The sequence below is a fragment of the Streptomyces chlorus genome, assembly GCF_042655885.1.
Lineage (GTDB): Bacteria > Actinomycetota > Actinomycetes > Streptomycetales > Streptomycetaceae > Streptomyces > Streptomyces chlorus.
In genome coordinates this window covers 56,433-113,155 of sequence record NZ_JBHSOA010000042.1, presented here as the reverse complement: position 1 = coordinate 113,155, position 56,723 = coordinate 56,433, and the positions used below count along the sequence as shown (strand labels likewise).

At 71.4% G+C, this 56,723-nt stretch carries 51 protein-coding genes and 2 pseudogenes (2 of these 53 cut by a window edge); 32 read left to right on the top strand and 21 right to left on the bottom strand.

Annotation, left to right across the window (positions count from 1 at the left end; genetic code table 11):
* Positions 1–824, top strand: the 3' portion of a protein-coding gene (locus ACFPZI_RS19705) for a helix-turn-helix domain-containing protein (RefSeq protein ID WP_381364656.1). It extends 13 nt beyond the left edge of the window; 824 of the gene's 837 nt are visible here — the last part of the coding sequence; its start codon lies off the left edge, out of view; the stop codon is at positions 822–824.
* Complete coding sequence (locus ACFPZI_RS19700; RefSeq protein WP_381364654.1) at positions 812–1,021, top strand: DUF397 domain-containing protein; 210 nt, start codon at positions 812–814, stop codon at positions 1,019–1,021. The genes ACFPZI_RS19705 and ACFPZI_RS19700 overlap by 13 nt, the downstream gene beginning before the upstream one ends.
* A gap of 290 nt (positions 1,022–1,311) precedes the next feature.
* Here the strand turns inward: ACFPZI_RS19700 and ACFPZI_RS19695 are convergent, their stop codons facing one another.
* Positions 1,312–2,271 carry an ABC transporter substrate-binding protein gene (locus ACFPZI_RS19695; RefSeq protein WP_381364652.1) on the bottom strand — a complete coding sequence of 320 codons (960 nt, stop codon included), beginning with the start codon at positions 2,269–2,271 and terminating at the stop codon, positions 1,312–1,314.
* An 84-nt stretch (positions 2,272–2,355) separates the two neighbouring features.
* On the opposite strand from ACFPZI_RS19695, the gene ACFPZI_RS19690 reads away from it, so the two are divergent.
* From ACFPZI_RS19690 to ACFPZI_RS19680, 3 genes are read left to right on the top strand one after another with little or no spacing between them, the layout of a single operon-like run.
* Entirely contained in the window at positions 2,356–3,354 is a 999-nt protein-coding gene (locus ACFPZI_RS19690) for a FecCD family ABC transporter permease (protein WP_381364650.1), read from the top strand.
* A complete protein-coding gene (locus ACFPZI_RS19685) occupies positions 3,351–4,460 on the top strand; it encodes a FecCD family ABC transporter permease (RefSeq protein WP_381364648.1) in 1,110 nt (369 codons plus the stop codon). The genes ACFPZI_RS19690 and ACFPZI_RS19685 overlap by 4 nt, the downstream gene beginning before the upstream one ends.
* Complete coding sequence (locus ACFPZI_RS19680) at positions 4,457–5,320, top strand: ABC transporter ATP-binding protein (protein WP_381364646.1); 864 nt, start codon at positions 4,457–4,459, stop codon at positions 5,318–5,320. The genes ACFPZI_RS19685 and ACFPZI_RS19680 overlap by 4 nt, the downstream gene beginning before the upstream one ends.
* A gap of 166 nt (positions 5,321–5,486) precedes the next feature.
* On the opposite strand, the gene ACFPZI_RS19675 is transcribed toward ACFPZI_RS19680, so the two are convergent.
* Genes ACFPZI_RS19675 through modA form a run of 3 tightly spaced genes read right to left on the bottom strand, consistent with a single transcriptional unit; the run spans position 5,487 to position 8,331 of the window.
* The gene (locus ACFPZI_RS19675) at positions 5,487–6,644 is read right to left on the bottom strand and encodes an ABC transporter ATP-binding protein (RefSeq protein ID WP_381364645.1); all 1,158 of its coding nucleotides are present in this window, start codon (positions 6,642–6,644) and stop codon (positions 5,487–5,489) included.
* Positions 6,641–7,513, bottom strand: coding sequence for a molybdate ABC transporter permease subunit (gene modB, locus ACFPZI_RS19670; RefSeq protein ID WP_381364643.1), 873 nt, complete (start codon positions 7,511–7,513; stop codon positions 6,641–6,643). Before modB ends, ACFPZI_RS19675 begins: the two co-directional genes overlap by 4 nt.
* Positions 7,510–8,331 (bottom strand): molybdate ABC transporter substrate-binding protein, encoded by an 822-nt coding sequence (gene modA, locus ACFPZI_RS19665; protein WP_381364642.1) that lies wholly within the window; start codon positions 8,329–8,331, stop codon positions 7,510–7,512. Before modA ends, modB begins: the two co-directional genes overlap by 4 nt.
* Positions 8,332–9,204: 873 nt before the next feature.
* Between modA and ACFPZI_RS19660 the strand changes: the two genes are divergently transcribed.
* From ACFPZI_RS19660 to ACFPZI_RS19625, 8 genes are all read left to right on the top strand, one after another.
* Positions 9,205–10,737 (top strand): pectate lyase family protein, encoded by a 1,533-nt coding sequence (locus ACFPZI_RS19660; protein WP_381364640.1) that lies wholly within the window; start codon positions 9,205–9,207, stop codon positions 10,735–10,737.
* 282 nt (positions 10,738–11,019) lie between these two features.
* A complete protein-coding gene (locus ACFPZI_RS19655) occupies positions 11,020–12,267 on the top strand; it encodes an MFS transporter (protein WP_381364639.1) in 1,248 nt (415 codons plus the stop codon).
* A 68-nt stretch (positions 12,268–12,335) separates the two neighbouring features.
* Entirely contained in the window at positions 12,336–12,917 is a 582-nt protein-coding gene (locus ACFPZI_RS19650) for a sugar O-acetyltransferase (RefSeq protein WP_381364637.1), read from the top strand.
* Positions 12,918–12,924: 7 nt separating this feature from the next.
* On the top strand, positions 12,925–13,485 hold the full coding sequence (locus ACFPZI_RS19645) for a TetR/AcrR family transcriptional regulator (protein WP_381364635.1): 561 nt from the start codon (positions 12,925–12,927) through the stop codon (positions 13,483–13,485).
* Positions 13,486–13,928: 443 nt separating this feature from the next.
* Entirely contained in the window at positions 13,929–15,203 is a 1,275-nt protein-coding gene (locus tag ACFPZI_RS19640; protein WP_381364633.1) for an extracellular solute-binding protein, read from the top strand.
* Between the two features lie 87 nt (positions 15,204–15,290).
* Positions 15,291–16,277, top strand: coding sequence for a carbohydrate ABC transporter permease (locus ACFPZI_RS19635; RefSeq protein WP_381364631.1), 987 nt, complete (start codon positions 15,291–15,293; stop codon positions 16,275–16,277).
* On the top strand, positions 16,274–17,104 hold the full coding sequence (locus tag ACFPZI_RS19630) for a carbohydrate ABC transporter permease (RefSeq protein ID WP_381364630.1): 831 nt from the start codon (positions 16,274–16,276) through the stop codon (positions 17,102–17,104). Before ACFPZI_RS19635 ends, ACFPZI_RS19630 begins: the two co-directional genes overlap by 4 nt.
* A 9-nt stretch (positions 17,105–17,113) precedes the next feature.
* Positions 17,114–18,604: a glycoside hydrolase family 3 protein gene (locus ACFPZI_RS19625; RefSeq protein ID WP_381364628.1), complete on the top strand. Its 1,491-nt coding sequence runs from the start codon at positions 17,114–17,116 to the stop codon at positions 18,602–18,604.
* A gap of 85 nt (positions 18,605–18,689) precedes the next feature.
* Here the strand turns inward: ACFPZI_RS19625 and ACFPZI_RS19620 are convergent, their stop codons facing one another.
* The gene (locus tag ACFPZI_RS19620; RefSeq protein WP_381364627.1) at positions 18,690–20,321 is read right to left on the bottom strand and encodes an MFS transporter; all 1,632 of its coding nucleotides are present in this window, start codon (positions 20,319–20,321) and stop codon (positions 18,690–18,692) included.
* 752 nt (positions 20,322–21,073) lie between these two features.
* Here ACFPZI_RS19620 and ACFPZI_RS19615 point away from each other — a divergent pair.
* Positions 21,074–21,721, top strand: a complete 648-nt coding sequence (locus ACFPZI_RS19615; RefSeq protein ID WP_381364625.1) for a TetR/AcrR family transcriptional regulator — start codon at positions 21,074–21,076, stop codon at positions 21,719–21,721.
* A gap of 38 nt (positions 21,722–21,759) precedes the next feature.
* Here the strand turns inward: ACFPZI_RS19615 and ACFPZI_RS19610 are convergent, their stop codons facing one another.
* Positions 21,760–22,536, bottom strand: coding sequence for an IclR family transcriptional regulator (locus ACFPZI_RS19610; protein ID WP_381364623.1), 777 nt, complete (start codon positions 22,534–22,536; stop codon positions 21,760–21,762).
* Positions 22,537–22,615: 79 nt separating this feature from the next.
* On the opposite strand from ACFPZI_RS19610, the gene ACFPZI_RS19605 reads away from it, so the two are divergent.
* Genes ACFPZI_RS19605 through ACFPZI_RS19590 form a run of 4 tightly spaced genes read left to right on the top strand, consistent with a single transcriptional unit; the run spans position 22,616 to position 26,736 of the window.
* Positions 22,616–23,785, top strand: coding sequence for a cupin domain-containing protein (locus tag ACFPZI_RS19605; RefSeq protein ID WP_381364621.1), 1,170 nt, complete (start codon positions 22,616–22,618; stop codon positions 23,783–23,785).
* Positions 23,782–24,630 carry a fumarylacetoacetate hydrolase family protein gene (locus tag ACFPZI_RS19600; RefSeq protein WP_381364619.1) on the top strand — a complete coding sequence of 283 codons (849 nt, stop codon included), beginning with the start codon at positions 23,782–23,784 and terminating at the stop codon, positions 24,628–24,630. Before ACFPZI_RS19605 ends, ACFPZI_RS19600 begins: the two co-directional genes overlap by 4 nt.
* Positions 24,630–25,340: a maleylpyruvate isomerase family mycothiol-dependent enzyme gene (locus tag ACFPZI_RS19595; protein ID WP_381364617.1), complete on the top strand. Its 711-nt coding sequence runs from the start codon at positions 24,630–24,632 to the stop codon at positions 25,338–25,340. The genes ACFPZI_RS19600 and ACFPZI_RS19595 overlap by 1 nt, the downstream gene beginning before the upstream one ends.
* Before the next feature lie 40 nt (positions 25,341–25,380).
* Entirely contained in the window at positions 25,381–26,736 is a 1,356-nt protein-coding gene (locus ACFPZI_RS19590; RefSeq protein WP_381364615.1) for an FAD-dependent oxidoreductase, read from the top strand.
* Positions 26,737–27,190: 454 nt separating this feature from the next.
* Here the strand turns inward: ACFPZI_RS19590 and ACFPZI_RS19585 are convergent, their stop codons facing one another.
* Both ACFPZI_RS19585 and ACFPZI_RS19580 read right to left on the bottom strand, forming a co-directional pair.
* Complete coding sequence (locus tag ACFPZI_RS19585) at positions 27,191–28,210, bottom strand: hemolysin family protein (RefSeq protein ID WP_381364613.1); 1,020 nt, start codon at positions 28,208–28,210, stop codon at positions 27,191–27,193.
* On the bottom strand, positions 28,207–29,550 hold the full coding sequence (locus tag ACFPZI_RS19580) for a hemolysin family protein (protein WP_381364611.1): 1,344 nt from the start codon (positions 29,548–29,550) through the stop codon (positions 28,207–28,209). Before ACFPZI_RS19580 ends, ACFPZI_RS19585 begins: the two co-directional genes overlap by 4 nt.
* 385 nt (positions 29,551–29,935) lie before the next feature.
* Here ACFPZI_RS19580 and ACFPZI_RS19575 point away from each other — a divergent pair, with 385 nt between their 5' ends.
* The 5 genes from ACFPZI_RS19575 to ACFPZI_RS19555 all read left to right on the top strand — a co-directional run bounded on the left by ACFPZI_RS19575 (position 29,936) and on the right by ACFPZI_RS19555 (position 33,756).
* Entirely contained in the window at positions 29,936–30,334 is a 399-nt protein-coding gene (locus ACFPZI_RS19575) for a cell division protein SepF (RefSeq protein WP_381364610.1), read from the top strand.
* Positions 30,335–30,459: 125 nt separating this feature from the next.
* Positions 30,460–31,695, top strand: a complete 1,236-nt coding sequence (locus ACFPZI_RS19570; protein ID WP_381364609.1) for an AAA family ATPase — start codon at positions 30,460–30,462, stop codon at positions 31,693–31,695.
* A 13-nt stretch (positions 31,696–31,708) separates the two neighbouring features.
* The gene (locus tag ACFPZI_RS19565; protein ID WP_381365000.1) at positions 31,709–32,065 is read left to right on the top strand and encodes a nucleotide pyrophosphohydrolase; all 357 of its coding nucleotides are present in this window, start codon (positions 31,709–31,711) and stop codon (positions 32,063–32,065) included.
* Between the two features lie 221 nt (positions 32,066–32,286).
* A complete protein-coding gene (locus tag ACFPZI_RS19560; RefSeq protein ID WP_381364608.1) occupies positions 32,287–32,757 on the top strand; it encodes a DUF6099 family protein in 471 nt (156 codons plus the stop codon).
* Positions 32,758–32,832: 75 nt separating this feature from the next.
* On the top strand, positions 32,833–33,756 hold the full coding sequence (locus ACFPZI_RS19555; protein WP_381364606.1) for an LLM class F420-dependent oxidoreductase: 924 nt from the start codon (positions 32,833–32,835) through the stop codon (positions 33,754–33,756).
* 380 nt (positions 33,757–34,136) lie between these two features.
* On the opposite strand, the gene ACFPZI_RS19550 is transcribed toward ACFPZI_RS19555, so the two are convergent.
* Positions 34,137–34,451 carry a S1 domain-containing protein gene (locus tag ACFPZI_RS19550; protein WP_381364604.1) on the bottom strand — a complete coding sequence of 105 codons (315 nt, stop codon included), beginning with the start codon at positions 34,449–34,451 and terminating at the stop codon, positions 34,137–34,139.
* A 736-nt stretch (positions 34,452–35,187) separates the two neighbouring features.
* Between ACFPZI_RS19550 and ACFPZI_RS19545 the strand changes: the two genes are divergently transcribed.
* Both ACFPZI_RS19545 and ACFPZI_RS19540 read left to right on the top strand, forming a co-directional pair.
* A complete protein-coding gene (locus tag ACFPZI_RS19545) occupies positions 35,188–35,262 on the top strand; it encodes a 50S ribosomal protein bL37 (RefSeq protein WP_381207549.1) in 75 nt (24 codons plus the stop codon).
* Positions 35,263–35,403: 141 nt separating this feature from the next.
* A pseudogene (locus tag ACFPZI_RS19540) lies at positions 35,404–35,499 on the top strand (VapC toxin family PIN domain ribonuclease); the annotation flags it as partial.
* 110 nt (positions 35,500–35,609) lie between these two features.
* Here the strand turns inward: ACFPZI_RS19540 and ACFPZI_RS19535 are convergent.
* From ACFPZI_RS19535 to ACFPZI_RS19495, 9 genes and pseudogenes are all read right to left on the bottom strand, one after another.
* A complete protein-coding gene (locus ACFPZI_RS19535; RefSeq protein ID WP_381364603.1) occupies positions 35,610–37,013 on the bottom strand; it encodes a diacylglycerol/lipid kinase family protein in 1,404 nt (467 codons plus the stop codon).
* Positions 37,014–37,092: 79 nt separating this feature from the next.
* A pseudogene (locus ACFPZI_RS19530) lies at positions 37,093–37,543 on the bottom strand (DUF7144 family membrane protein).
* Positions 37,540–38,037: an SHOCT domain-containing protein gene (locus tag ACFPZI_RS19525; RefSeq protein WP_381364601.1), complete on the bottom strand. Its 498-nt coding sequence runs from the start codon at positions 38,035–38,037 to the stop codon at positions 37,540–37,542. Before ACFPZI_RS19525 ends, ACFPZI_RS19530 begins: the two are co-directional and overlap by 4 nt.
* Before the next feature lie 408 nt (positions 38,038–38,445).
* Complete coding sequence (locus tag ACFPZI_RS19520) at positions 38,446–39,105, bottom strand: HdeD family acid-resistance protein (protein ID WP_381364600.1); 660 nt, start codon at positions 39,103–39,105, stop codon at positions 38,446–38,448.
* A gap of 200 nt (positions 39,106–39,305) precedes the next feature.
* The gene (locus tag ACFPZI_RS19515; RefSeq protein ID WP_381364598.1) at positions 39,306–39,503 is read right to left on the bottom strand and encodes a hypothetical protein; all 198 of its coding nucleotides are present in this window, start codon (positions 39,501–39,503) and stop codon (positions 39,306–39,308) included.
* 137 nt (positions 39,504–39,640) lie between these two features.
* Positions 39,641–40,180 carry a hypothetical protein gene (locus ACFPZI_RS19510; RefSeq protein WP_381364597.1) on the bottom strand — a complete coding sequence of 180 codons (540 nt, stop codon included), beginning with the start codon at positions 40,178–40,180 and terminating at the stop codon, positions 39,641–39,643.
* Positions 40,181–40,197: 17 nt separating this feature from the next.
* Positions 40,198–41,082, bottom strand: coding sequence for an MFS transporter (locus ACFPZI_RS19505; RefSeq protein WP_381364595.1), 885 nt, complete (start codon positions 41,080–41,082; stop codon positions 40,198–40,200).
* A 323-nt stretch (positions 41,083–41,405) separates the two neighbouring features.
* The gene (locus ACFPZI_RS19500; protein ID WP_381364593.1) at positions 41,406–41,717 is read right to left on the bottom strand and encodes a hypothetical protein; all 312 of its coding nucleotides are present in this window, start codon (positions 41,715–41,717) and stop codon (positions 41,406–41,408) included.
* A 1,095-nt stretch (positions 41,718–42,812) separates the two neighbouring features.
* Positions 42,813–43,325, bottom strand: coding sequence for a hypothetical protein (locus ACFPZI_RS19495; RefSeq protein WP_381364592.1), 513 nt, complete (start codon positions 43,323–43,325; stop codon positions 42,813–42,815).
* Between the two features lie 165 nt (positions 43,326–43,490).
* Between ACFPZI_RS19495 and ACFPZI_RS19490 the strand changes: the two genes are divergently transcribed.
* The 4 genes from ACFPZI_RS19490 (at position 43,491) to argF (ending at position 50,346) form a co-directional block, all read left to right on the top strand.
* Positions 43,491–44,954, top strand: a complete 1,464-nt coding sequence (locus ACFPZI_RS19490; RefSeq protein WP_381364590.1) for a 3' terminal RNA ribose 2'-O-methyltransferase Hen1 — start codon at positions 43,491–43,493, stop codon at positions 44,952–44,954.
* Positions 44,951–47,749 carry a polynucleotide kinase-phosphatase gene (locus ACFPZI_RS19485; protein WP_381364588.1) on the top strand — a complete coding sequence of 933 codons (2,799 nt, stop codon included), beginning with the start codon at positions 44,951–44,953 and terminating at the stop codon, positions 47,747–47,749. Before ACFPZI_RS19490 ends, ACFPZI_RS19485 begins: the two co-directional genes overlap by 4 nt.
* A 239-nt stretch (positions 47,750–47,988) precedes the next feature.
* Positions 47,989–49,212, top strand: a complete 1,224-nt coding sequence (locus tag ACFPZI_RS19480) for an arginine deiminase (protein ID WP_381364586.1) — start codon at positions 47,989–47,991, stop codon at positions 49,210–49,212.
* Between the two features lie 126 nt (positions 49,213–49,338).
* On the top strand, positions 49,339–50,346 hold the full coding sequence (gene argF, locus ACFPZI_RS19475) for an ornithine carbamoyltransferase (RefSeq protein WP_381364584.1): 1,008 nt from the start codon (positions 49,339–49,341) through the stop codon (positions 50,344–50,346).
* 26 nt (positions 50,347–50,372) lie between these two features.
* Here the strand turns inward: argF and ACFPZI_RS19470 are convergent, their stop codons facing one another.
* The 3 genes from ACFPZI_RS19470 to ACFPZI_RS19460 form a co-directional block, all read right to left on the bottom strand.
* The gene (locus ACFPZI_RS19470; protein ID WP_381364582.1) at positions 50,373–50,822 is read right to left on the bottom strand and encodes an ATP-binding protein; all 450 of its coding nucleotides are present in this window, start codon (positions 50,820–50,822) and stop codon (positions 50,373–50,375) included.
* Positions 50,823–51,078: 256 nt separating this feature from the next.
* Positions 51,079–51,891 carry a PaaX family transcriptional regulator gene (locus ACFPZI_RS19465; protein WP_381364581.1) on the bottom strand — a complete coding sequence of 271 codons (813 nt, stop codon included), beginning with the start codon at positions 51,889–51,891 and terminating at the stop codon, positions 51,079–51,081.
* Positions 51,892–52,165: 274 nt separating this feature from the next.
* On the bottom strand, positions 52,166–53,251 hold the full coding sequence (locus ACFPZI_RS19460) for a PucR family transcriptional regulator (RefSeq protein WP_381364579.1): 1,086 nt from the start codon (positions 53,249–53,251) through the stop codon (positions 52,166–52,168).
* A 266-nt stretch (positions 53,252–53,517) separates the two neighbouring features.
* On the opposite strand from ACFPZI_RS19460, the gene ACFPZI_RS19455 reads away from it, so the two are divergent.
* The 3 genes from ACFPZI_RS19455 to ACFPZI_RS19445 form a co-directional block, all read left to right on the top strand.
* Positions 53,518–53,898 (top strand): hypothetical protein, encoded by a 381-nt coding sequence (locus ACFPZI_RS19455; protein WP_381364577.1) that lies wholly within the window; start codon positions 53,518–53,520, stop codon positions 53,896–53,898.
* Between the two features lie 277 nt (positions 53,899–54,175).
* Complete coding sequence (locus ACFPZI_RS19450; protein WP_381364575.1) at positions 54,176–56,221, top strand: flotillin family protein; 2,046 nt, start codon at positions 54,176–54,178, stop codon at positions 56,219–56,221.
* A 71-nt stretch (positions 56,222–56,292) separates the two neighbouring features.
* Positions 56,293–56,723, top strand: partial view of a DNA repair ATPase gene (locus tag ACFPZI_RS19445; RefSeq protein WP_381364574.1) — the 5' portion only. It continues 4,558 nt past the right edge of the window; only the first 431 of its 4,989 coding nucleotides appear in the window; it begins with the start codon at positions 56,293–56,295; the stop codon falls past the right edge of the window.

The window sequence follows — 56,723 nt, the reverse complement described above, 5'->3', positions numbered from 1 at the left end:
GCGCCATCACCGGCCGCAGCCAGGAACCCCGCCAGCGGTTCGCCGAGGAGCTGCGGACGTTACGGGCCGCGAGCGGTATGAGCCTGCGGGCACTCGGCGAACGGCTGGGCTGGGACTGGTCGTTGTTCGGCAAGATGGAGAAGGGCGAGACGCTCGGCAGCCCGGAGGTCGTCCAGGCCCTCGACACCCACTACGGGACCCCGGGCCTGCTGCTGGCCCTGTGGGAGCTGGCCGCCGGGGACCATACGCAGTTCCGTGAGCGGTACCGCCGGTACATGGCGCTGGAGGCGGAGGCGGTGAGCCTGTGGCACTTCGCGGTGAGCGTGCTGCCGGGGCTGTTGCAGACGCCGGGGTACGCGCGGGAGGTGCTGACGGCGGGCGGGCTGAGGGGGAAGGGACTCGACCAGCAGATCGATGCCCGGACGGGGCGGCGGGAGTTGTTGGAAGGGGAGGGCGCGCCGCGTTTTCGGACCATCCTCTCCGAGGCGGTCCTGCGCACTGCCCTGCTGGACACTCTTGAGTGGCGAGGGCAGTTGGAGCACCTGGCCGAGATGGCGGAGCGCCCGAACATCATCGTTCAAGTACTGCCTTTCAGCGCCGGCCCGTACGGGCTCGACAGCACCGACGTATGGTTTCTGCGCCTGCGGCGGGGGCAGACCGTGGCATACACGGAGAACGCGCACCGTGGTGACCTGATCGAGGACAGTGAGGCGGTCGAGAGACTGCAAAGTGCCTACGATGCAGTTCGTGACCTGGCGCTGACCCCGGCCGAGTCGCAGAAGTTCGTCCTGCGAATGTTGGAGGAAATGCCGTGCGAACCATAGATCCGAGCGTGGTGACGTGGCGCAAGAGCTCTTACAGCAATTCGGACGGCGGCGCGTGCGTCGAGGTCTCCGACGACTTCGCCGCCGTAGTCCCCGTGCGGGACAGCAAGATCCCGCACGGCCCCGTGCTCGTGTTCCCGGCTGTTGGCTGGGCGTCCTTCGTTTCCGCTGTCGGGGGCGGGCAGTTGGGTGGCTGAACGGGTAGGGCGACGGCCCCGCGGTCTCCTCGTTGGATGCTGTTGGCCAATTCCGCCTGACGGTTCCGGCCCCGTGAGCCCGTGCCGGTGACCCTGGGAGGGCTCCGGCCGCAACTGTGCCACTTTCCCGGAAAGTGACACAGTCTGCGGACCCACACCCCACACCCCACACCCCGGACCCGCCGGATTCGCCGGATTCGCCAACAGCGTCTCCTCGTTGGATCACGGGGCCGTTGGCGTGACCGGGGACCATTGCAGGGTAGGGCGTTCTCCGGCCGGGGTGGCTCAGGTCACTTGCCGAGGGCCTTCTCGATGTCGGTGATGACCTTTTCCATGGCGATCGGGCCGTTGCTGCTGCTCCAGACCTGGCCGTCGACCCCGTGGTCCTGGCCTGCCTCGACGGCCTTCATCCGGGTGAAGGCCTTCTCGGAGCGGGCGGCCTCCAGTGCCTTGTCCCCCTCGGCGTTCAGCGTGGCGATGAAGACGTGGTCGGCGTCGGCCTTGGTGAGGTTCTCCAGGGACAGCGGGTCCGAGTGCGGCTGCTTGCCGAGGTCCTTGGCCAGCGGCAGCGGAGACAGGCCGGCCTCCTCCAGCATCGCGGTGGGCATGTTGGCGGAGTTCATCACGATCGGGCCGCCCGGCATCCACCGCATCACGATGCCCGTGCCCTTGACGCTGTCGCCCGCGTTTCCCGCGCGCTCGACCAGGGCGTCGATCTTCTGGTCGAGCGCGTCGGCCTTGCCCAGCGCCTCGCCGTAGGTGTCGAGGCTGGAGCGCCAGTCACCGGCGGCCGGGACGATGGTCGGCGCGATGGCGGAGAGCGTCTCGTACTGTGACTTCTCCAGGTTGGCGCCGGTGAGGATGAGGTCCGGCTCGGCCTTGAGGATCGCCTCGGTGTTGGGTTCCCGCACCGTGGCGACCAGCGGGATGTCGGCGGCCTGGTCGCTCAGGTAGGCGGGAGCGCCTTCGGCGCCCCGGGCGGCGCTGGTGCCCACCGGAGTGATGCCGAGCGACAGGGCGGTGTCCAAGGAGGCATCGCTGAGGGTGACGACCCTCTTCGGTGTGCCGTCGATCTTCACCTCGCCGAAAGCCGTCTGCACGCCCCGCTCGGTCCCGTCGGCCGCCGTCTTCCCTTTGCTGTCACCGGAGTTGGGGGAATCGGACCCGCCACAGGCGGCGAGGGCCATGACCAGCGGGGCGGCGGCCAGAGCGAGAGCGGCGGAGCGCAGCGAAGATCGGCTTCTGGGCATGGATGTCTCCAGGGGAGGTGGATGTATAGCGAAAGCAAAGTTAGGTTAACCTCACCTTTGTTGAATATGGAAGGAGGGGTGAGGGTGACGCTCCGTTCACTTGTCGTGCGTGGCCTGCTCCCCGGCGCCGGGGTCCTGCTGGCCGCGGTGATCGCGAGCCTGCTTCTGGGCGCGGGCGACGTCGGACCGGGACGTGCCCTGTCCGCCCTGCTCGGCGGCGCCGACGGCGATGCCCGGTTCACCGTCCTGGAACTGCGGCTGCCCCGCACCCTGGTCGCTGTCGCCGTCGGTCTGGCCCTGGGCGTCGCGGGAGCCCTGCTCCAGGCCGCCGCCCGCAACCCGCTGGCCGAACCGGGCCTGCTCGGGGTGAGCGCGGGGGCCTCCTTCGCGGTGGTCGTCGCCCTGGTCCTCGGCGCCTCGGCCGCCACCCTCGGCCCCTACGTGGCCGTCCTCGGGGCCGGTGCCGGATGTCTGCTGGCACTGGGCGCGGCCCGCCTGCGCGGCGCCGGGGACGACCCCGTCCGCCTCGTGCTCGCCGGGGCCGCCTTCAGCGGGTTGATGGCCGCCGGCTCCTCGGTGATGCTGCTCGTCGACGCCCGCGCCGCCGACGAGATCCGCTTCTGGACCATCGGATCGGTCGCCGGACGGGAACTGGCGGACCTGTGTGCCGTCGCCCCCGTCGTCGGTCTCGGACTTCTCCTCGCCGTCCTCGTCGCACCCGCCCTGACCGCCCTGAGCCTCGGCGACGACGTGGCCACCGGCCTCGGCCACCGACCCGGCCGGGTCAGGGCCGTCGCGGTCGCCGCCGTGGCCCTGCTGGTCGGCGGTGCCACCGCCCTGGCCGGCCCCGTCGCCTTCGTCGGACTCGTCGTCCCGTTCGCCGCGCGCGCCCTGGTCGGCCCGGACCTGCGCCGGCTGCTGGCCGTCTCCGTCCTCCTCGGCCCCGCCACCGTGCTCACCGCCGATGTCGTCTCCCGGCTCGTAGCCCGCCCCTACGAGATGCCCCTCGGCGTCATGACCGCGCTGCTCGGCGCGCCCGTCCTGGTCGCCGTCGTCCGATCCCACAGGTTGCCCTCGCTGTGACAACGCATCCCGCCCCGCCCGGACCGGCGACCGCGGCCAAGCCCCCGGCACCCGCCCGCCGCCCGCCGCTCACCCTCCCCGGAACCTGGCGCCTGGCCGCCGGTCCCTACGCCGTCCTGATACCGCGCAAGCCGCTGCTGGGCACCGCCGCCGCCCTGGTCGTGCTGATCGCCGCGAGCGCGGTGCACCTCGCCGTCGGCGAGATCTTCGTCCACCCGCTGGACGCGCTGCGCGCCCTGTTCGGCGACGGCACCCCCCGCGACCTGCTCGTCGTCGAACGCCTGCGGCTGCCGCGCCTGCAGGCGGGCCTGGCCGTCGGCGCCGCCCTCGGCGCGGCCGGCTGCCTGATGCAGACCCTCGCCCAGAACCGGCTGGCCACCCCCGACACCGTCGGCCTCAACGACGGCGCCGCCGCCTTCGCCGTCGCCTCCGTCACCGGACTCACCACCAGCCTCCTGCCCAGCGGCGCCGCCCTGACCGGTGCCGCCACCGCCGCCGCCCTCACCCTCGCCCTCAGCGGCGGAGCCGGACGCGGAGGCTACCGCTTCCTCGTCGTGGGCCTCGGCGTCGGCGCCGTCTTCGGTGCCGTCACCAGCCTCGTCCTCGCCCGCTCGGCCGCCGACGCGGCCAACGCCGCCTACGGCTGGACCGTCGGCACCCTCAACAGCCGCGACCAGGACGCCGTGGCCCTGCTCGCCCTCGCGCTGCTCGTCGTCCTGCCGCTCGCCATGGTCCTCGGCCGCCGGCTGCTCCTGCTGCGCCTGTCCGATGCCGTCGCCTGCGGTCTCGGCGTCCGCATCAAGGGCCTGCGCCTGGCCGTCATCGCCCTCGCCGTCGTCCTCGGCGGCCTCGCCGTCGCCGTCGCCGGGCCGCTCGGCATGATCGCCCTCGCCGCTCCCGAGGCCGCCCGCCGCCTCGCCGGGCCCCGTTCCGTCCCCGTCCTGCTCTCCGCCCTCGCCGGGGCGGTCTTCACCCTCCTCGCCGACCTGCTGGGCCGCACCGTGCTGGCCCCGCTGGAGATCCCCGTCGGCCTCGTCACCGCCGTCGTGGGCGGCCCGTATCTGCTCTGGCTGCTGCTCACCACCCGTACCAGGAGGTCTCTGTGAGCTTGGACCGGGAGCTGTCCGTGAACCCGTACCAGGAGGTCCCCGTGAACCCGGCCGAGACCGACAGCCGCCTGCGCACGCGCGACCTGCGCCTGGCCCACGGCTCCAGGGTCGTCGTCGACGGCCTCGGCCTCGCGCTGCCCGAACGCCAGGTCACCGTCATCGTCGGCCCCAACGGCTGCGGCAAGTCGACCCTCCTCGGCGGACTGGCCCGCACCCTGCCCGCGCGCGGCGGCGCCGTCCTCCTCGACGGCCGCGAACTCACCAGGATCCCCACCCGGGAGATCGCCCGCACCATCGGCATGCTCCCCCAGTCCGCGATCGCCCCCGACGGCCTCACCGTCCGCGACCTCGTCCGCTACGGCCGCCAGCCCCACCAGGGCCTGCTGCGCCAGTGGTCCGCCGACGACGCCCGCGCGGTCGAGGAGGCGCTCACCGCCGCCGACCTGCACGACCTCGCCGACCGCCCGCTCGAGACCCTCTCCGGCGGCCAGCGCCAGCGCGCCTGGATCGCCATGGCCGTCGCCCAGGAGACCCCGATCCTCCTCCTCGACGAACCCACCTCGGCCCTCGACATGGGCCACGCCCTCGAAGTGCTCGAACTGGTCCGCTCACTGGCCGCCCAGGGCCGCACCCCGGTCCTGGTCCTCCACGACCTGACCACCGCCTGCCGCTACGCCGACCACATGATCGCCCTCAAGGACGGCGCGATCGTCGCCCAGGGCCCGCCGTCCACCATCGTCTCCCCCGACCTGGTCCGAGAGCTCTACGGCGTCGAGAGCGCCATCCTCACCGACCCGGTCCACGGCACCCCGGTGATCTGCCCCCTCCACGTCACCCCCTCCGGGGCAGACGCCTGAACACACCCCGGACGTCCGCGGGACGCGTGGACGAGCCCCGTGCGCCGGGTTCTCGACGCGCCCACCCGCCTCGACGGCACGGCGGGGCCGTCGTCGCCGACAGGTGTCCCGGGGCGGGACTTCCCCCTGCGTCGCCGCGTGATTCCGGGGGTGACCGGACCCGCCGTCAGACCGGATAGGCGTGGGTCTGGGCCGCCTTGAGCGTGGCCCAGACCTCCGCGCCCGGGTGCAGGTCGAGTTCGGCGGCGGCGACCGTGGTGAGGTCGGCGGCCAGGGGGAGTTCGCCGGTGAGGGCGACGCGGATCTGGTCGCCGTGGGTTTCCATACCGGCGACCTCGCAGTGCCAGAGGTTGCGGGCGCTGGAGCCGGTGGGGCGGTCGCGGTGGAGGGTCACGGCGCCGGGCGGGAACGCGACGAAGACCTGGCCGGTGAGATCCTCGGTGGTGGTGATCGCCGGGCCGCCGTCCAGCCGTACGGTGTGACCCTCGGCCCGGCCGGTGTAGAGGTTCAGGCCGACGAGCTGCGCGATGTAGTCGGTGCGCGGGTGACGGGCGATGTCCTGGGGCGTCCCCTCCTGGACGACCCTGCCGTGCTCCACGACCACCAGACGGTCGGCCAGCACCATCGCGTCGAGCGGGTCGTGTGTGACCAGAATGGCGACGGCCTCGAACGCGGCCAGATGGCGGCGGAGTTGAGCGCGTACGTCCAGGCGGGTACGGGCGTCCAGGGCGGCGAGGGGTTCGTCGAGGAGGAGCATCCTCGGGCTGGTGGCCAGGGCGCGGGCCAGGGCCACCCGCTGGGCCTGACCACCGGAGAGGCGGCGGGGCTTGGCGCCGGCGTGGTCCGCCAGGCCCATGCGGTCCAGCCACGCGGCGGCCGTCGCCCGTGCCTCCGTCTTCGTGGCGCCCTGGCAGCGGGGGCCGAAGGCCACGTTGTCCAGCGCCGTGAGGTGCGGGAAGAGGAGGTAGTCCTGGAAGACGACGCCCACGGGACGGGACTCGGGCGGCACACGGTGCAACTCGGTGCCGTCCAGGTGGAGATGGCCGGTGGTGAGGGGTGTGAGGCCGGCCAGGGCGCGCAGCGCCGTGCTCTTGCCGGCGCCGTTCGGGCCGAGCAGGGCGACGACCTCGCCCGGCGCGGCGGTGAGCGCGATGTCCAGGCGGAAGGTGCCGTGGTCGACGACGAGGTGGGCGTCGAGGCCCTCGGGAACTGTGGGACTCCTGCCGTCGCGCTGGGCGCCGGCGCCGGGTCTGTGGTTATGGGCCCGCCCGCCGGAGGTCACCTTGGCGATTCCGTCGCGTCCTCGCTTCCCCGCGTGGGTCATGACGCCGTCATCCACCGGTCGCGCAGACCGGCCAGCACCGCGATCGAGACGGCGAGCAGGACCAGGCTGAGCGCGATGGCGGCCTCCGGGTCGCTCTGCAGGGCGAGGTAGACGGCGAGGGGCATGGTCTGGGTCCGGCCGGGAAAGTTGCCGGCGAAGGTGATCGTCGCCCCGAACTCGCCCAGCGCCCGCGCCCAGGCCAGCACCGAACCCGCCGCGATGCCCGGCGCGATCAGCGGCAGCGTGACCCGGCGGAACGCGGTGAAGCGCGACGCGCCCAGGGTGGCCGCGGCCTCCTCGTAACGGCGGTCGGCGGCACGCAGCGTGCCCTCGACGCTGATGACCAGGAACGGCATCGCCACGAACGCCTCCGCGACCACGACCCCCGCCGTGGTGAACGGCAGGCTGATGCCGAACCAGGCGTCCAGCCACTGCCCGACGATGCCGTTGCGGCCCAGCGCCATGAGCAGGGCGACACCGCCCACCACCGGCGGCAGGACCAGGGGGAGTGTCACCAGCGCCCGGACCAGGCCCCGGCCGGGGAATTCCGTACGGGCCAGCAGCCAGGCCAGCGGTACACCGAGGACCAGGCTCACCGCCGTCGCCGCGGTGGCGCACACCAGGGAGAGACGCAGGGCCTGCCACACCGCGGGGCTCGTCAGCTGCTCGGGCGTGCTCTGCCACGGGGCCCGGACCAGCAGGGCGAGCAACGGCACCAGCAGGAACGCCACGGCGAGCAGCGCGGGCAGCAGCAGGGGCAGCGGCACGCCCTGCCCGCCGCCCGCCCCCATGCGGCGGCGCCGCGGACCGGTGCCCTTACGGGGGCCGGTCGCGGCGCCGGAAGTGCCGGAGGCGTCCGCCGGGGTCACGACGTCAGGAACCCGGCGTCCGCCAGCACCCGCCGGCCCTCGTCGGACCGCACGTACGCGATGAACGCCTCGGCCGCCGCGGCGTTCGGGGCGTCCTTGAGCAGGGTGATCGGGTAGTCGTTGATGGCCTCTGCGGCCTCGGGGAAGTCCACGCCCTCCACCTTGTCACCTGCCGCGTGCACGTCGGTCTTGTACACGAGGGCGGCATCGGCCTCCTTCAGCCGGACCTTCGTCAACGCGCTCTTGACGTCCTGCTCGTACGACACCGGGGTGAGCTTCAGACCGGCGGCGTCCAGCGCCGTCTGCGCGGCGGCCCCGCACGGCACCTCCTTGGCGCACAGGACGACCTTCAGCTTCGAGTCGGTCAGGTCCCTCAGCGAGGAGATGTGGTCCGGGTTGCCCGGCAGGGTGGCGATCTCCAGCTGGTTGCGGACGAAGGTGGCCGGGGTGCCGGCGGCGTCCCCCGCGTCCGTGACGATCTTCATCGTCCTGGGGCTGGCGGAGGCGAAGACATCGGCGGGGGCGCCGCTGGTGATACCGGCGGCGAGGCTGTCGCTGCCGCCGAAGTTGAACGTGACCTCGGTGCCGGGATTCGCCTTCTCGAACCGCTCGCCCAACGTCGTGAAGCTCTCCGTGAGCGAGGCCGCGGCGAACACGGTCACCGCGCCGGACGGCTCGCCCGAGGCGGATCCGGACCCGGCCTCGTCCCCGTCCGAGGAGGAGGAGGAGCAGGCCGTCGCGGCCCCCAGAACCAGCAGCACGGCAGCACCGGCACCGGCCGACCGGGACAGGCGGGTCCGGGGTGCGGGGCGGGTCATCACAGGGTTTCTCCCTCTGCCTACTGCTGCTCGCGGACCGATCCAGCGGGAACACATGCGCTGATCATACTGCCGCAGATGCAAGCTGGAAATGTTCTTTCGCATTGCATCAGCTGTCTATGTGGCATCGAGGGTTGGCATGTGCGGCTTGTTCGGGACCGCTGTCCGGGTGCCGTCATCCGGGAGGTGGTAGTCCATGAGCTCCTGGAATCGCACAGGGCCTACCTCGATGCGGGTCTCGACCTCGGCGCCGCCCGGAGTCGGTACGAGGTCCAGGGGGGCGGCTCGGGCGGCCTTCCTCCGAACTCCGCTCCTCCGGGCGCGAGATGAGCATGAACGGCCGCTGGTGTATGAGATACGAAAGAGCGCGCCCATGGTGTCCGGAGCCTTGCCAGCCCGGCGGAGGCCGCCCTATTCTCCCGTGGAGAAAGCGCTTTCCCCCGGTTGTCGGTTCGGATCCAGTGGAGTGAAGTCGCCGCGTCGGCAGGTGGCTTCGCGCATGAGTCGCCACAGGTCCGGCGTAGGTCCGGCGTAGGGGCACGGTCGCGGCGACCCCGTGGCCGACGTCGGCCCGCATGCCTGTCGGGCCGTCATGGCAGTGGTCGGCCCGATCGCATCGAAGCCGAAGAACGGCACCCGCACAGCAGTACCCGCTCGCAGCACCCGCAGCAGGGCAGGATCAGGACGCCGGCAGGGCGTGATCACAGTACGGCCGCACAGGGCCGGGCATGGCCGAGTGCGGCCGGAGCCGTCCGGAGGGATCTCCGGCGGATGCGACCCCGCTCGATGTGACATGCCCATGCCATGCAATGACGCATGTCCTGATCCATGCCGCCCGTCCCGGCACGTGCAGACGAACAGGGAGAGACACGGATGAAGAGATCAGCAGCAGTGCGCCTCGGTGCGACGCTGGCCACGGCGGCCCTCGCGGCCGCGACCGGGCTGGTGGTGTCGATGCCCTCGGCGTCGGCCGCGACCGGCAGCGCCACCGGCTACGCCACCCAGAACGGCGGGACCACCGGCGGCGCCGGCGGGCAGACGGTGCGCGCCACCACGGGCACCGCGATCCACTCGGCCCTGTGCAACCGGGCCAGCAGCAGCACCCCGATCGTCATCGAGGTCCAGGGGACCATCAACCACGGCAACACCACCAAGGTGTCCGGCAGCAGCTGCAACACCGCGGCCGGCGTGATCGAGCTCAAGCAGATCAGCAACGTCACGATCGTCGGTGTCGGCAGCGGTGCCGTCTTCGACCAACTGGGCATCCACATCAGGGAGTCCAGCAACATCATCATCCAGAACGTGACCGTCCGGAACGTCAAGAAGTCCGGCTCGCCCACCTCCAACGGCGGCGACGCCATCGGCATGGAGAGCGACGTCCGCAACGTCTGGGTCGACCACACCACACTCGAGGCGTCCGGCGGGGAGTCGGAGGGCTACGACGGCCTCTTCGACATGAAGGACAACACCCAGTACGTGACCCTGTCGTACAGCATCCTGCGCAACTCCGGCCGTGGTGGCCTCATCGGGTCCAGCGAGAGCGACCGCTCCAACGGCTACGTCTCGTTCCACCACAACAAGTACGAGAACATCGACTCCCGTACTCCGCTGCTGCGCGGCGGCATCTCGCACATCTACAACAACCACTACGTGAACCTGCGCGAGTCCGGCATCAACTCCCGGGCCGGGGCCCGCGCGAAGGTGGACAACAACTACTTCAAGGACTCCAAGGACGTCCTCGGCACCTTCTACACCAGCGAAGCCGGCTACTGGCAGGTCAGCGGCAACATCTTCGACAACGTGACATGGTCCGCCCGCAGCGGCGACAACCAGCCCGCCGGCCCCAACCCGACGTCCAACACCTCGGTCGGCATCCCCTACTCCTACAGCCTCGACGGCGCGAGCTGCGTACCGGACGTGGTGAACCGGACAGCCGGCGCCAACAAGGGCAACCAGGTCTCGGACGGCAAATGCACCCCGCAGACCCCGGGCCCGACGGACCCCACGACTCCCCCCACCGACCCGACCGATCCCCCCACCGGGACCAACCTCAGCCTCGGTGCCGACGCCGACGGCTCCAGCAAGGCCGACGGGACCAGCTACGGCAACGTACGTGACGGCAGCCTGAGCACCTACTGGTCGCCGAGCGGTTCGACCGGCTCCGTCTCGATCAAGTGGTCCTCCGCCACCTCGGTGTCGAAGATCAACATCCGGGAGGCGGCAGGCTCCGTGGGCGCCATCCGCAACTGGAGGGTCCTCAACCACGACACCGGCGCCGTCCTCACCTCCGGCAGCGGAGCGGGTGTCATCTCCTTCCCGCGGACCTCGCTGAAGAAGATCACCTTCGAGGTCACCGGCTCGAGCGGCGCTCCGAGGATCGCCGAGTTCGAGACCTACACCAGCTAGCCGGTCCTCTCGTCGCGCGCCCGGCCCCAGGTCCCGGCCCCGAAATCTGGACGCTGTCGGCGAATCCGGCGGACGGGGGGCATGGTCCCGCGGACTGTGTCACTTTCCCGGAAAGTGACACAGTCCTCGGCCGGAGCACCCCGGGCCACCGGCACGGGCTCACGAGGGCCCGAAATCGCCGGGAGGATTTGACCGACGGCATCCGAAATCCGGGGCCCGGCGTTGGCCGTGCCGCCGAAAAGGGGAGTGTACGTTCGTACGCTCTGCGGATAGGGTCCGTGCATGACCATTGACGTACTGCGCCGGCCGGGCCTGGCCGAGCGGCAGGCTCGCGCGGCCGTTGCCGTGCTCTTCTTCACCAACGGCGCCCTGTTCGCGAACCTCCTGCCGCGCTATCCGCAGATCAAGGCGGATCTCGGCATCGGCAACGCTGCCTACGGGCTGGCCGTCGCGGCGTTCCCGGCGGGGGCCGTCGTGGCCGGGCTGGGGGCGGGAGTCCTCGTCCGCCGGCTGGGCTCGGCGCGGGCGGCGGTGGCGAGCACGCTGCTGACCGCGGCCGGGATCCTCGTCGCCGGTCTGGCGCAGTCGGTGATGCTGTTCGCGATGGCGCTGTTCCTGGCCGGCGCCATGGACGCCTTCACCGACGTCGCGCAGAACGCCCACGGACTGCGGGTGCAGCGCCGCTACGGACGCTCCATCATCAACTCCTTCCACGCCATCTGGTCCATCGGCGCCGTCACCGGCGGAGCCATGGCCGCCGGGGCGATCGCGCTCGATCTCCCGCTCGGCGTGCACCTGCTGATCTCGGGCGTGCTCTTCGGGGTCACCGCTTGTGTCGCCCTGCGGTTCTGCCTGCCGGGACCCGACACCGAGCCGGCCGAGGAGAAGGAGACGGAGGCGAAGGAGGAGTCGCGGGAGAAGGGGAGCACCGGAGGCGGGCGTCCGCTCCTGACCTCGCGGACGCGATACGTGCTGGCCGCGCTCGTCCTCATCGCCACCGCCGGCACGCTCGTCGAGGACGCGGGCAACTCCTGGGCCGCGCTCTACCTCTCCGACTCGCTGAACGCGTCGGCGGCGCTGGCGGCCTCCGGCTTCATCGCCCTGGTCGGAGCCCAGTTCGTCGGCCGGATCCTCGGCGACCGGTTCGTCGACCGGTTCGGCCAGCGCGCGGTGGCCCGTGCCGGAGGCTTCATCGCCGCGGCCGGCATGGGCCTGGCCCTGGCCGTGCCCACGGTGCCCGGCACGATCCTCGGCTTCGCCGCGGCCGGGTTCGGCGTGGCGACCCTGGTGCCGGCGGCGATGCACGAGGCCGACGAACTGCCCGGCCTCAAGCCCGGATCGGGGCTGACGATCGTCTCCTGGCTGATGCGGCTCGGCTTCCTGCTCTCCCCGCCGGTCGTCGGGCTCGTCGCCGACGAGGCGGGCCTGCGCCTCGGCCTGCTGGTGGTGCCCCTCGCGGGCGCGCTCGTGGTCGTGCTCGCCGGGGTGCTGGGGTCCCGGAAGCGTCGACCGGCAAGCGACGAGGGGTAGGAAGGGCGCAGCATCAGGCGGACGTATTGAGCGTACGTTCGTACGCTCCAGGGTGTACCGTCGTTTCCATGGCGACGGACCACTTCGCGCAGGACCCCCGTACGAACCTGGAACGGATGCAGGCGGGCGACCTCTACATCGCCGACGATCCCGAGATCGCCCGCCGGCAGCAGGAGGCCGTACGCCTGGCCGCCCGCTTCCAGGCCGCCTTCGTCGAGGACGCCGCCGCGGCGCAGTCGATCCTCGCCGAACTGCTCGGTGCCGTGGGCGAGGAGGCGCATGTGCGCCCGCCCCTGTACGTGGACTACGGCAGCAACATCACCATCGGGGCGCGTACCTTCGTCAACTACAACCTGACCGCGCTGGACGTCGCGGCCATCGTCATCGGCGAGGACTGCCAGATCGGCCCGAACGTCCAGCTCCTCACCCCCACGCACCCCGTGGAGCCGCAGCCCCGGCGCGACAAGCTGGAGGCCGCGCAGCCGATCACCATCGGCGACAACGTCTGGATCGGCGGCGGCGCCATCGTCCTGCCCGGGGTGACCATCGGGGACAACTCCGTGATCGGCGCCGGCGCGGTCGTCACCAAGGACGTGCCGGCGAACGTGATCGCCCTCGGCAATCCCGCCCGCCCGGTCCGCGACGTCTGAGGCTCCCGTGGCCACCGGACACACCGACCCGCGGCGGCGCGAACGCATCGTCGCCGCCACCCTCGACCTCATCGCCGAGGAGGGGCTCGCGGCGGTCTCCCACCGCAAGATCGCCCAGCGTGCCGGGGTGCCGCTGGGGTCGATGACGTACCACTTCAGTGGGATGGACGAGCTGCTCCGGGAGGCGTTCGGCGAGTTCACCGGCCATGTGGTCGGCGTCTTCGACACGCATCTCGCGGCGCCGGCCGGCCGGGAGGAGGCCATCGCGGCCGTGGCCGACCTCGTCCACGCCCTGTCCGAGGGCAGCCGGCGCGACCTCGTGCTCACCCAGGAGCTGTACGCCCTCGCCGCCCGCCGACCCGCCTACCGGGAACTCACCCACGAGTGGATGCGCCGCAGCCGGGTCCACCTCGAGAAGTACTTCGACCCGGACACCGCCCGCCAACTCGACGCCCTCATCGAGGGACTGGCCCTCCACCTCGCCCTGTCCCGGGAACCCCACGACCGGGCCCTGACGCTCGACGCGATCGCCCGCATCACGGCAACCCGCCCGCCCCGGGAGCCATGAGCGGGCCCCCAGCCGCCCGTGCGGCACAGTCCTGACCACTGTGCCGCACGGGCATGACCGTCTCCCCCCGTCTCGACCTCCGCCCCACCCTCGGGGCGGCGGCGCGGACGGTGGGCGCCGGCCGCGCCGCACGTCGGCGGACGGCCGGGTTCGGCGCCGCACGCTCGGCGGTCCCGTTGTCACCGCACACCTTCTTTTGGCCTGGGCCAACCCGTCGACGCATCCCCGTCGGGGAGGACTTCCCAGGTCCCACGAGGGGCCTGGGAAGCGGTTCGGGTGAGGGTGGCGGGACCCTTGACAGGGCCATAGGTCTAGGCCAAGCTCCCTTTGCTGGTCTAAACCATTTAGAGGAAGCCGGGTCCCAGCACGCCGAGTGCCGCGCCATTGCGAGGGTCACCGCCGAGGGCGTGGGTGTGGAAGGCATTCCTGAGGAGGGGTGGCGCGTGAAGCGCAAGCTGATAGCCGCGATCGGGGTCGCGGGCATGGTGTTCTCCGTCGCTGCGTGCGGGGGAGGCGACGGCGACGGCAAGAGCACCGGGGCGGACGGCTACGAGGGTCAGACGCTCACCGTGTGGGTGATGGACGGCTCCTCGCCCGACGAGTGGCAGAAGGACCTCGCCACGGAGTTCGAGACCAAGACCAAGGCGAAGATCAAGTTCAAGATCCAGCAGTGGAACGGCATCCAGCAGAAGCTGACCACCGCCCTGTCCGAGGAGAACCCGCCCGACGTCTTCGAGGTCGGCAACACGCAGACCCCGGCCTACGCCAAGACCGGCGGCCTCGCCGACCTCACCGAACTGAAGTCGGCGATCGGCGCGGACTGGACCGAGTCCCTCAACGAGTCGTCCGTCTTCGACGGCAAGCAGTACGCGGCGCCGTGGTACTTCGCCAACCGCGTGGTCCTCTACAACAAGAAGGTCTGGGCCGACGCGGGCCTCAAGGACACGCCCAAGACCCGCGACGAGTTCTACGACGCGCTCAAGGCGATCGGTGACAAGACCGACGCGGAGCCGATCTACCTGCCCGGCCAGAACTGGTACCACTTCGTCGGACTCGTCATCGGCGAGGGCGGCGAACTGGTCAAGAAGGACGGCGACAAGCACGTCTCCAACCTCGACGACCCGAAGGTCGCCGCCGCCATGGAGACGTACAAGAAGTTCCAGGCGCTGTCCAAGGCGCCCAAGGACAAGGACGAGGCCACCCCGCAGCAGGGCGAGGTCTTCGCCAAGGGCGACGTCGGAGCCTTCATCGGCATGGGCTGGGAAGCCGGCATCGCCATCGAGGCCAACCCGAAGATCGAGCAGGACATCGGCTACTTCACCGTCCCGGGCGACACGGCCGGGCAGCCCGAGGGCGTCTTCCTCGGCGGATCCAACCTCGCCGTCGCCGCGGGCAGCAAGAAGCAGGACCTCGCCCAGGAGTTCCTGAAGCTCGTCCTGTCCGACAAGTTCGAGGGCGGCCTGGCCAAGGCCAACGGCGTCATCCCGAACAAGGAGTCGCTGCAGAGCAACCTGAAGGGCAACGCCCCCGCCGAGGCCGCCGCGCCGGCCGCCGCCGTCGGTGGCACCACCCCGCTGATCCCGGAGTGGGCCGCGGTCGAGAACGCGCCCAACCCGATCAAGGCGTACATGACGGCCGTCCTGAACGGCAAGTCCCCGGCCGAAGCCGCGAAGCAGGTCGAGGGCGAGTTCAACAAGCGCCTGGCGCAGGAGCAGTAGGAGCGCGAGCGTTCCGACCGGAGCGGGGGCCGGCCACTCGACGGCCCCCGCCCGGCGCTGAGTAGGTCGAGTAGAGAGATCTCGAGCATGACCGTGCAGACCGAACGACCGCCCTCCGGCCCGGCGGACGTCCGTAAGGCGGACCGCGGGGGAGCCGGCGGGCCGACACTCTCGGCCGCGTCCCGCATCGGCGCCTTCGCCCCGTACCTGTTGCTGCTGCCGGCCTGCGCGGCCACCGTGCTGCTGCTCGGCTGGCCGCTGCTGAAGGACGTGCTGCTGTCCTTCCAGAACCTCAACATGGGGCAGCTGATCCAGCATGTCACCGAGTGGAACGGCGTCGACAACTACAAGGAGACCCTCACCAGCGAGGACTTCTGGCGGGTCACCCTCCGCTCGATCCTGTTCACGGCGGTCAACGTCGTCCTGATCATGGTCCTGGGCACGCTGGTCGGCCTGCTGCTCGCCCGCCTCGGCAAACGGATGCGGGTCACCCTGCTGCTCGGCCTGGTGCTGGCGTGGGCCATGCCGATCGTGGCCGCCACCACCGTCTACCAGTGGCTGTTCGCCCAGCGCTTCGGTGTCGTCAACTGGGTCCTGGACAAGCTCGGCTGGCACTCCATGGCCGACTACAGCTGGACCAGCAGCCAGATGTCGACCTTCTTCGTCGTCATCGTGCTGATCGTGTGGATGTCCATCCCGTTCGTCGCGATCAACCTGTACGCGGCGACCACCACCATCCCGAACGAACTCTACGAGGCCGCCTCCCTCGACGGCGCGGGCGCCTGGCGGAGTTTCACCACGGTCACCATGCCGTTCCTGCGGCCGTTCCTCTACGCGACGACGTTCCTGGAGATCATCTGGGTCTTCAAGGCGTTCGTCCAGGTCCTCGCCTTCAACGGCGGCGGCCCCGACCGGCTCACCGAGATCCTCCCCGTCTACGCCTACGTCGAGGGCATGGGCAACCAGCACTACGGCATGGGCGCGGCGATCGCGGTCCTGACCATCCTGGTCCTGCTCGGCCTGACCGCCTACTACCTCAGGATCGTGCTCAAGCAAGAGGAGGACGCGCTGTGAAGCGCTCGCTCTTCGGCCGCCTGTGGCCCAACGCCACGGCCGTCGTCCTGTTCATCGGCTTCGTCTTCCCCGTGTACTGGATGTTCGCCACGGCCTTCAAGCCGACCGGCGACATCATCTCTCAGGACCCGGTCTGGTTCCCGACCGACGTCACCTTCGAGCACTTCAGGACCGCGACCGGCGCCGACCACTTCTGGACGTACGTCCGCAACTCGCTGACCGTCACCGTGCTGGCCGTCGTCTTCTCGCTGGTCATCGCGCTGGCCGGCTCCTTCGCCCTGGCCCGGATGCGGTTCAGGGGGCGGCGCGGCTTCGTCATCGGTTTCATGATGGCCCAGATGGCGCCCTGGGAAGTCATGATCATCGCGATGTACATGATCGTGCGGGACGCGTCGATGCTGAACAGCCTCGTGCCGCTGACGCTCTTCTACATGATGATGATCCTGCCCTTCACCATCCTGACGCTGCGCGGTTTCGTCGCCGCCGTGCCGAAGGAGCTGGAGGAGTCGGCGATGGTCGACGGCTGCACCCGCGCCCAGGCGTTCCGCCGGGTCATCCTGCCGCTGCTCGCCCCGGGCCTGATGGCCACCTCGCTGTTCGGCTTCATCACCGCCTGGAACGAGTTCGCGCTGGTCCTGGTGCTCAACAAGGACGCCGAGGCGCAGACCCTGCCGCTGTGGCTGTTCAGCTTCCAGACCCAGTTCGGCGACGACTGGGGCGCGACCATGGCCGCCTCGTCGCTCTTCGCCGTCCCGATCCTGATCCTCTTCGTCTTCCTGCAGCGCAGGGCCGTCAGCGGCCTGACCGCGGGCGCAGTGAAGGGATAACGCCACCCGATGACGACATCCACCACCGGCACCGACACCCTCACCCGCGACGCCCTGGCCGTCCTGCAACCCGGCTTCGCCGGCACCACCGCGCCGGACTGGGTGCGCCGCCGGCTCTCCGAGGGACTCGCCTCCGTCGCCCTGTTCGGCCGCAACGTCGCCACCGCCGAACAGGTCACCGCCCTCACCGCACAGCTGCGGGCCGAGCGGGACGACCTGCTCGTGGCGATCGACGAGGAGAGCGGCGACGTCACCCGGCTGGAGGTCCGTACCGGCTCCTCCTTCCCCGGCAACCACGCCCTCGGCGCCGTCGACGACACCGCCCTCACCCGCGGCGTCGCCCGCGAACTGGGCCGCCGGCTCGCCGAGTGCGGCGTCAACTTCGACTGGGCGCCCTCCGCCGACGTCAACGCCAACCCGGACAACCCGGTCATCGGCGTCCGCTCCTTCGGCGGCGACACCGACCTGGTCGCCCGGCACACCGCAGCCTGGGTCGAGGGCCTGCAGTCCACCGGCGTCGCCGCCTGCACCAAGCACTTCCCCGGCCACGGCGACACCAGCGTCGACTCCCACCACGCCGTCCCGCACATCGACCTCGACGCCACCACCCTGCACGAACGCGAACTCCAGCCGTTCCGGGCGGCGATCGCGGCCGGCACCCGCGCCGTCATGAGCGCCCACATCAGGGTCCCGGTCCTCGACCCGGACCGCCCCGCCACCCTCTCCCGCCGCATCCTCACCGACCTGCTGCGCGGCGAACTCGGCTACCAGGGGCTGATCGTCACCGACGGCATGGAGATGCGTGCCATCTCCGGCACCTACGGCCTCGAACACGGAGTCGTCCTGGCCATCGCGGCCGGCGCCGACGCGATCTGCGTGGGCGGCGGGCTGTGCGACGAGGACACGGTGCAGGGCCTCAAGGACACGCTCGTCGCCGCTGTCCGCTCGGGCGAACTCGCCGAGGAGCGGCTCGCCGACGCCGCCGCCCGGGTCCGCGCCCTGGCCGACTGGACCGCGGGGGCACGGCGCTCCCCGGTCGCCGCGGGCGACCGCGAGCCGGACATCGGCCTCACGGCGGCCCGCCGCGCGGTGACCGTGACCCGCACAGGGCCCGCCGTACCGGTCACCGGACCGGTGTACGTGGCCACCTTCCACCCCGCCGCCAACATCGCCGTCGGCGACGAGACCCCCTGGGGCGTCGGCGCGGAACTGGAGCGGCTGCTGCCGGGCACCACCACCGGCTCCTTCACCGGCCCCGACGCCGGTGCGCGGGCACGCGAGGCCGCGGCCGGCCGGCGCGTGGTCGCCGTGGTCCGCGACGAGCACCGGCACGCGTGGATGCGTACGGCCCTGGACACCCTGCTCGCGGCCGGGCCGGACACCGTGGTCGTGGAGATGGGCGTACCGCAGTCCGCGCCGCGCGGCGCGCTGCACGTCGCCACGCACGGCGCGGCGCGCGTGTGCGGGACCGCGGCGGCGGAGGCGGTCGTCGCGGGCTGACACGCCGGGAAGGCCCCGGCCCTCGGCGGCGTGCGCCGAGGGCCGGGGCCTTCGTGAGGAGGGACGGAGCGGGCGGACGACCGCGTCAGACCGCGGTCGGGGCCTGGGGCTGTCCGGACGGGGTCTTTCCGGCAGTGTGCTCCGTGTCCAGGTCCTGGGGAGCGCGGATGCCGGCCATGCCCACCACGGTCACGACCGCGGCCACCAGGGCGGCGATGCCGCACACCAGGTAGGCGAGGCTGTAGCCGCTGCCCAGCGCGTCGAGGGCGATGCTCTGCGCGGCCGACCCGGGGGCCCCCGGAGGCAGGCTGTTGATGGCGATCGGACCGGCCGCCTGGCCGATCTCGGTGGCGGCGCCCAGCTGGTCGGGCGGCAGATTCGAGCCGGCCAGCTTCGAGGAGAACGTGTCACCCGCGCGGCTGAGGGCGACCGCGCCGACGACCACGGGGCCCAGGGCGAAGCCGAGGTCGCGCAGCATGTTGGTGGTGGCGCTGGCCATGCCGGCCAGCCGGCCCGGCACGCTGTTCAGCGCGACGGCCGTGATCGAGCTGACGCCCAGGGCGAAGCCGATACCGATGAGCAGGGTCGGAAGGATGAACGGGGTCAGGCTCCGGTCGGTGACGTCCAGCTGGGTGCACATGAGCGAACCGATGGCCATCAGGAGGAAGCCGGAGGTCAGCAGCCAGTTCGGGGAGACCCGGTGGAGCAGCCGGGAGACGACCGGGATCAGGACGAACGCCGGTCCCTGCAACAGGAGGAACGGAACGGCGACGCGGAGCGGGTCCTGGTGCTGGACGGGGCCGAGCCACATGCTCGTCGCGAAGCACGCGCCGAGGAAGGCGATCATGCCGATGACGGCCACGATCGATCCCACCGTGAAGGCGCGGTCCCTGAACAGGGTCAGGTTGAGGATCGGGGAGTCCGCCCGGCGCTCGATCAGGATGAAGGCGATCAGGAAGCACGCGCCGACGGCGAACGCACCGATGATGTCCGGCTCGCCCCAGCCCTTCTCGGGTCCCTCCACGGCCGCGTACAGCACCAGGATGAGACCGATCGCGAAGGTGATCTGGCCGGGGACGTCGAGGCGACGCCCCTCAGCGGCCTTCGATTCCTTGGCCGTGGTCAGGCTGATCGCCACGCTCGCGAGGGCCAGCGCGACGAGGACCAGGTAGGAGCCCCGCCACGACCCGATCTTGGCGAAGACGCCGCCGATCAGCGGGGAGACCGCCGCGCCGGCGGACAGGAAGCCGCTCCACAGCGCGATGGCGCGGGCCCGTTCCCGGGCGCTGCGGGCCACGTCCGCGATCATGGTGAGCGATCCGGGGAACATGGCACCGGCGCCGAGACCGTTCAGCGCGGCGCCGACCCACAGCGTCTGCACATTGGGCGCGAGGGACGAGACGATGCTGCCGACGACGACCATCGCCGCACCCGAGGCGATGAGCCTGCGGCGGCCGAACAGGTCGCCGAGGACACCGAAGGTGAACTCGAAGACGACCACGGCGATCATGAAGGCCGCCGTGATCCAGGTCAGCTGGGACCCGCGGGTGCCCAGGTCCTGCTGGAAGAGGCCGTTGAGAGAGGCCGGCAGGGCATTGGCCAGCTGGGCCACGAACACCGCGCAGCTTGCGGCTGCAAGCGTGCCCGCGTAGCCCGGCCTCCGGGCAGCCCCCGCGGAAGGGCCAGGGGACGTCGTCGTCCCGTTGTTGAGCGTCACTGCGTTCTCCCTGACTGGGATGGTGAGACGGTTTCGGCCCCTTGTGGCCGATGCCGGTTTGGTGGTGAGCCGCCGCTCAGGGCGTGGGGGAACCGGGTCGGACGGCCCGGACTGGCTTCCGGGGCACAGCGCGTGCGCCGGGAGCGAGGCGGGTGGGTGGGTTCGTTCGGCTCCCCCCGGGGGCGGGGAACGTCGGGAACCGGTCGGGGTTGTCGTCGAGCACGGCACGCTGCGCGTCGCCCGTGAGGCAGGGCGCCGCGGATGCGGGAGCGCACGGTCGCCGGGTGGCCGGCCCGGTGGCGCCGTGGCCACGGTCGGGACGGCCGGCGGCGATCAGCCGGTGGTCGGCCGCTGCCACTCCGGCCGGACCAACGGCGTCCGGCGCACAACGAAGTACCTCACTCGGGGAGTTCCTCTCTGAACCATGGGCCGAAAAGTGCTGCGGCCTCACATCCGCGACGGGGGGAGCCGGATCGGTGGGTACGCCCGTCCGGCCATGGGGAAACGTGGCCCGGAGTGGGGAGGGGCGCCGGGTCGGGCTGTAGGAGTGGCGCCAATCGAGCGCGGTGACGGCGAGAATGACACTTCGCTTTACGTTCCGTCAAGGAAGTGTGCGCTATGTATTGGAAATAATCTCGGGGTGAGGACCCCGAGGTCGGGCGCGGTGCCCGGCGCTACGATGAACGCCATGACCGCCCCCACCGCCGGCCCGCTGCCCACCCCGTCCGACATCCCAGGACGGGGGTGCTGACATGGCCGGTCTGCGTGAGGCGCAGAAGCGGATGACCCGCCAGCTCCTGCTGGACTCGGCGCTCGGCCTGTTCCGCGCCAAGGGCTACGCCGCGACGACCGTGGACGACATCGCGGCCGCGGCGGGCACCACGCGGGTGACGTTCTACGCGTACTTTCCGTCCCGCAGCGATCTGATGCGGGCGCTCATCGGCGAGTTGAACGAGAAGCTCGAGCGCGTCGACTCGCCCGCCCGCCGCTCCACCGCCCGGCGGCTCGTCGAGGTCGTCCACGACGGCAGCCGCGAGGCGATCACCGAGTGGCTGTACGACATCTCCGGCCGCTGGGACTCCGTGCGGCCCCATCTGGTGGCCGCGTTCGAGGCTGCCGCGGTCGACCCGGATCTGCGCGGACTGGTGAACGCCTGGCTGGACGAGGCCGTCAGCGACGTCGAGGAGGGCCTCCATCGGGCCGGCCGCTTCGCCCCGGACAGCCGCCACCTGCGCGGCGTCCTCGTCATCGCCCAGCTCGACCACGTCGCCCGCAACTGGACCCCCGGCCGCTGGAAGGCCGACCGCGAAGCCATGATCGACATCCTCGCGGAAAGCTGGACGGGCCTCCTGAGCGACGGCACCACGGCGCCACCGGAACCGGAACCGGACCAGCCCTGAGCCCTCCGACCCCCACAGGCCACGGGGCCCCAGGCCGCTCAGGTCGTCGTCGCCAGGTCCGTGCCCAGGGCTCGGGCCGCCGCTTGCAGGGTGCCGACCAGGGACTGGAGGTCGTGCGGGTCGTAGCGGACGCCGGGCATGGAGATCGACAGGCCAGCCAGGGTCTTGCCCTCGCGGTCGCGGACCGGGACGCCGACGGCCACCAAACCGCGCTCGGAACGGTTCCGGTTCACGGCGAAGCCGCCCTTGAGGACACCCTTCAGCTCCTTGGACAGCCGGCCGAGATCCGGGCGGTCCTGCGGCCGGTCACGGTAGCGCTCGGGCGCGTACACCTCCGCCAGTTCCTCCTCGCTCAGCTCGGCGAGCAGCAGCAGACCCCCCGTCGTACGGTGGGCGGGGAAGACCATCCCCTCGCGGGAACCGACCCGCAGCGACTGGTGGCACTCCACGCTCGCGATGAACCTGGCCGTGTCCCCGGTGCGGATGGTGAGGTTCGTGGTCTCGTTCAGCAGGTCCACCACCCGGTGCAGATGGGGCAGGGCCGCCGTCCGCAGCCGTGACACCAGAGAGCGCGAGTGCGTCGCCAACTCCAGCACCGGACCCGCGTGGTACACGCGCTGCTCGTCCCGTACCGCGAAGTCCCGGTAGACCAGCATGGCCAGCAGCCGGTGCGCGGTCGACCGGGCGACCCCGAGCCGCTCGGCGACCTGGGTGACGGTCAGCGCGCCCTCGAGCTGGAGCATCGTCGCGGTCCGCAGCGCGTGGTCGACGCTCGCGATCGCATAGGGCGGCGGCGTCTTGAGCGGCTTGTCCACCGAGGGCCTCCTGACGTTGGCTGTTCTGCTCTCCAGAATTTACATGTTCGTTCCGTGGACAAGGAGGAGGCTTGCTTACGTGACTACCTCATTCAGCACCCCCTCTGCCACGGGCTCCCCCGTCCGCCTGAGCGCCGTCAGTGCCGCGGACCAGCCCGACGTCACCCCGGCGCTCGAGGAGCTGTACCGGGGCTTCGAGAGCGAACTGCTCGTCCCGCTGTGGACCGAGATCGGCGACCTCATGCCGGCTCACCCCCGGTCCCGCGCCGTCCCGCACCTGTGGCGCTGGGAGCGGCTGCGGGAGCTGGCCGCGCAGGCCGGTGAGATCGTCCCGGTCGGCCGGGGCGGCGAGCGGCGCGCCATCGCACTGGCCAACCCCGCCCTCGGCGGACGGCCCTTCGCCACGCCCACCCTGTGGGCGGCCATCCAGTACCTGATGCCCGGCGAGGACGCCCCCGAGCACCGTCACACCCAGCACGCCTTCCGCTTCGTCGTCGAGGGCGAGGGCGTGTGGACCGTCGTCGGCCGCGACCCGGTGGCCATGCGCCGCGGCGACTTCCTCCCGCAGGCCGGGTGGAACATGCACGCCCACCACAATGCCACCTCCCAGCCGATGGCCTGGATCGACGGCCTGGACATCCCGTTCCAGTACACCAGCGAGTCCCAGTTCTTCGAGTTCGGCCGCGACGAGATCAGCGACGCCGAGCGGATCACCCCGGACCGCTCCCGCTCCGAGCGCCTCTGGGGACACCCGGGACTGCGCCCCGTCGCCGCCACCGTGGACGCCCCCGGCACGCCCCTCCTCGCGTACCGCTGGGAGCACACCGACCGGGCGCTCATCGACCAGCTCGCCCTGGAGAAGGAAGGCTTCGGCGGCACCGTCGAGCCCGGCCACGCCGCCGTCCGGTTCACCGACCCGTCCAACGGCACCGACGTGCTGCCCACCATCCGCGCCGAGGTGCACCGCGTGGTGCGCGGCGCCGAGACCGCCCCGGTGCGCGAGACCGGCTCGTCCGTCTACCAGGTCTTCGACGGCTCCGGCACCGTCACCGTCGGCGACACCTCCTGGTCCGTGACGCGCGGCGACCTGTTCGTCGTCCCGTCCTGGCAGCCGCTCTCCGTGCGCTCCGAGGCCGGCTCCACCGACTCCGACTCCGGCGCCCTGGACCTCTTCCGGTTCAGCGACTCCCCGATCTTCGAAGCCCTCCGGCTCGACCGTACCCACGTGGAAGGAACCACCCGCTCATGAAGCTCGCCACCCTCCGTACCGACGGCACCACGAAGGCCGTCCGGCTCGACGGTGACGTCCTGGTCGACCTCGGGTTCCCCGACGTGGGCACCCTCCTCGCGCAGGACGACTGGGCGGAGCTCGCCGCCGCCCCCGCCGCCGGTGACGCCACGACGTACCCCGCCGAGGGCGCCGACCTCGCGCCCGTGGTCCCGCAGCCGTCCAAGGTCGTCTGCGTCGGCCTCAACTACCGCAACCACATCCAGGAGATGGGCCGGGACCTGCCCGAACACCCCACCCTGTTCGCGAAGTTCGCCGACTCCCTGATCGGCGCGACGGACGACATCGTCCGCCCCGAGGAGACCGAGCAGTTCGACTGGGAGGTCGAACTCGCCGTCGTCGTCGGCAAGCAGGTCCGCCGCGCCAAGGGCGAGCAGGCCGAGCAGGCCATCGCCGGCTTCACCGTGCTCAACGACATCACCACCCGCGACTGGCAGTTCCGCACCCGCGAGTGGCTCCAGGGCAAGACCTGGGACTCCACCACCCCCGTCGGCCCGTACCTGGTGACCCCCGACGACCTGCCCGGCGGCGTCCGCCCCACGCTCGACGTCAAGCTCACCGTGGACGACGAGGTCATGCAGTCCGACAACACCGGTGACCTGCTCTTCGACCCGGTCGCCCTGGTCGAGTACGTCTCCACCATCATCCGCCTCAACCCCGGCGACATCATCGCCACCGGCACCCCCGGCGGCGTCGGCCACGCCCGCAAGCCCGGCCGCTACCTGCTCGGCGGCGAGAGGGTCGTCACCGAGATCCAGGGCATCGGCCGCCTGGAGAACAAGGTCGTCAAGGAGAAGCAGGCCTGATGCCCCGCTCGTTCGACGACACCCGCCGCTGGGCGGAGCTCGGCACGAACCTGGTGCTCGAGGCCACCGCCGACTTCGACGACAAGGCCTACGACGCGCCCAGCGGCCTGCCCGGGTGGCAGCGCCGTCAGCTCGTCGCCCACGTCGCCGCCAACGCGGACGCCCTCGGCAACCTCGTGCACTGGGCGGCCACCGGCGAAGAGACCCCGATGTACGCGTCCCCCGAGGAACGGGCCGCCGGCATCGAACGCGGCCTCGGCATGCCCGCCGCCGAACTGACCGGGTGGCTGCGCCGCTCCGCCGCCGAACTCGCCGCGTCGACGGCCGAGCTCGGCGACGGGCAGTGGCAGAACCCGGTCGTGACGGCGCAGGGCCGTACGGTGCCCGCCACCGAACTGCCCTGGATGCGCTCCCGCGAGGTGTGCGTCCACGCCGTCGACCTGGGCACCGGCATCACCTTCGCCGACCTGCCGGCCGATTTCCTCGGCGCCCTCTGCGACGACGTCATCGCCAAGCGCGCCAAGACCCCCGGCCCGGCGCTGCGCCTGACGGAGACCGACACCGGAGAGGTCCGGGAACTCCCCGGCGACGGCGAGCCGACCGTGCTCACCGGCCCGCTGCACGAGATCACGGCCTACCTCACGGGGCGCGGGCACGCGCTCACCGCCCCCGACGGCGGCCCGGTACCCACTTTGGGTCCCTGGCTCTGAACAACCGGGCCGGATCCCCGGCTCAGACAGGAAGTACACGATGTCCCCTGCGACCCCTCCCACCGAAGGCCGACCCGACGCCATCATCGTCGGCGGTGGCATCGGTGGCCTCAGCACCGCCTTCGCCCTCGCCCGGGAGGGGCTGCGCGTCCGCGTTCTCGAACGGGCCAAGGAGTTCGGCGAGGTCGGCGCCGGCCTCCAGATCGCGCCCAACTGCACCCGCATCCTCGACGAGTACGGTCTGCTCGACGAGGCCAAGGAACTCGGTGTGGTCCCCGAGAACATGGTCATGCGCGACGCGCTCGACTCCCGCGAGCTGGTCCGCCTCGACCTGGGCGAGCTCGAGCGCCGCTACGGCTTCCCGTACATGGTCATCCACCGCAGCGACCTGCACGGCCTCTTCCTGCGGGCCTGTCGGAAGGCCGGCGTGGACCTGGTCACCGACCAGACGGTCGTCGACTACGAGAACACCGACGGCGGCGCGCGCATCACCCTGGCCGACGGCCACACCGAGGAGGCGCCGCTCGTCATCGCCGCCGACGGCCTGCGCTCCGTGGCCCGGCAGAAGCTGGTCGGCGACGACATCGTCAGCTCCGACTACGTGGCCTACCGGGCGGCCGTCCCGATCGATGCGGTCCGGGACAACGGCATCGCCGAGAAGGACGTCACCGTCTACGTCGGACCCCGCTGCCACTTCGTCCAGTACGCGCTGCGCGGCGGCGACATGTTCAACCAGGTCGCCGTGTTCCAGTCGCCCAAGGCCCTCGCCGGGCAGGAGGACTGGGGCACCCCCGACGAACTCGACGCGGCCTTCGAGGGCACCTGCGAGACCGTGGGCAAGGGCATCCCGCTGATGTGGCGGGACCGCTGGTGGCAGATGATGGACCGCGACCCGATCGACACCTGGGTACACGGCCGCATCGCCCTCCTCGGCGACGCCGCCCACCCGCCGCTGCAGTACATGGCACAGGGCGCGATCATGGCGATCGAGGACGGCTGGGTCCTCGCCCGGCACGTCGCCCGGCTGCGCGCCGAGGGCGCCGCCCCGTCGGCCGTCGACTGGGACGCCGTGCTGGCCGCGTACGAGGCGGTCCGCGTCGAGCACTGCCGCCGGATCCTGACGACCGCCCGAGCCTGGGGCGAGCTGTGGCACCTCGACGGCCCGGAGCGGCTGCAGCGCAACGCGATCATGCGGGGGATCGACCCCGCCGAGTACGCCTTCACCGACTGGGTGTACGGCCCCACCGCACTGTTCCCGGACGAGGAACCGCCCATGTTCCAGCCCATCCCGCTGGCCTCGGCCCGCGTCGAGGAGAGCGCGGCGGCGGCGACCGACGCCGTGCCCGGGAGTGTGGACGCCGGCGCCGCAGCGCTCGCGGGCGGCACGGCCCGCTGACGGACGGCCTGCACCGCGACCGCCTCGTCGGCGGTCGCGGTGAAGGCCGACGGATCAGGGCCGGTCCGGCGGATCATGCCGAAGGCGCGGGGGCGGCGCGCCCTCACCCACTCACCCAAGCTCTTCGAGCAGGGGGCTGCCCCCAGCGTCGTCGTCACTCGCCGACTCCCCGAGCTCTCGGCTCCCCCCACTCTCGGCTCTGCTTGAGCGGGGGCCCCATGAGCAGGGGCACCCCCATCGCGGCGGTGCCCTCCTCCGCCTTGCGGCCGAACGCACCAGCCCCCGCTCGATCCAGCTGGACAGATGCCGCCGACCACCTCCGACTTGATCCGCCGGACAGGCCCAAGGGCCCGCGCGCCGACGCCGGGCACGGGCCCACTGACACGACGAACGCCGGCCGGACCGCGGGGTGCGGTCCGGCCGGCGTTCTGTCATGCGTGCGGCCGGTGTGCGGTCAGCCCCCGGCCGGCAGCATCAGCCGGGCCAGCAGGTCGTCCAGGGTGACCAGGCCGGTCAGCCGGCCCGTGTCGTCCCGGACGACCGCGAGAGTGCCCCGGCGGCGACGCAGCACGTCGATCGCGTCGGCGACCGTCGTGGTGTCCGTCAGCTCGGGCACCGGGCGGGCCAGCTCGCGGGCGCTCGTGGCACGGTCCCGGGCGCGGGCGACCAGCGCGTCACGCGCGTGGAGCGCGCCGAGCACGGTGGTGCCGTCACGGACGAGCAGCCGGGTCCGGTCGTACGCGGTGGCCACTCGCAGCACCTCGTCGACGCCGGCGTCACCCTCGACCGAGTCGATCTCGCCGGCCGGGATCCGCAGGGCGCCGACCGGGGTGTCGGGCTCGGTCAGCGAACGGGTCAGCAACTGCGAGTCGGTCTTGCTGATCAGGCCGAGCCGCTCCGACTCCACCACCAGGTGGGTGAGCTGTTCACGGTCGTGGACCGAGGCCAGCTCGTCGCGCGGGCTCACCCGGCACATCCGTACCAGTGCGTTGCTCACCACGTCCAGCACGTGGATCAGCGGCCGCACGACCTTCACCACCGCCCGGAACGACGGGGCGAGCAGCATCGCGGAACGCTCCGGATGGGCGATCGCCCACGACTTGGGCGCCATCTCGCCGATCACCATGTGCAGGAACACCACCACGGTCATCGCGACGGCGAACGCCACCCCGTAGCTGACCGCGCTCGGCAGACCCAGACTGTGCAGCAGCGGGTCCAGCTCGTGCGAGATCGCGGGCTTGGACACAGAGCCCAGGCCCAGCGTGCACACCGTGATGCCCAGCTGGGCACCGGCGAGCATCAGCGACAGCTCGCGCATGCCCGCCAGAGCGGCACCGGCGCCGCGCCGCCCCTCGGACGCCGCCTTCTCCATGCGGTGCCGTTTGGCGGCGACCAGCGCGAACTCGGCCGCCACGAAGAACCCGCTGCCGATCAGCAGCAGCACGGTCACGAAGAGAGCCATCGGGAAACTCATGCGGGCTCCTCCGTCTTCCCGGCTTCCTTCGCCAGGGGCGCGATCCGGGTGATGCGCACCCGCTCGGCGACATGCCGGTCCAGGGTGCGTACGTCGAGCACCGCGCGGCCGTCCCCGGGCAGCTCGACGGTGACCCGGTCACCCACGGTGGGGAAACGGCCCAGCCGGTCCACGATCAGCCCGGCCACGGTCTCGTAGTCGTCCTCCTCGGGCAGCCGTACGCCGGTCGCCTCGGCCACCTCGTCCAGCCGGCGGCCCGCGTCCACGAGCCAGCCGTCGCCGTCGGCGACCGCCAGTTCGGAGACCGTGTCGGACTCGTCGGCGATGTCGCCGACCAGCTCCTCGGCGATGTCCTCGTAGGTGACGATGCCGGCCACGCCGCCGTGCTCGTCGAGGACGACCGCGAACTCGTCGTCCTGCTCGCGCATCCGCGCGACCGCGTCCGGCAGCGGAAGGGTGTCCGGCAGCAGCAGGGGCCGCCTGGCCATCGCGCCGGCCAGCCGGCCGGCGGGGACCGCCATCAGCTCGCGCACGCCCAGCACCCCCGCGACGTCGTCAGGGTGGTCCCCGAGCACGGGGTAGTTGGAGTGGCCGTGCGCCGCGATCAGGCCGACCGCCTCGTCGGCGCTCGCCTCCCCGCGGACGAAGACGGCGTCCGCGCGCGGCACCATCACCGTGTGCAGGGTCCGCTCGGAGAACTCCAGCGCGTGGTCCAGCAGGGTGGCGGTGTCCCCGGGCAGCGCCCCGCTCTCGTGGGACTCGCCGATCAGATGGCCGAGCTCCTCCAGCGTGGCACCGTGGTGCAGCTCCTCGACCGGCTCGATGCCGACGCGGCGCAGCAGCCGGGAGGCGGCATTGTCGAAGATCCGCACCAGCGGTCCGACGACCTTCAGATACGCCAGGGTCGAGCCGGCCAGCGCCTTCGCCAGCCGCTCGGGCACGGCGATGGCGAGGTTCTTCGGGGCCAGCTCGCCGAGCACCATCTGGACGATCGTGGCGAGCACGAAGGCGAGCACGACGGAGACGCCGCTCACGGCCGCGTCCGGCAGTCCGAGGCCGGACAGCGCCGGCCGGAGCAGCGCGGACACCGACGGCTCGGCGATGAAACCGACGACCAGACCGGTGACGGTGATGCCGAGCTGGGCGCCCGACAGCATGAAGGACAGCCGCTCCAGCACCTTCAGGGCACGGGCGGCCCTGCGGTCTCCGGCTTCGGCCTCACGGGCGAGCGCGAGCCGGTCCACGGAGACGTAGGCGAACTCCTGGGCGACGAAGTAGCCGGTGCCGGCGGTGAGCGCGAACACGGCGAGCAGGCCCAGCAAGGCCTCTACGGCACTCATCCAACACCACCCCGCCGGGTGCCGATTTCAACAGGTGCGTGACGGGATGGTCGGGGACTGTGCCCCGGGGGGTCCGTCGATCTGGCGGACACGTGCGTGACTCCTCGTATATGTGCTGGTGGGTCTGTCAGCGGTCCAACGATTCCGACGGGGGCCATGTTCCCGCAAGGGGCCGGACCGCCCCCGTCCGGGTGCGGTCCGGCCCCTTGCTCGGAGGCCGAGGACGCGGCCCCGCGGGGCCACGCCTGCTTCACGTGTTCGGGTACGGGGCAGAAGGGCTCACCCCGGGCGGCCCGAGGTTGCGGAGTGTGTCGCATTGGGCCGAACGGGTGGCCATGCGTAAGAATTGCCCGATGCAGACAGTCAGCGCGACCCAGGACGGAGCATGCCGGTGAACAGCCACGATGTCACCGACGAACAGTGGGAGGGGCTCGCCCAGGTCGTTCCGCTGCGGGGCCGCGACGCCTGGCCGTCCTCGGTGGGCCACCGGCCCAGGCCCGAGGTCGAGACCGAGGCGCGACGCCGGTTCGTGGTCCTCCGGGTGAACGTGTTCGCGGACGCCCGCGACGTCGCGGAGACGCTGATGGCCGGGATCCCGGTCCTGCTCGACCTCACCAGCGCGGAGGGCGACGTCGCCAAACGGATACTGGACTTCAGCACCGGCGTCGTCTTCGGCCTGGGCAGCGGCATGCACCGCGTCGACCGCAATGTCTTCCTGCTGACCCCGGCCGGCACCGAAGTGGCGGGCCTGATGCAGGGCGTCGGGATCCCCGGGGACGGTTAGGGCCTGTTCCCCGGGCAGGTCCCCGGGTCCGGGGCGTGAACGGGCGGGCCTCTGCTTAGCCCGATCGTGGGAAGCCCGCACAAGCGGAACGGTTCGCCTCGCGCCGTGGCCCTAGCGTCCCGCACATGACCCTGCCCCACCTGTCGCCGCCGGCCACGTCATCCCTGTCCTCCCGGTCCCCCTCCCTGTCCTCCGCCGCCCCGTCCGCCGGGGCCTCCTACGGGGAGGGCGGCGCCCAGGGGCGCCCGGACCGGCCGCACCTCACCGAGCTGCTGCTGTCCGCCTTCGCCGGACATCGCAACACCGGGCTCCCGCTCGGGCCCCTCACCCTGCTGGCCGGGGCCAGCGGCAGCGGCAAGACCAGCGCCCTGCGGGCCTACGAGGCGCTCGCCCGGCTCGGGGGCGGGGCCGAACTCGGTGAGGCGTTCCCCGAACCGGACGCGTGCGTGCCGGAACGGGCCCGCGCCGACGCGCAGGACCGCCGGGGCTTCCGCATCGGCTGCACCGCCGACGGCCCCGAGGGCCCGGTCCGGCTCGAGGTCGCCGTCCAGGCGCAGCCCGGGCTGCGGATCGTGGGGGAGCGGCTGACGGCGGACGGTGTGGTCCTGCTGGAGACCGCGCTGCGCGACCCCCGGCGCCGCACGGTGCAGGCCGCTTGGCACACCGCCGGGTCCACCCCGGTCACCCGCGGCCCGCTGCCCGACGACCGGCTGGGAACCGCGCTGCTGCCGCTGCGCGTCGCCGGCCGGACACCCGGCGAGCGCAGAGTGCTGGCCGCAGCCGAGCAGATGGTGGTGGCCCTGCGCTCGGTCTTCGCCTGCGATCCCCGGCCCGACGGCATGCGTGACCCCGTGCCGACCGGCACCGGGCGGCTGCTCGGCGGCTGCGGCAACCTCGCCGACGTGCTGTGGCGCACCCACGCCGAGTGCGCGATCCGGTACGGGCTCCTGGTGTCCGCCGTGCGCGCCGGATGCGCCGGACCGGTCGCCGGCCTGCTCGCCGAGCCGTATGGCGGTGGACTGGTCCGCGCCCTGCTCGACCGGGGCGACGGAATCCGTACCGACCTCGGACGGCTGGGCGACGGCGAGCTGCGCTACGTCGCGCTCGCCCTGGTGCTGCTCACCGGCCCCGGTGTGCTGGAGGTCGACGCGCCCGGCGAGGTCCCGGCCGCGCTGCAGACCCTCACCGTGCTCGCCGACGGGCTCGACCGGGGCATGGACCCGCTCCAGCGCGCGGAAATGCTGCGGCTGGCGGCGCGGATGTGCGAGCGCGGACACATCCGGCTGGTCGGCTCGGTGAACGACGCCTCATGGGTCACGGGGGTGGGCGGCGTGACGGTGCTACACCTGAACCGTGACTGACACGCCCGACCCGATGCGCCCCACCGCCTCCACCGACCCCACCGGCCCGCCCGCCCCACTGGATGTGACCGGACTCCAGCGCAGGCTCGCCGAGTTCGCCGCGGCGCGGAACTGGCAGCCGTACCACACCCCGAAGAACCTCGTCGCCGCGCTCAGCGTGGAGGCCTCCGAACTGGTCGAGATTTTCCAGTGGCTGACGCCGGAGGAGTCGGCCCGCGTCATGGAGGACCCCGACACCGCGCACCGCGTCGGCGACGAGGTGGCCGATGTGCTCGCGTATCTGCTCCAGTTGTGCGAGGTGCTCGGCATCGACCCCCTGGCCGCGCTGGACGCCAAGATCGACCGCAACGAGCACCGCTTCCCGGTCTGAACGGGCCCTCCGGGGGCTGCCCTCCGCGGAGGGCAGCCCCTCTGCGGAACGAACTTCTCCGTTATCACTCTCCGCAGTCGATATGTCGACCGTTTTCGAATTGTTGTCACCAGATTTCCTCCTTCCGGCAGGTGCTCTGTCTCAAACAGTCTCACTCTGGGTAGTGAACAGGGAAGTTGGGCGGACGCGTGGGCAGCGCGTTGGACAGACAGGGGCGGCGCATGGACGCTGTGCGGCTCATAGCGACGAGCAGACGGGCCCTCACCACGGCCGGCGGTGTGCCGGAACTCTCGGCCGAGGTGTGGCAGGCGCAGGCCCTCGCGCAGGCGATAGGCAGTCGCCTCGCGGTTACCGGCCCGCCCGAACTGCGCGGCGAGGCCTTGGGGCTGACCGAGTTGGCGGGCCGCGGCTGCGGTGTGCTGGACACCCCTCGGCTCGGGGCGGGCGAACTGCGCGCGGCCATGCTCACCGACCTGGGTGACGCCCGGCAGGTCCTGCTGCACCTGGGCGGACTCCTCGGCGAGGTCGGTATCGCGCTGGTCGGCATGGCCTCCTCGGCGGACGACGAGGCCTCGTACTGGCAGTGCGTGGAGGCCATCGACGCGGCGGACGAGTCCCGCGACCGCGTCCTGGAGATGCTCCGAAAACTGGCGGACCGCGACCGGACCCTCGCGGAACGCGAGGCGGGCTAGGCGCGACACGGGCACGGCGGAGGCGCGACACGGACCGGCCGGGCCCTGCCGGGTCCGAGCAGGCAGGATGGGGGAATGGATCTCCGTATCTTCACCGAGCCCCAGCAGGGGGCCACCTACGACACCTTGCTCACCGTTGCCAAGGCCACCGAGGACCTCGGCTTCGACGCCTTCTTCCGCTCCGACCACTACCTCAAAATGGGCTCCGGGGACGGCCTGCCCGGCCCCACCGACGCCTGGATCACCCTTGCCGGCCTCGCCCGCGAGACCCGGCGCATCCGGCTCGGCACCCTGATGACCGCGGGCACCTTCCGCCTCCCCGGCGTCCTCGCCATCCAGGTCGCCCAGGTGGACCAGATGTCCGGCGGCCGCGTCGAACTCGGCCTGGGCGCGGGCTGGTTCGAAGAAGAGCACAAGGCGTACGGCATCCCCTTCCCGAAGGAGAAGCTCGCCCGCCTGGAGGAGCAGCTGGAGATCGTCACCGGCCTGTGGGCCACGGAGACCGGCCAGACCTATGACTTCCACGGCACGTACTACGACCTCACGCAGTCACCGGCGCTCCCCAAGCCGGCCCAGGCCAAGGTGCCGGTGCTCATCGGCGGCCACGGCGCCGTCCGCACCCCCCGGCTCGCCGCGCGGTACGCCGACGAGTTCAACATGCCGTTCGCCTCCCTCGAGGACAGCGAGCGCCAGTTCGGCCGGGTGCGCGCCGCAGCCCAGGAGGCCGGCCGCGACCCGGGCGACCTCGTGTACTCCAACGCGCTGGTCGCCTGCGTCGGCAAGGACGAACAGGAGATCGCCCGCCGCGCCGCCGCGATCGGTCGCGAACCCGACGAGCTGCGGGCCAACGGGCTGGCGGGCACCCCCGCCGAGGTCGTCGACAAGATCGGCCGCTACGCCGAGATCGGCGCCCGGCGCATCTACCTCCAGATCCTGGACCTGTCCGACCTCGGCCACCTGGAACTGATCTCCTCCCAGGTCCAGTCCCAGCTCAGCTAGCCTCTCCCGCCGTGCGGGCAGGCCGCCCGCACGGCCCACACGACCGTGCCGGCCCCCGCAGGCCTGCACGCACTCCCGGCAGGCCTGCGAACGGAGCCCTCCCGTCCTCGCTTCTCCGGCTCACGCCCGTACGGCCATCGGTAACTCCGGTCTCGGTGACCGACGGGCAGCCCCGCGGTCCCTGGGGCACGTCCAGGAAGCTCCGGGCCAGGCGCACCCGGACGAGCCGCCCGAGCCGGTCGTGCGCCGTTGGCGTGCTGACCTGTGTGAAGGGACGGTCCGGGATCTTGTCGGGCTCGGCCGGCTTCACCGCCGTTCCCCGTTGTTCCCCGCTCGATCTGGTGCGGGTGTGGTGCAGTGCTGTAGCGCCCGGGAGGTGATCAGCCGGATACGTTCCATTCATGGAGTCTGATCTTCACCTGACGGTTGTGATCTGCGTGCCGGATCACTTCACCTGTGACGGTGGAGCCCACGGCGGGCAGTTCCATGGGGTGAGGCATGGTGGTGATCTCGGCAAGGCCAACTGCATTCGGTACGTCATCGAGCAGAAGGAAGACGCCGAACGGCCGCCGACCGATGACCCGTCCGCTGACGTGGGATCCGCGGGGCAGCGCAGAGAGGGTTGCCGGCCGGCTCCGGTCCATGGCGTCCGAGGCCGGCACCTGGGAGCGGTCCGGCCGGCTGAACTCGGGCATCGGTCAATCATCGCCAGGAAGACGGAAGTTGTCGACAGCCGGCCTCGACGCCCGGCCGCTCGGGCGCGGGTCCGACACGCTTTCCAACGGGGGTGCTGCGATCTTGAGCCGTGTGCAGGGGCGTTCGCCTGGGTTCATGGCCGATCGGTCGCCGGTTCCGGGAGGGCTGTGGGTCTCGCCCGAACGGTCGTGAGCGGGTCTGAACGAGACGGAAACCGAGACGGGGCCGGCGTGTCAGGCGTTCTCTTCTGCCCGGGTGACGCTCAGCCTTCCTGCGCTTCGTCCGGGAGTGAGGCGGTGTCCTCGACCGGCGGGGCTTTGATGGTCACAGGCTGATTGATGCTGAGGAAGGTGACGGTCAGGTCGAGCGGCCCGCCGGAGGTACCGCCCCGACTGCATCTCTCGGCTGCTGGGCACCGTCGTTGACCGTGGCTGACCGCCCGTTGCGGCACGACTGTGGCACGCGTCCGCCCGAAGCCGCGCGATGAGTGACGGGCCAAGCACTTGGAAGGTGCTTGATGGTCCGAGCCATATACGGCCTCTGACCTGCGGTTGGCAGCACTGTGATCGATCGGCCCGGGCAGCTTCGACGCGCATTCGGCAGAAGCCAGTGACTGCTCCGGGGTGGCGGGAGCGCCGGTAGAGGCGCTGCGGCTGCGGTACCACTGATGCGGACACCCCGGGCCGAATCTAGACTGGCGAAGGCAGGAAAGTCCCGATCAGGGAGATGTACGCCATGGCCAAGCGAGCCAACAAACGACGCGGCCGTAAGAAGAAGAAGGCCAACCACGGCAAGCGTCCCAACACCTGAGCCGACCGAGCGCGCCGCCGAGGGCAACCACGCTGGAAGCGCCCCGGCGGGATCAATCTGTGCCCACGGCTCCAAAGGGCCCTTCCGGCTCCAGGCATAGACGCAGGTCGCAGCCCTCTGGTGGGTGGAATGGTGAAGTTTCCCCTCTTCACCACCAACCCCGACGACTTCAAAGGGCTGGACGACCTCCTCACCGTCGTACCGGTCACCCGCCCGAAGGTGCCCCACGAAGGCTGACACCAGGGCACCGGTGCGGTGGGAGCACAAGGGGCTTCGTGGTCCGCGAGTGACACGGACGCGACCGGCAGGAGAGCCGGTTCGGTGAACAAGCCCCTCGGACACCCGAGTCAGCTGTCGCGGCCGCCATGAACCAGCCTTGGGCCGGAAAACTGGTGCTGCCCCCGGCCCGGGGACAGACGACCCAGCGCCAACCGTGCCACGCGCGGCCAGTCGGCCGCCGCTCCGCTGCCTCGCAGCGTGTGAGGGCGGCGGCGCGGCACGCGGACCCGGAGCGCGCCGGGCGCGCTCCGGCACACGACGGGTGACGGCAGGACGACGTGTTCTCCGTCGATGCCGACCGGGAGGGTGTCCGTGCCGGCTTCGACGGCGACTTCTCCGGCGTTCAGCCGGACGAGCCCCCCGGAGCGTGGACCGCGCACGATGCGCGCCGCCTCAGTGGTGTTGCCGACCCGCACGCACACCAGGCCGAGGAGCCCCGAGTCCAGCCGCTCCCTGCGCCCCGGACGGGCCGCGTCGACGGCACGTCCGTAGGGGTTGTTGCTGACGAGCAGTGCCTGGAGCCCGTCGATGTGCGTTCGGCCGGCCCGTATCCGCAGCCTGAGCGCGTCCTCGCCGGTGAGGAGACCGGGGAGGGTGCGCAGGGTCGTGCGCGCCTTGGCGTCCCGGTACGCGGGGTCGGTGACGACGGACGCGTACGTTCCGAACGAGGCGTTGTTGACGAAGACCCGGTCCGCGGCGTACCCGAGGTCGATGCGGAGTTCGACGCCGTCGGTCAGGGCCTGCAGGGCTGCGGCCGGATCATCGCGGTCGAGGCCGAGATCGAGGGCGAAGTGGTTGCGGGTGCCTGCGGGGATCACCATGAACGGCAGATCGTGGCGCGCCGCGACCTCGGCCACCAGTGCCTGGGTGCCGTCGCCTCCCGCCACCGCCAGCAGGTCGGCTCCCTCGGCGACGGCCTGCCGGGCCAGCTCGGCGATGTCCTGGCCCGCGTCGAGCAGGACCACCCGGCAGCCCGCCGCCCGGGCCTTCTCCGCCAGCTGGAATCGGCCTACCTTGCCGCCGCCGGAGCGCGGGTTCATGAGGATCCAGGGGGCGTGGGGTTCCTTGACGACAGCCTGTGCGGAGAGGGTGTGACCGTGTGCCGGGACCGTACGTGCCGCCGTGACGGCCAGCGCCCACAGGGCCAGGGACAACAGGGCCGGTCCCAGCATGCCGAACGAGGTGTACAGGGCAAGCACGGTGACCGGCGCGGCCACTGACAGGACTGTCCCGAGGAAACGGAGCACACCCGTGTGGGCCAGGGCCCACCACACGCCGACGGCGGCGAGCGCGAGCCCTGCGACGCCGACCAGTACCCACAGCACGCTCCGCAGACCGGCGGTGACGAGCGGCACCAGGATGCTTCCCAGAAGAGCGAGCAGGGCGAGGCGGGCCCGTCCGGTACCGCCTTCGCGTGCGGTCGCGGCCCCTGCCTCACCCGATCCCCTCGTGTCACCTCTGTGCCGTTCCACCTGTCGGCCCTTCTTCCCGTGCCCTCGGGCATGCGCCGGCCTTGTCCTCTCACGCCGTCCGCGCCGTGCCGGGGCTGCCTCACACGTTGCGGGGCGGGCGCTCTCCGAACAGGTCGGAGAGGTTGTCGCGCGGCACCACGCACAGGGCCCAGATGATGAAGCCCGAGATGGTGATCACCACGACCGACCACACCGGGTAGATACGGCAGAGAGAGGAAGTCGGCGATGATGACGAGTCCGGCGATGGCCACGCCGGCGACGCGCGCCCATGTCGCGGCCCGGAGCAGTCCGATGCTGACGACCATGGCGATCGCGCCCAGAACGAGGTGGATCCAGCCCCAACTGGTCAGGTCGAACTCGAACACGTAGTGGGGTGTCGTGACGAAGATGTCGTCCTTGGCGATGGCCATGATGCCCCGGAGGATGTCGAGCAGGCCGACGAGGAAGAGCATCACGCCCGCGAAGACGGTCAGGCCGGTTGCCCATTCCTGCCTCGCCGTGTGTACCGGCCGCGTGTGCGTCGAGGTCATCCTGCGCCTCGTTTCGTGGTGTGCGGGTGCTCAGTGACCGGGGCGCGGACGGTGGAGCCCGAGTGCCCCGCCGGGCCGTGGCCGGTCAGGACCAGTTCCTTCGCCCTGCGGAACTCCTCGTCCGTGATGGCGCCGCGACCGCGGATCTCGGACAGCTTGGCGAGCTCGTCGACGCTGCTGGGCCCGCCGCCGGCGGCGGTCTCCCTGATGTAGGCGTTGAACTCCTCCCGCTGCGCACGCCTCTGCGCCACCTCCCGGCGGCCCATGTCCTTGCCGCGGGCGATCACGTAGACGAACACGCCCAGGAAGGGCAGGACGATGCAGAACACCAGCCAGCCGGTCTTCGCCCAGCCGCTCAGTCCCTCGTCACGGAAGATGTCGGCGATGATCCGGAAGAGCAGGATGAACCACATGATCCACAGAAAGAACCAGAGCATGGTCCAGAAGACGCCCAACAGCGGAAAGTCGTACGCCAGGTAGGTCTGCGCGCTCATGTCCGTCCTCCGTCCCGGCCGCTCGCCCGGCAGCGGTTCTGCGTCGTCTTCAGCGTGCCCACGGCAAGCACCGGGCGGCCTCACCCGGCGCGGGTGAGTGTGCGCACCGAGTGAGGAGCCATCGGCGGACGGGTTCCTGCCCTTGGATCAGGGGCCGGACTCCCCGTGTCCTGGACCCAGACCGCGACGACGGCCAGGGGAGCGAGCAGCAGGGTTGGCAGAAGGAGGACCGAGGAGCGTGCCAGGCGTATCCGCCGGTGTCGCACCGCCGCGTGACGGCGCAGCCTCTTGTACTCCGCTCGGTTCGTCGTCGGTGAAGGCGTGCTGCGGGTTCGCGGCTCCGTCGGAGTCCGGTGGGCCCGGGGTCGTGGCCCGGTTCATGGGTGCTCCTCCGCGGCGGTCGCGGTGTCAGGCCGTCGGGACGGGCGTGTGCGGCCCCGCGGTGCGCGTCCTTCGGAGCGCGGCCCGCCACGCGAAGGCGACCACCACCTCGGCCAGGCCGAGCAGGACGAGCCACAGGCCGAGCAAACGGGTCAGGGCGCGAGCCGATTCGGCCGGCAGGGCGAGGACCACGATCCCAGCGACGATGGCGAGTACGGCCATGCCCAGGACGACGCCACGGTGCGGCAGGTCCTGGGTAGCGAGGGCCGTGTAGAGGGTGAGGACGCCGGAAACGAGCCAGACCACCCCGACGATCAGAGAGAGCGCGGTGATCGTCTGCAGCGGGTTCCGCAGGCACAACACCCCGGTCAGGACGTACAGCACGGCCAGGAGCAGCCCCGGGAGCCGTTCGTGCCCCTCCCGCGCGAAGACGGCCACGAACCGGAACGCCCCGGTCACCAGCAGGTACAGGCCGATGAGGACGGCCAGGACGTGCAGGGTCGCCCCCGGCCAGACCAGTACCAGGACGCCTGGCACCAGCGTCACGATGGCCGAGCCCAGGAGCCAGGTCCACGAACGGCCGAGCCGCGCGAGTGCGGATGCGGGATCGCCCATCGGATCAAAGGCCATCCCGCCGGGCTGGTATTCCGGTCCGGTAGGCGATGCCGGACCACGCGGCATGGACATGGCTCCTCCTCACATGATCGGTCGGTCGCTTCCGGATGCGCCGACGGGCGGTGTGTGACGGGCAGTGTGCGAGGACCTGACCGCTCCAGGGTCACGCCTGTCACCGGGTGCCGGGATCACCCGCCACAGGTGATCCGTCGTGGCCGTGAGGTGGGAGCCCCCGACGCCGGCCGTCCGGCACCGCGCACCGCCCGGTCCCGTCACTCCGGAAGCTGTCGCATCTCCACGACGCGCAGTCCCAGTGACTGGCAGCGCGCCAGCAGCCCGTACAGGTGTGCCTCGTCCATGACCGGACCGAACAGGACGGTCTGGCCGGACATCACCACGTGGCCCAGCTCCGGGAAGGCTTTGGCCAGCGTTTCCGACGGGTGTCCCTCGACTCGGATCTCACAGCGCACGGGCTGTCCTCCCACGGACTGCCGGGGACGGGCGGACGGCACCCTTCCCCGCGATCGTCCACTTCCTGTTCCCTCCGGACATCACCCGGTACAGGTGACCCTTCGCCCGGCGGTCGACACTCCGGGCCCGTGCGTTCTCAATGCTTCAGGACGATCTTGAAGGAGATGATCAGCAGGCCGAGCAGCAGATTGACCGACGCGGTGGCGGCCATCAGCCGCCGGGAAGCACCGGCGCGGTGTGCCGCGGCCACGGACCAGCCCACCTGCCCGGCCACGGCGACGGAGAGGGTCAGCCAGAGGGCGCCCCGCACGTCCAGGCCCAGGAGCGGGCTGACGGCCGCCGCGGCGGCCGGCGGGAGAGCGGCCTTGACGATCGGCCACTCGTCACGGCACACGTGCAGCACCACCCGGCGGTCCGGAGTCCGCTGCGCCAGCCGCGCCCCGAACAACTGGGCGTGTACGTGCGCGATCCAGAACACCACGCCGGTGAGCAACAGCAGCAGCACCAGCTCGGTGAGAGGGAACGCGCCCAGCGAGCCGGCGCCGAGCACCACGGAAGCCGCGAGCATGGATCCGTAGACGCCGCCCGTGTAATCCGCGTGGACCCGGCGCTCGGCACGGCGCGTCCGCCGGTCCGTGGCCGGGCCGGTCCTGGTTCTGGTCCTGGTTCTGGACACGCCTGACTCCCTTGGTCTCAGAGCGTTGAGCCGGTCGCCTCGGCCGGGGCACCGGTGTCCGGCTGCCGCGGACGGCTGTCCCGGGTGGTCGGCAGGTGCGGTGTGACCAGGAAACTGGCGAGAGCGATGCCGCCGGTGGCCAGGATCGCCGCCTTCGGACCGCCCCGCTGTGCGGAGGCGTAGGAGTCCGCGACGGCGCCCACCTCGGACGGCGGCAACCCGGCACGCTCGGCCGCCGAGCGCACCTGACAGGGGGCGACGAAGGCGACCCCGGCCTGGAGGGAGACACCGGCCTGCGCGCGGGCTTCTTCGCACCGCCGCGGGTCGCCCGCCACCTGGGTGCTGAAGGCGTGGGCAAGCGCACCGATGAGATCGACCCGATGAGATCGACCCGATAGCGCGGTCCCCAGCGCCGAGCCCAGGTTCTGTGCCGTGAACTGGAGCCCTCCGGCCTCGCTGCGTTCCTCCTCGCCGACGCCGGACTGGACGACGTTGCCCAGCTGCGAGGCGAGCAGGCCGACACCCACGCCCAGCAGGGCCATGGCTCCGGCGAACTGCGCGTCGCCGATGACCGGGTCGACGGTGGCCAGCAGCCACATGCTGGCCGCCGCCAGGGTGAGCAGGGCCACCCGGGCCACCCGGCGCGGCCCCCACGCCCGTCCCAAGTCGACCAGGCCCAGAAGGAACATGCGGCGACGTCCGAGAATGTCTCGGGACCTCCCACCGATGATCATGAACGCCGCCATGACCAGTGCGTACAACGTGATGACGGCCTGGATGGCGGTGACCTCCGTGTCGAAGTCATCGACCAGTCTGCTGATGGGCACGTTCATGACGGAGGTGTCCAGGATCATCAGGAACTGGGCCGTACCGAGAACGGTCAGAGCCCGCCAGTGCTTCACGCCGTCCACCTCGCCGAGTCGGCCCGGTACGCCGGTGGGGCCGGCCGGCGCCCGCCGCTTTGTTCATCGCACCCGAGGCACGCGCCCCGTGCCTCACCCGCCACGGGGGAAGGACCGTGCCCGGTGGCTCTGCCAGGGGAGGGGGCGGGCGTCAGGCCCTCTCATCGGCTCATCGACGCGCGTTCACAGCAGCCCGAGGTCGGGTGCACGGCGCACCGCGTCGCCTCACCGGCTCACCTCCGGCTTCCGATACACGCTCTCGAGGTGGGTCTTCACCGTGTTCACCGGCAGGTGGAGGCCGGCGGCGGTCTCCTCCGTCGACATCATCCGGTCAGTAGCTCCAGGACGTCGCGCTCGCATCCGCTCAGCTCCACCGCGAGATGTCGAAGGCCCCGGACCATGATCGGTCCGGGGCTCGGGCCTCGCCGCTCGATCTGGAACGGGCCATCGTCGCCGATCTTCAGCAAGTCCCCGTCCGCGCAGCCCTCGACCATGCCAGGGCCACCCATCAGTTCACAGCTGCCGGGACCGACCGTCCTGGCAGGAAGCGTCTCGAACACTGGCAAGCCAGAACTGGCAAAGCCGGCTCGGAGTGCCACATGGCAGTGGTTGGAGTGAGCCAGGGTCACGTCCACGGACGTGACCTCGTGTTGGCGGAGCGGAGCGATCGGCCGGGGCGATCAGAGTGCCACGGTCGCAGCTGTCACCGCCGTTGGATCCGCGACGTTCCGGCTCGTGATCTCGCTGGTGGGCGGAGTCCGCAGAACCGAGGATACGAGCGGGACGGGCAGTGCGGCGGGCGCCGGCGGGAGGTGCGGTGGGGCTCCTGATGTGCATGTGGAGTTCACCGTATGAACCTGAGCCGGCAACCAGGCCCTTCGCGGAGATCGAAACGGTGTGCCCAGCCCCGTCAAGTCGAGCACCAGCGCGGCGGGTGACGAGTCTTCTGGCGCGGATCTGGCATGCGACAACCGATGACTGGGGGCAGCAGAAAGGCCCGGGTCTGTGACCTGGGCCTTCTTCGTGGAGCGGGTGACGAGAATCGAACTCGCGCTCTCAGCTTGGGAAGCTGATGTGCCCATGGGCGAGTTCATGATCTGACCTGCAGGGAGGCGCTGTCGTTGCCCAGCTGACCGTCACCCGATGTTCCACTGTTCCCCGTTGCTCCCCGTCCGTTCCTGCTGGATCGGGCACGCTGGGGGCACGGGCGGCGCTCTCCCGGCTTCCCGGGATGGAGGTCGGGAGAGCGGCCGCCGGGTCTAGTCGACGGTCACCCGGTCGTCTGCGGCCGTCGGGCTGATACTGCGCTCACCGCAGAGCCGCAGACCAGGACTGCTGACAGCGCGATCAAGTTGGTCAGAACGTCTTGGATTTGTGCGATGGGGACGATCCCGATCACGATGACGATGACGACGAGGACGGTAGCCCGGTCTCGCAGTCGGGGGATCGAAGGTGGGTTCGCTGAGGTCAGACTCATAGCAGTACCTCCTGGGTGCCCGCCCGCCGATGGCTGCTCTTGCCGGGAAGCCTGCGTGGCGATCGGTGGGCTTTCGCGTTGGGCCACTGTGATGTAGGTCTCCCCTCGGCGCGTAGGGGAGTAACGGTGCGTAAGGGTGATCTACCCATGGTCACAAGACGCGGGAGGTGTGTGAAGTCATGACATCCGCGATGTGAACGGTAAGGCTCGCCCGACGAGGTCAGTGGGGTCTCCATGGCCGAGCCAAGCTCCCTCAAGCGCGATCGGTAGCCGAAGAAGTGGCGTCGGGCCTTGCTGACCTGGGGCTTCCCGAGCGACCAACACGGTGACCTGTGGCTTGGCCGTCAATGGTCGTTAATGTTGGTCGCCTTCGGTTGCCTTCGGACGGCCCCGTCACGGCCCGGATATCGTCCTGGTCCTCCAGGCCGAAGTTCTCCGGCAGTTCCCTCAAGGAGGCTCGTACGTCCGGCCGTGTCTCCTGCTCCGCGGCTGCCTCGAAGAGTCCTGCCAGACGCAGACGGTCGGCCGGCGGAAGGCGACCCAACGTGTCGGCGAGATCCTCGAACCAGGTGGTAGCCAGATCGGGGTCGACCTCTTCATCGCTCGTCATGTCGATGGCGGTGATCAACTGAGCCATGGCGGTGGCAAGGGTGGTCAACAGCCTGTCGTTCACGGCCCATGCCTCCTGGAAGATCAACAGGCTGTAGCGTACAAACAGCTGTAGACCGCCGACGAGAGGGCTCTCAGCCTGGGAAGCTTGGGTCATCCACGGGTGGTTGCCCGGCTGACCTGCGGTGGAGCGGCGACGGGTGGAGCGGTAAGGGATGGAGCTTCCGCGTGTGGCTGGGCGCCTGCCGGCCTGGTGGGGGTCCGCTGTCGTTACGAGGTAATCAAGTACCGGCGTGACCCCAAGCCGCCCATACTCGGTTACGTGTTCCTGACGATCTCGACCACCGGCGACAAGACCAACCCTGCTACTGACATGGGCTTCCTCCTCCATAAGCACCCTGAAAGCCCCTTCTCGGCCCATCTGTCCTACGGCACGGCGCACGTCCTCTATCCCGAGGCGGACGCCGAGCGCTGTACGGCGGCGCTGCTGCTGGAGGTGGACGCGGTGGCACTGGTCCGGCGCGGCAAGGGCAAGGGCCGCGGCGGCGCCCCCGACGCCGCTCTCGCCCAGTACGTCAACGACCGCCCGTACGCGGCGTCCTCGCTGCTCGCCGTCGCGCTCAGCGGCGTCTTCTCCAGCGCGATGCGCGGCGTGTGCAAGGCCCGCCCGGAGCTGCCGGGGCAGCCGCTGCCGTTGCGCATCGAGATACCCGCACTGCCCGCGCGCGGCGGCCCCGCCCTGGTCGGGCGGCTTTTCGAGCCGCTCGGCTGGACGGTCACGGCCGACCCGGTGGCACTGGACACCGAGTTCCCGGAGTGGGGTGACTCGCGGTACGTGCGCCTCGTCCTGGAGGCGGACACCCTCACCCTCGCCCAGGCGCTGCGGCACCTCTACGTGCTGCTCCCCGTCCTCGACGACGCCAAGCACTACTGGGTCTCCTCCGACGAGGTGGACAAGCTGCTGCGCGCCGGCGAGGGCTGGCTGCCCGGCCACCCGGAGCAGAAGCTGATCACCAGCCGGTACCTCACCCGCCGCTGGTCGCTGACCCGTCAGGCGCTGGAACGGCTCGAGCTGGTCCGGCTGGCCGAGGCGGACGACAGTGACGTCGAGGAGATCGACAACGCCGTCGAGGCGGACACCGGGGCCGAGGAGAAGCCGACTCCGCTCGCCGTGCAGCGCCGCGACGCGATCATCACCGCGCTCGGTGCCTCCGGTGCCACCCGTGTGCTCGATCTCGGGTGCGGGCAGGGCCAGTTGGTGCAGGAACTGCTGCGGAACCCGGCCTTCGCCGAGATCGTCGGCGTCGACGTGTCGATGCGCGCGCTGACCATCGCCTCCCGGCGGCTCAAGTTGGACCGCATGGGGGAGCGGCAGGCGTCCCGGGTGAAGCTCCTCCAGGGTTCGCTGTCGTACACCGACAAGAGGCTCAAGGGGTACGACGCGGCTGTGCTCAGCGAGGTGATCGAGCACCTCGACCTGCCGAGGCTGCCCGCCCTGGAGTACGCCGTGTTCGGCGCGGCCCGCCCCCGCACGGTCCTGGTGACCACGCCGAACGTCGAGTACAACGTGCGCTGGGAGAGCCTGCCGGCCGGCCGTGTCCGGCACGGCGACCACCGCTTCGAGTGGACCCGCGAGGAGTTCCGCGCCTGGGCCGCCAAGGTTGCCGAACGGCACGGCTACGAGGTCGAGTTCGTACCCGTGGGACCGGACGACCCTGAGGTCGGGCCGCCCACCCAGATGGCCGTGTTCGTGACCGGAGACATGAAGGAGGCGAAGGCGGCATGAACCGCGAGACCACCGGCGCCCAGCCCCGTGACAGCGAGAACGAGAACGAGAACGAGAACAAGAACGAGAACAAGAACGAGAACGAGAACGAGGGCCGGAGCCCGAGCCGGAGGCTGTTGGCGCATCCGGCGGACCTGGGGCACGAGTCCGCCGACCGTGACACTTTCCGGGAATGTGTCACGGTCGCGGCCGGAGCACCCCACTCCGGCGGTGCGGGCTCGCGGAGCCCGGAACGCCAGGCCGCATCGACCAGCAGCATCCCGGGCCGCGGCCGGGCCCTGCCCGTCACCGATCTCTCCCTCGTGGTGCTCATCGGCGCCTCCGGCTCGGGCAAGTCCACCTTCGCCCGCCGCCACTTCAAGCCCACCGAGGTCATCTCCTCCGACTTCTGCCGCGGCCTGGTCGCCGACGACGAGAACGACCAGAGCGCTTCCAAGGACGCCTTCGACGTCCTGCACTACATCGCGGGCAAGCGGCTGGCCGCGGGCCGCCGTACCGTCGTCGACGCCACCAGCGTCCAGCAGGACGCCCGGCGTCAACTGGTCGAGCTGGCACGGCAGTACGACGTGCTGCCGATAGCCGTCGTGCTCGACGTGCCCGAGGAGGTGTGCGTCGAGCGCAACGCGGCCCGCGCCGACCGCGCCGACCTGCCCCGCCGGGTCGTCCAGCGGCACATCCGCGAACTCCGCCGCTCCCTGCGGCACCTGGAGCGCGAGGGATTCCGCAAGGTGCACGTTCTGCGCGGAGTCGAGGAGATCGAGAACGCCACCGTCGTCACCGAGAAGCGGTACAACGACCTCACCCACCTCACCGGGCCCTTCGACATCATCGGCGACGTCCACGGCTGCGGCGCCGAACTGGAGTCGTTGCTCGGCGCGTTGGGCTACGCCGACGGCGTGCACCCCGAGGGCCGTACCGCGGTCTTCGTCGGTGACCTCGTCGACCGCGGCCCGGACAGTCCGGGCGTGCTGCGCCGGGTGATGTCGATGGTGAGGTCGGGCAGTGCGTTGTGCGTCCCCGGCAACCACGAGAACAAGTTCGGCCGGTACCTCAGGGGCCGCAAGGTCCAGCACACCCACGGCCTCGCCGAGACCATCGAGCAGATGGACCGGGAGAGCGAGGAATTCCGCGCCGAGGTAAGGGAGTTCGTCGACGGTCTGGTCAGCCACTACGTCCTCGACGGCGGCAGGCTCGTCGTCTGCCACGCGGGTCTGCCGGAGAAGTACCACGGACGCACCTCCGGCCGGGTCCGCTCGCACGCGCTGTACGGCGACACCACCGGCGAGACCGACGAGTTCGGCCTGCCGGTGCGTTACCCGTGGGCGGAGGACTACCGGGGCCGTGCCGCCGTCGTCTACGGCCACACCCCGGTCCCGGAAGCCACCTGGCTCAACAACACCGTCTGCTTGGACACCGGCGCGGTCTTCGGCGGCAAGCTCACCGCGCTGCGCTGGCCGGAGCGGGAACTGGTCGACGTACCGGCCGAGCGGGTCTGGTACGAGCCGGCCCGCCCGCTGCGTACCGAGGCCCCCGGCGGGCACGACGGCCGCCCCCTGGACCTCGCCGACGTCCACGGCCGCCGGGCCGTGGAGACCCGGCACGCCGGCCGGGTGGCCGTACGCGAGGAGAACGCGGCCGCCGCGCTGGAGGTCATGAGCCGCTTCGCGATCGACCCGCGCCTGCTGCCGTACCTCCCGCCGACCATGGCCCCCACGGCCACCTCGCACCTGGACGGCTACCTGGAGCACCCGGCCGAGGCCTTCGCCCAGTACAAGGAGGACGGGGTCGAGCGCGTCGTGTGCGAGGAGAAGCACATGGGCTCGCGCGCGGTCGCGCTGGTCTGCCGGGACGCGGACGCGGCCGCCCAGCACTTCGGTGTCGGGGACGGTCCGGCCGGATCGCTCTACACCCGCACCGGCCGCCCGTTCTTCGACGACGCCGCGGTCACCGAGGAGATCCTCGGCCGGCTGCGCACGGCGATCACCGACGCCGGACTGTGGGACACCCTCGGGACCGAATGGCTTTTGCTGGACGCCGAGTTGATGCCGTGGTCGCTGAAGGCGTCCGGCCTGCTGCGCTCCCAGTACGCCGCCGTGGGCGCCGCCAGTGGCGCGGTGTTCCCGGGCGCGCTGGCGGCCCTGGAAAGCGCCGCCGCCCGGGGCGTCGAGGTGGCGGACCTGCTGGAGCGCCAGCGCGAACGGGCCGGCGCGGCCGAAGCGTTCACGCGGGCGTACCGCCGCTACTGCTGGACCACCGACCGGCTGGACGGCGTACGCCTCGCCCCCTTCCAGATCCTCGCGGTCCAGGGCCGCAGCCTCGCCGGGCTGCCGCACGACGAGCAGCTCGCCCTGCTGGACCGCATGGTCGAGCACGACGCTACGGGCCTGCTGCAGACCACCCGGCGCCTGTACGTCGACCCCGCCGACCCCGAGTCGGTGCGGGCGGGCGTCGACTGGTGGCTGGAGATGACCGGGCGCGGCGGCGAGGGCATGGTCGTCAAGCCGGTCGAGGCCCTGGCCCGCGACCGGCAGAGCCGCCTGGTGCAGCCCGGCATCAAGTGCCGGGGCCGCGAGTACCTGCGGATCATCTACGGCCCCGAGTACACGCGCCCCGACAACCTGGCCCGGCTGCGCGGCCGCTCGCTCGGCCACAAGCGGTCCCTGGCGATCCGCGAGTACGCCCTCGGCCTGGAGGCCCTGGACCGCCTCGCCGACGGCGAACCCCTGTGGCGGGTCCACGAGGCCGTCTTCGGCGTCCTGGCCCTGGAGTCGGAGCCCGTCGACCCGCGGCTGTAGGGGACGGACGCGTACGGCGACCCGCCCGGACCGCCCGGACCGCCCGGACCGCCCGGACCGGCCGGACCGCCCGGACCGGCCGGACCGCCCGGACCGGCCGGACCGCCCGGACCGGCCGGACCGCCCGGACCGGCCGGACCGCCCGGACCGGCCGGACCGCCCGGACCGGCCGGACCGCGGCCGAGGCCCGTCCCGGCCGCGGAGGGGTGAACAGCCCGCCGGGTGGTCAGGATGGAGTCATGACCTACCACGTCGACTCCGAGGCCGGGCGGCTGCGCCGTGTCATCCTGCACCGGCCCGATCTCGAGCTCAAAAGGCTCACCCCCAGCAACAAGGACGCCCTGCTGTTCGACGACGTGCTCTGGGTGCGCCGGGCGCGCGCCGAGCACGACGGGTTCGCCGACGTCCTGCGCGACCGGGGAGTCGCCGTCCACCTCTTCGGTGACCTGCTCGCCGCCACGCTGGACGTCCCGGCGGCCCGCTCGCTCGTCCTGGACCGTGTCTTCGACGAGAAGGAGTACGGCCCGCTGGCCACCGACCACCTGCGCGCGGCCTTCGAGACGCTGCCGTCGGCCGAACTGACCGAAGTGCTGGTCGGCGGGATGACCAAGCGGGAGTTCCTGGACGTCCACCCGGAACCGACGTCCGTGCGTTTCCACGCCATGGAACTCGACGACTTCCTGCTCCGCCCGCTGCCCAACCATCTCTTCACCCGCGACACCTCCGCCTGGATCTACGACGGTGTCTCCATCAACGCCATGCGGTGGCCCGCCCGGCAGCGTGAGACCGTGCACTTCGAGGCGATCTACCGGCACCACCCGCTGTTCCGCGACGAGGGTTTCCACCTCTGGTCCGAGGGGCAGGCCGACTACCCGTCCACCATCGAGGGCGGGGACGTGCTGGTCATCGGCAACGGCGCGGTGCTGATCGGCATGAGCGAGCGGACCACCCCGCAGGCCGTGGAGATGCTCGCGCACAAGTTGTTCGCCGCCGGGTCCGCCGAGACCATCGTGGCCCTCGACATGCCGAAGAGGCGTGCCGTGATGCACCTGGACACGGTGATGACGATGGTCGACGGCGACACCTTCACCCAGTACGCGGGCCTCGGCATGCTCCGTTCGTACACCATCGAACCCGGCTCGGGGGACAAGGAACTGAAGGTCACCGACCATCCGCCGGAGCACATGCACCGCGCGATCGCCGCCGCGCTGGGGCTCAGCGAGATCCGGGTGCTGACCGCGACCCAGGACGTCCACGCCGCCGAGCGCGAGCAGTGGGACGACGGCTGCAACGTCCTGGCCGTCGAGCCGGGCGTCGTCGTCGCCTACGAGCGGAACGCCACCACCAACACGCATCTGCGCAAGCGGGGCATCGAGGTGATCGAGATCCCCGGCAGCGAGCTGGGCCGGGGCAGGGGCGGACCGCGCTGCATGAGCTGCCCGGTCGAGAGGGACGCGGTCTAGAGCGAGGCCGTGGCCGCGGGCGCACGCGCGCGGCCGTCTCGTCACCGTCACCACCAGCTTGCATATAAATTCTGATACTTGTATACAGTTACATTCGTCCCTGTACCTGCACCTCTGGAGCGCCCCATGGCGACAGTCCCGACCGCCCTCGCCGGCCGCCACTTCCTCAAGGAGGTGGACTTCACCGCGCAGGAGTTCCTCGGCCTGCTCGACCTGGCCGCGGAGCTGAAGGCCGCCAAGAAGGCCGGCAGTGAGACCCGGTACCTCCAGGGCAGGAACATCGCGCTGATCTTCGAGAAGCCCTCGACGCGCACCCGCTGCTCCTTCGAGGTCGCCGCCGCCGACCAGGGCGCCTCCACGACGTACATCGACCCGAGCGGCTCGCACATCGGGAAGAAGGAGTCGGCGAAGGACACCGCGCGGGTGCTCGGCCGGATGTTCGACGCGATCGAGTTCCGGGGCGACTCCCAGTCCACCGTCGAGACCCTCGCCGCGTACGCGGGAGTGCCCGTCTACAACGGTCTGACCGACGACTGGCACCCCACCCAGATGCTCGCCGACGTGCTCACCATGACCGAGCACAGCGCCAAGCCGGTCACGGGGATCTCCTTCGCCTACCTCGGCGACGCCCGCTTCAACATGGGCAACTCCTACCTCGTCACCGCGGCCCTGCTGGGCATGGACGTGCGCATCGTCGCCCCGAAGGCGTACTGGCCCGCCCAGGAGGTCGTCGACCGGGCGCGCGCGCTCGCGGAGGCCGGCGGGGCACGCATCACGCTCACCGAGGAGATCGCCGAGGGCGTCGCGGGCGCGGACTTCGTCGTCACCGACGTCTGGGTCTCGATGGGGGAGCCCCAGGAGGTCTGGGACGAGCGGATCACCGCCCTCGCGCCGTACGCGGTGACCATGGACGTGCTGCGGGCCACCGGCAACCCGGACGTCCGCTTCCTGCACTGCCTGCCGGCCTTCCACGACCTGGGGACGCAGGTCGGCCGTGAGGTGTACGAGAAGCACGGCCTGGAGTCACTGGAGGTGACTGACGAGGTGTTCGAGTCGGCCCACTCGGTCGTCTTCGACGAGGCGGAGAACCGGATGCACACGATCAAGGCGGTCCTGGTGGCGACCCTGGCCTGAGCCGTGGGCGGCGCCGGCCGGTCCGTTCAGTCGGGCCGGCGCTGGCGCGGCACCGCCGGCAGCCGGAACCACACGGCCTTGCCGGACGCGGTCGGGCGGTGCCCGCACGAGGAACTCAGGGCGCGGATCAGCAGCAGCCCGCGCCCGTGCTCCTGCCAGGGGTCCGGCTCGCCGCGGGTCGGGCGGGTCAGATCGCCGGGCGGCTCCGGATCGGCGTCGTGCACCTCGACCTGGCATCCGGTGGGCAGCAGCTCCACCACCAGCTCGATCGGATGGCCCCCGGAGGTGTGCTCCACGGCGTTGGCCACCAGCTCGGCGGTGAGCAGCTCCGCGGTCTCGCGGTCCGCGGAGTGCTGCCGCTCCGCCAGCGCGGTACGGACCAGCGCACGGGCGACGGGCACGGCCGCGGTGGTGTGCGGCAGTGCGACGCGCCAGGAGGCGGAGGTCGAGGGTTCGTACACGCTGGATCCGATCATGGAGAGCAGGCAGGCGTTCCTGCTTTCAATTACTCAATGGTACGGCGTCACGCCCAAGGGGTGTCGCCGACCCGTGACGGACGTCACGGATCCGGGGGCTGCGGTCGTCACGGCTTCCCGGCCCGCCGGACGGACCCCGGAACCCGTCGCATCGGTCATGCCCAGGTCGCCTGTAGCGCAACCATGACGGTGGTCACGGATGAGTGATGGCGGCAGCGGAAGGAAGCTTCGCGAGCCGTGGGTCACGTGTCACGTGTCACAGGCCGGCGAAGACCGCCCCCGCGTCCCGCAGACGTGCGTGCAGGCCGTGGAAGACGTTCGCCGAGCGGGTTCCCGGCCAGTCCTCGGGGAGCAGCCCGGGAGGCAGCCCGGGGTCGGTGTAGGGGAGGTGGCGCCAGGAGTCGAGGGCGAGGAGGTAGTCGCGGTACGCCTCCTCGGGCGGGGTGTCCTCACGCTGTCGCCAGGCGTCCAGCACGTGCGCGTGACGGTCCAGGAACGCCTCGTGCTCCTTGGCGATCCCGGCCAGGTCCCACCAGCGGGCGACCACCTCGACGGTGGGCGTGAACCCGAGGTGCTCGCCGCGGAAGAGATCGACGTAACCGTCCAGCCCCAGCCGTTCCAGGGTGTGCCTGGTCTCCTCGTGCAGCCGGGCCGGCGCGATCCACACACCCGGGGCGGCGGTGCCGAAGCCGAGGCCGGACAGGCGGGAGCGCAGGATGTGACGCTTCTGCCGCTCGGACTCAGGAACGGAGAACACGGCGAGCACCCAGCCCTCGTCCCCGGGGCTCGCGGCGGCGTGGACGCGGCGGTCGCTGTCGTTCAGCAACTGTCGGGCGTCCGGCGACAGTTCGTAGCCGGCCGCGCCCTGGGCGGTGCGGGCCGGCCGGAGCAGCCCGCGCCGCTTGAGCCGGGACACCGAGGAACGCACGGCGGGAGCTTCGACGCCGACCGCGGCCAGCAGCCGGATCAGCTCGGCGACGGGCACGGGGCCCGGCACGAAGCGGCCGTATGCGCCGTAGAGCGTGACGATGAGAGACCGTGGGGCAGGCTGGTCGGACACGTTGATCATCTTAGGTCGTGCCGATCGGCGCCCTCCCCCCGGGCATCGGTATCACGCCTGGTCATCTCCCGTACCGGGCAGGGAGGTTCCGGTACGGGACGGGCAGGGGCGGGCAGGGAGCGAGGCGATCACGGAACGCGGGAGTGGTTCATGCGCCGGGTGCCGCGCCCGCGTTCCACGCGGTCCACCGGCAGGAGGTCACCCTGGTCCGCAGCTGAACGAGGGGCGCCCGCCTGCCGTTCGGCCGGCCCGGACCGCGCCGGCACGTCCGCCGGTCCCCGGATCAGAGCTGCTCGGCCGGCCAGGCCAGCAGGCGGGCGCCGATGACCGCGGTCTGGAGCATGTAACGGTGGGTGGGGTCGGCCGGGTTGGCGCCGGTGAGCTTGTGGATGCGTTCCAGACGGTACGTCAGGGCGCGCACGCTCAGGGAGAGCCGACGGGCCGCCTCCGCCGCCACGCAGCCCGAGTCGAAGTACGCGGTGAGCGTGTCGAGGAGCGGCTCGGCGCCGCCCCGGGCCGTGGTGAGCGGGCCGAGGGTGTTGTGGACCAGGTCGGCCATGGCCTGGCGGTCGCGGGCGAGGACGGGGTAGACGAGCAGCTCGGCAGCGCGCAGCACCGGCTCGTCCAGCCCCAGCCGTTCGGCTATCTCCAGCGTGCTCAGGGCCTCTTCGTACGACTGGACGACCCCGCCGGGTCCGGACTGCGGGCGGCCGATGGCGACCTGGCCGCCGTCGGTGGCGGCGTGCGCCTGTTTGGCGAAGTGCGTGAGCACCTCGCCCTGGTGCCCCGGCGCGACGCACAGCAGTCGCCCGTCCTTGGTGGTGAGCAGGATGCTGCGGTCGCCGAACCGGGAGATGAGGGCCTGCTCCACCTGCCGCGGTACGGCGTCCCCCTCGTCGTAGGCGACGGGGCCCCGGGCGACGGCGACCGCGTGTTCATGGGAGAGCCGCAGGCCGAAGCGTTCGGCGCGCTCGGCCAGCCGGCCGAGGTCGCTGCGGCCGTAGAGGAGGTCGTCGATGAACTCCCGTCGGGCCGCCTCCTCCTGCCGGACAGCCAGCCGCTGCGCCCGCTCGTAGCCCTCGGCGAACGCGTCCACCGCCTGCTGTACGGCGGCGAGCGCCTCCTCGGCCGAGTCGTCCCGGCCGCGCGGCCAGGCGTCACGCGCGGCGATCAGGTGGGTGCGTACCAGGGCGCGCAGTCCGAAGCCCGCCTCCGCGGCCCGTTCTCCCAGGTTCCGGCGGGAGGACAGCTCGTCGCGTGACAGGCGCCGGCCCGTGGCCGCGACCTCCTCCAGGATCTGGGCATAACCTTCGAGATACTCCTCGAGAATCTCCCGTTCCGCCACGCCGCTCCCCGAATCCTGACGCATCCTTGATGCACCCTTGACGCCGTCCTGACGCGCGGTTCGATCCACACCCGGCATGCAGACCCTAGTGAACGTTGCCGGAATCCGGCAATGCGGGGGCGGTAGTTGGCCGGGCATCATGGTCCGCGGGGAGCACCGCGGACGGTTCCAGTGCCTGGCACCGGCAGGTGCGGGGCTCCGGAACCGTCGAGGGCCGGTGCGGTCGTCGGCGCGAGCCGTCAGAGGGACGCAGAACGCGAGACGCGGGGATCGGGAAAGGGGTGGCCGGGATGCACATGATCGCGGAGGCCGCCACGGGCCTGCCCACGCTTCTGCTCACCGCCGCCCTCGTCGTTGCGGCCGGCTTCTGGCTGCTGGTGGCCCTCGGCGTCACCACACCGCACGCCTTCGACTCGGACGCGGATCTCGAGGCCTGGGGAATGGGCGGGGTGCCGGTAGCCCTCGCGCTCTCCCTGCTGACCCTGTGCGCCTGGCTGCTCGCCACCGGTGTGACCGTGCTGCTCGACGCGCACGTCCCCCACGGGCCCGGCGCCGGACTGCTGCGCCTGCCGGCCCTGGTCGGAGCCCTGCTCGCGGCCTGGCGGCTCACCCGCTTCTTCGTGCGTCCGCTGCACCGCCTGTTGCCCGACGAACCCGGGCCGTCCCGGTAGTTCCGCGGGCTGGGCGGGAACCGGGGCGGTTCGCCCGGCGTGTCTCGTGGCGGAGCCGGCGTGCGGCTCCCGTGCGGGCCACGCGGGCCGCACCACCGAGCCACCGCCACACAGTCACCGCCACACAGCCATCGCTTCATAGGCCACGTCACCATCGCGCCGCCACCGTGCCGTCCGGGCCGGGCGGCACGGTGGGCGGCCCCGCCCGCCCCACGTTCCGGCGCCCGGCGCCGACCTGTCACTTCCGTCCGTCACCCAGCTCCGAAGGACGTATCCCATGGATGCTGCCACCGTGGGCATCGCCGTGCTCGTCGGCGTCTGCCTGCTCGTCGCCATCGTCGTGCTGTTCATCATGTCCAAGCTGTTCCGCAAGGTGGAACAGGGCAAGGCGCTCATCGTCTCCAAGGTCCGCAAGGTCGATGTGACCTTCACCGGCCAGGTCGTGCTGCCCGTGCTGCACAAGGCCGAGGTGATGGACATCTCGGTGAAGACCATCGAGATCACCCGGGCCGGCAAGGAAGGCCTGATCTGCCAGGACAACATCCGCGCGGACATCCGCATCACCTTCTTCGTCAAGGTCAACAAGACCGTTGAGGACGTCATCAAGGTGGCGCAGGCCGTCGGGACCGCGCGGGCCAGCGACCGGAACACGCTGCAGGAGCTGTTCCACGCGAAGTTCTCCGAGGCGCTGAAGACCGTCGGCAAGCAGCTGGACTTCACCGACCTCTACACCAAGCGCGAGGAACTGCGGTACCGGATCATCGAGGTCATCGGTATCGACCTGAACGGCTACCACCTCGAGGACGCGGCGATCGACTACCTGGAGCAGACGCCGCTCGCCCAGCTCGACCCGGGCAACGTCCTCGACGCGCAGGGCATCCGCAAGATCACCGAGCTGACGGCCGTGGAGCACGTCCGCACCAACGAGGCCCAGCGCGGCGAGGAGAAGGAGATCACCCGGCAGAACGTCGACGCGCGCGAGGCGATCCTCGAGCTGGAACGCCGGCAGACCGACGCCGAGATCAAGCAGCGCCGGGAGATAGAGACCGTACGGGCCCGCGAGGAGGCCGAGACGGCGCGGGTGATGGAGGAGGAGCGGCTGCGTGCGCAGAGCGCCTTCCTGCGCACCGAGGAACAGCTCGGCGTGCAGCGCGAGAACCAGGCCCGTGAGGTCGCCGTCGCCGCCAAGAACCGCGAGCGGGTCATCGCCGTGGAGAGCGAGCGCATCGAGAAGGACCGGATGCTGGAGGTCATCGCCCGCGAGCGGGAGACCGAGCTGACCCGGATCGCCGCCGACAAGGAGGTCGAGGCTCAGAAGCGCGACATCGCCGAGGTCGTCCGGGAGCGGGTCGCGGTGGACCGTACGGTCGCCGAGCAGGAGGAGTCGATCAAGAGGCTGCGGGCCGTGGAGGAGGCCGAGCGGGAGCGGCAGGCCGTCATCATCGCCGCCGAGGCCGAGGCGCAGGAGAAGCTGGTCAAGGACATCAAGGCCGCGGAGGCCGCCGAGGTGTCCGCCACGCACCGTGCCGCCGAGGAACTGACCCTGGCCGAGGCCCGGTTGAAGACCGCCGAGCTCGACGCCCAGGCCAAGCTGCGGATGGCCGAGGGCATCCAGGCCGAGGCCGCCGCCGAGGGGCTCGCCGCCGTGCAGGTCCGGGACAAGGAGGCCGAGGTCATCGAGAAGGCCGGCCGCGCCGAGGCCGAGGTGGCCGAGGCCCGGATGCGTGCCGAGGCCGAGGGCGCGCGGGCCAAGGCGCTCGCCGACGCGGAGGGCATCAGCGGCAGGCTCAGGGCGGAGGCCGCCGGTCTCACCGAGAAGGCGGCGGCGATGGCCGCGCTGGACGAGGCGTCCCGCGGGCACGAGGAGTACCGGCTGCGCCTGGAGGCGGAGAAGGACGTACGGCTCGCCGGGCTCGAGGTGCAGCGGCAGGTCGCCGAGGCGCAGGCCACGGTGCTCGCGGCCGGTCTGGAGAGCGCCGACATCAGCATCGTCGGCGGGGAGTCCGTGTTCTTCGACCGGCTGATGTCGTCGATCTCGCTCGGCAAGAGCGTCGACGGGTTCGTCCAGCACTCCCATACCGCCCAGGCCCTCGCCGGGCCGTGGCTGGACGGCTCGGGGAGCTTCACCGACGACCTGAGCCGCATCCTGGGCTCCGTGTCGAGCGCCGACGTGCAGCACCTGACGGTGTCCGCGCTGCTCATGAAGCTGATGAAGTCGGGCGGCGAGAACACCGGTCAGATCAAGCAACTGATCGAAAAAGCTGGGGAGTTGGGCCTCGCGGACACACCACTGGCCGTGTTGAACGGCCACGCCAGGGCCTGACCACCCCCCGGTCGGGGAGCCGCCGCACAGGGGACGGCGGCTCCCCGACCGCTCCCGTTCGAGAGGCAGCCATGACCACCGGCACCCACGAGACGCCCGCCGCGGGGACCCACCAGCACTCCGCCGCGGGGACCCATCAACACTCCGCCGCGGGGAGCCACCGGCACTCCGCCGCGGGCGCGCACGACCCGGCAGGAGCGGGCACCGGCACCGGCACCGGCGTCCACGAGACGGTCGACGGCGGCACCTACCAGGTGCTGCGCGACCGCCTGACCGCGCAGGCCGCCGAACTCGCGCGCCGCACCGAGGAGTTGAACCGGCTCCGGATCGACACCTTCGGCTCCGCCGAGCTGCGCCTGACCGGCACCGAACGGCTGCGCACCGACCGCGCCGGAGTACCCCGCGACATCGTCGCCGTGGGCGACGTGCTCCTCTTCGGCTACGGCGCCCAGCCCCGCCCGGAGACGGACACCGCCGTCGGCGACGTCCTCGCCGCCCACGA

Bases quoted from the DNA above. Each gene is read 5' to 3' on its own strand.
- ACFPZI_RS19625 (WP_381364628.1), top strand. From the start codon at position 17,114: ATGACGACATCCACCACCGGCACCGACACCCTCACCCGCGACGCCCTG.
- ACFPZI_RS19460 (WP_381364579.1), bottom strand. From the start codon at position 53,251: ATGCGTCAGGATTCGGGGAGCGGCGTGGCGGAACGGGAGATTCTCGAG.
- ACFPZI_RS19560 (WP_381364608.1), top strand. From the start codon at position 32,287: ATGGACGCTGTGCGGCTCATAGCGACGAGCAGACGGGCCCTCACCACG.
- ACFPZI_RS19675 (WP_381364645.1), bottom strand. From the start codon at position 6,644: ATGACCCACGCGGGGAAGCGAGGACGCGACGGAATCGCCAAGGTGACC.
- ACFPZI_RS19470 (WP_381364582.1), bottom strand. From the start codon at position 50,822: ATGATCGGATCCAGCGTGTACGAACCCTCGACCTCCGCCTCCTGGCGC.
- ACFPZI_RS19550 (WP_381364604.1), bottom strand. From the start codon at position 34,451: ATGCCCGAGTTCAGCCGGCCGGACCGCTCCCAGGTGCCGGCCTCGGAC.
- ACFPZI_RS19590 (WP_381364615.1), top strand. From the start codon at position 25,381: ATGTCCCCTGCGACCCCTCCCACCGAAGGCCGACCCGACGCCATCATC.
- ACFPZI_RS19580 (WP_381364611.1), bottom strand. From the start codon at position 29,550: ATGAGTGCCGTAGAGGCCTTGCTGGGCCTGCTCGCCGTGTTCGCGCTC.
- ACFPZI_RS19465 (WP_381364581.1), bottom strand. From the start codon at position 51,891: ATGATCAACGTGTCCGACCAGCCTGCCCCACGGTCTCTCATCGTCACG.
- argF (WP_381364584.1), top strand. From the start codon at position 49,339: ATGGCGACAGTCCCGACCGCCCTCGCCGGCCGCCACTTCCTCAAGGAG.
- ACFPZI_RS19575 (WP_381364610.1), top strand. From the start codon at position 29,936: ATGCCGGTGAACAGCCACGATGTCACCGACGAACAGTGGGAGGGGCTC.
- ACFPZI_RS19570 (WP_381364609.1), top strand. From the start codon at position 30,460: ATGACCCTGCCCCACCTGTCGCCGCCGGCCACGTCATCCCTGTCCTCC.
- ACFPZI_RS19595 (WP_381364617.1), top strand. From the start codon at position 24,630: ATGCCCCGCTCGTTCGACGACACCCGCCGCTGGGCGGAGCTCGGCACG.
- ACFPZI_RS19585 (WP_381364613.1), bottom strand. From the start codon at position 28,210: ATGAGTTTCCCGATGGCTCTCTTCGTGACCGTGCTGCTGCTGATCGGC.
- ACFPZI_RS19455 (WP_381364577.1), top strand. From the start codon at position 53,518: ATGCACATGATCGCGGAGGCCGCCACGGGCCTGCCCACGCTTCTGCTC.
- ACFPZI_RS19565 (WP_381365000.1), top strand. From the start codon at position 31,709: ATGCGCCCCACCGCCTCCACCGACCCCACCGGCCCGCCCGCCCCACTG.
- ACFPZI_RS19635 (WP_381364631.1), top strand. From the start codon at position 15,291: ATGACCGTGCAGACCGAACGACCGCCCTCCGGCCCGGCGGACGTCCGT.
- ACFPZI_RS19520 (WP_381364600.1), bottom strand. From the start codon at position 39,105: ATGTCCATGCCGCGTGGTCCGGCATCGCCTACCGGACCGGAATACCAG.
- ACFPZI_RS19495 (WP_381364592.1), bottom strand. From the start codon at position 43,325: ATGACCCAAGCTTCCCAGGCTGAGAGCCCTCTCGTCGGCGGTCTACAG.
- ACFPZI_RS19600 (WP_381364619.1), top strand. From the start codon at position 23,782: ATGAAGCTCGCCACCCTCCGTACCGACGGCACCACGAAGGCCGTCCGG.
- ACFPZI_RS19660 (WP_381364640.1), top strand. From the start codon at position 9,205: ATGAAGAGATCAGCAGCAGTGCGCCTCGGTGCGACGCTGGCCACGGCG.
- ACFPZI_RS19485 (WP_381364588.1), top strand. From the start codon at position 44,951: ATGAACCGCGAGACCACCGGCGCCCAGCCCCGTGACAGCGAGAACGAG.
- ACFPZI_RS19525 (WP_381364601.1), bottom strand. From the start codon at position 38,037: ATGAGCGCGCAGACCTACCTGGCGTACGACTTTCCGCTGTTGGGCGTC.
- ACFPZI_RS19695 (WP_381364652.1), bottom strand. From the start codon at position 2,271: ATGCCCAGAAGCCGATCTTCGCTGCGCTCCGCCGCTCTCGCTCTGGCC.
- ACFPZI_RS19450 (WP_381364575.1), top strand. From the start codon at position 54,176: ATGGATGCTGCCACCGTGGGCATCGCCGTGCTCGTCGGCGTCTGCCTG.
- ACFPZI_RS19655 (WP_381364639.1), top strand. From the start codon at position 11,020: ATGACCATTGACGTACTGCGCCGGCCGGGCCTGGCCGAGCGGCAGGCT.
- ACFPZI_RS19555 (WP_381364606.1), top strand. From the start codon at position 32,833: ATGGATCTCCGTATCTTCACCGAGCCCCAGCAGGGGGCCACCTACGAC.
- ACFPZI_RS19650 (WP_381364637.1), top strand. From the start codon at position 12,336: ATGGCGACGGACCACTTCGCGCAGGACCCCCGTACGAACCTGGAACGG.
- ACFPZI_RS19615 (WP_381364625.1), top strand. From the start codon at position 21,074: ATGGCCGGTCTGCGTGAGGCGCAGAAGCGGATGACCCGCCAGCTCCTG.
- modA (WP_381364642.1), bottom strand. From the start codon at position 8,331: ATGACCCGCCCCGCACCCCGGACCCGCCTGTCCCGGTCGGCCGGTGCC.
- ACFPZI_RS19480 (WP_381364586.1), top strand. From the start codon at position 47,989: ATGACCTACCACGTCGACTCCGAGGCCGGGCGGCTGCGCCGTGTCATC.